A 56,764-nucleotide genomic window follows, 5' to 3' on the forward strand; every position below is an offset into this window, starting at 1 on the left:
CTGCTCAATCCGCGCCGCGTCGATCCCGATCTGTCTGACGAATTGATCCGTCGCCAGCTCGGCGTGATTCACCATGATGAAGTGATCGTTCCGTTGAACTGATCCGCGCCCCGACAGGGTGCGCTTTCCATTTATTTGGTAAAATCCTGTCGCGGCAACATTTTGTTGCCAGCCGTTCGTGGCCCGTTTTCGACAGCGTTGTCATGGATTGTCGTTTTTGCACTCGGGACATTCATTATGCCGGGATTCCGTGGGGTCCGCCGTTGCAATCTATGCAACTCTGACGCATATCGGGCTTCCTTCCATCCTACCCACGCAAAAGGATAATAGCCTTGGCGAAACCAACCACGCCGCGCGCCGACAGCGCAAAGGCAAAGGCCGCAGTGCCGGCCGGTGCGGACCATAATCGTCCGCGCCCCGAAACGCCCACCGACTACAAGGCCAGCAAGGAAGAGCTGCTGGAATTTTATCGGCAGATGGTTCTGATCCGCCGCTTCGAGGAAAAGGCCGGCCAGCTTTATGGTCTGGGTTTCATCGGCGGTTTCTGTCACCTCTATATCGGCCAGGAAGCGGTTGCGGTCGGCATCCAGTCGGCGCTCAAGCCCGGCAAGGACAGCGTGATCACCGGCTATCGCGACCATGGTCACATGCTCGCCTATGGCATCGATCCCAAGGTCATCATGGCCGAACTGACCGGCCGCGAAGCCGGCATTTCGCGCGGCAAGGGCGGTTCGATGCACATGTTCAGCGTCGAGCATAAATTCTATGGCGGCCACGGCATCGTCGGCGCCCAGGTGTCGCTCGGCGCGGGCCTGGCCTTCGCCCACAAATATAATGACGATGGCGGCGTGTGCGTTGCCTATTTCGGTGACGGCGCGGCCAACCAGGGCCAGGTCTACGAATCGTTCAACATGGCCGAGCTGTGGAAGCTCCCGATCATCTTCGTGATCGAGAACAACCAATATGCCATGGGCACCAGCGTCAACCGCGCCTCGTCGGAAGACCAACTCTATCGCCGTGGCGAGAGCTTCCGCATCCCCGGCATCCAGGTCGATGGCATGGACGTTCTGGCGGTGCGCGGTGCGACCGAGGAAGCGCTCAAGTGGGTCCAGGGCGGCAATGGCCCGATCCTGCTCGAAATGAAGACCTACCGCTATCGCGGCCACTCCATGTCCGATCCGGCCAAATATCGTTCGCGTGACGAGGTCCAGGCGGTGCGCGACAACAGCGACCCGATCGAGGGCGTGAAGAAATATCTGATCGACGCCGGCGTCAGCGAGGACGAGATCAAGGTCATCGACCAGGATATCCGCAAGATCGTCGCCGAAGCGGCCGATTTCGCCGAAACCTCGCCCGAACCTGAGATGCATGAACTCTATACCGACGTGCTGGTGGAGCAATATTAATGGGTATCGAAATCAAGATGCCGGCGCTCTCGCCGACGATGGAAGAGGGCACGCTGGCCAAGTGGCTGGTGAAGGAAGGCGATGAAGTGAAGTCCGGCGACATCCTCGCCGAGATCGAGACCGACAAGGCAACGATGGAATTCGAAGCCGTCGACGAAGGCAAGATCGGCCAGATCGTGATTGCCGAAGGCACCGAAGGCGTGAAGGTCGGCACCGTCATCGCGACGATGGCGGGCGAGGGCGGCGAAGCGGCCCCGGCACCTGCGCCGAAGGCCGAAGCGCCCAAGGCTGAAGAAGCCCCCAAGAAGGCGGAAAGCGGCACGTCGAAGCTGGCGTCGGAAGCCAAGGCGACCGTGCAGGATCCGGACCTTCCGGCCGGCACCGAGTTCGTCAAGACCACCGTGCGCGAAGCGCTGCGCGACGCCATGGCCGAGGAAATGCGGTCGGACCCGCGCGTCTTCGTGATGGGCGAGGAAGTCGCCGAATATCAGGGCGCCTACAAGGTGACCCAGGGCCTGCTCGACGAATTCGGTCCCAAGCGCGTCATCGACACGCCGATCACCGAATATGGCTTTGCCGGCATCGGTTCGGGCGCGGCCATGGGTGGCCTGCGTCCGGTCATCGAGTTCATGACGTTCAACTTCGCCATGCAGGCGATCGACCACATCATCAACTCGGCGGCCAAGACCAACTATATGTCCGGTGGCCAGATGCGCTGCCCGATCGTGTTCCGTGGTCCTAACGGTGCAGCCAGCCGCGTCGGCGCGCAGCACAGCCAGAACTACGGCCCATGGTACGCCGCGGTTCCCGGCCTGATCGTCATCGCGCCCTATGACGCGGCCGACGCCAAGGGCCTGCTGAAGGCCGCGATCCGCTCGACCGACCCGGTCGTGTTCCTGGAGAATGAACTTCTCTATGGTCGCAGCTTCGACGTGCCCAAGGTCGACGACTATGTCCTGCCGATCGGCAAGGCGCGCATCATGCGTCCGGGCAAGGACGTGACCCTGGTCAGCTACTCGATCGGCGTAGGCCTGGCGCTCGACGCGGCCGAGCAGCTTGCTGCCGAGGGCATCGATGCCGAGGTGATCGATCTGCGCACGCTGCGTCCGCTCGACACCGCGACCGTGCTGGAGAGCCTGAAGAAGACCAACCGCCTGGTGGTGGTGGAAGAAGGCTGGCCGACCTGCTCGATCGCGTCGGAAATCGCCGCCGTCGTGATGGAAAAGGGCTTCGACGATCTCGATGCCCCGGTCCTGCGCGTCACCAACGAGGATGTGCCGCTGCCTTATGCCGCCAACCTCGAAAAGTTGGCGCTGATCGACGCGGCCCGCGTCGTCGAAGCAGCCAAGAAGGTCTGCTACAAGTAAGAATGAAAAAGGGGCGGTCCGATCGGATCGCCCCTTTTTTTAATCAGACCTATGGTGGCCGGCTATCAGGAGCAGGCTGCAGTCTGCGAGGTGGACAGGTTGCCGGCATTTTTCATTGCCTGGTCGGTCCGTTCGCGCACGTTGAACGCGCTGGTGTAGCGGATGACTTTCGTGCCGAAGATGCTGTTGGAGACCAGCGGCTGATAGGTATAGGCCACTTCCACGAACATCACGGCCGTGCCGCTGCCTGATTTGATCTTGGTCCCGGTGGGGCCAAGCCCGTCCGCCAATGTGGCGTCGCTGGTGCCGTCGCCGGCCTTGCCGTAAGTGGAGGTAAAGGTACCGCCACCCCAGCAGCGCTGCCAGCGAATATATTGCCCTGCCTTGGTGCCGGTCTGGGTATTGGGCTCCAGGTCGGACAGGAAGATGCGGGTATTCGCCTTGAAATCCTTGAGGTTGGCGCCGGCCAGTTCGGCGCCGGTGAAGATTTCGTTGATATCCGCCTCGTCAATCGAGGTTCGCTCGCGCGAGGCGTTGTCGGCTACCAGCATCGCGATCTGGCTAACGCGCATATGGGCGGTTGCCAAATTGGCGATTTCCAGTCCGCCCATGGAGAGGACCATTAGCACCGGCAACGAATAGGCAAATTCGATCAGGGCCAGGCCGGACTGATCGTCGCGCAGACGGCGCGCCCAGCGCGCAAGGGGGAGGTGGGGCGGCTTCATGTGCAGATGATCGGCAATGTTGCCTGGTTGGACCAGGGCTGGTTGCGGATGGTGGCGTTGGCTGTGGCGGTCTGGGTCGCGCTCCAGCCGAGCAGCTTCGCCATCGGGAACAGTCGGGGCATGGACACAGTCACCTGATAGAAGACGATATCGTCAGCACCACCCAGGCCCGTGGAGCCCGCGCTGCTGTCGTAACTGCCATTGCCGTTGGAATCCTCGAAGCAATCGCCCGTGTTGAAGCTGCCAAGCGGTGCCGTATCCGTGGTGATCTTTTCAGGCTTTCCCACGCGCGAGAAGTTGTAATAGCTCTTCTTGGTCACCGAAGTGGAGCCATTCTTGCTGTTGATCGCCTGCATCTGGCTGTCGATATAGGCGTCAATCTGGGTGCTGCTGAGCGTGCCGACCGATGCCGCGCGAGAGGCCCTATCGAGCACGCCCTGGGTCACTGAGCGCAGATAGGACTGATAGCCCAAGTCGCCAACGCCCATGATGAACAAGCAGAGCGGCGTGACGATCAGGCCGAATTCCATGAGTGTCGCGCCACGCTGGTCATGCGCCAGCCTGCGGGGGAGGGGGGAGAGCCAGCGCATCAGTTCGACAACCGGAGGCCGCCAATATTCTTGGCGATATTCTGGAAGGTCGTCTTCAGGGAGGCCGATGTATAGTTCATGCTCCAGTGGTTTGCGCTGCTGGCGCAATTCTGGAGCTCGCTGCTCATCACGTCCTCGTCGCTGAAACCGATGACCCAGATGGTGATGCCCTTCGACTTGATCGCGTTGCACATCATTTCCATGCGGCGCTTGTGGATGGCGGTCAGATCGTCATTGCTGGCACCGGAAGGGCCATCGCGCTGATCGAGCGCCTGATAACCCCATGCACCATAGACGTTATTATATGCGCTCATCTTGCCATCGGTCATGAAGACGATGTGGCGGGAAACGTTAAACCCGTTGGGCGCCGCTGCATTGTCGGACGAGAAGATGCCGGTCGGTGAGAGGAAGCGAGCGCCCCACATCATGCCGATGGTGTGATAGGTGCCGCCGACCGCGACGAGGCTGTCGACATAGCTGTTATAGCTGCTGGTCTGGCCGGTGGGCACGGTCGTCCGGTTGGCATAAGATGTCAGCTTACGCGCCTGGGTCGGGCAAGCGACAAAGCCGCCACTGATACTGCCCGAACTATTCAGCCAACTGCCGGTGTAGGCCACTCCCGTGCCGCTGCGCGAGAATTCGACGTCGGGCCAGTGAGGGCGCCATTTTGTATCCTTGCTGTTGGGCAGGGTATCGATCTGAAGGTCGTATGCCGTGCTGGGGATGGAGGCGGTCGACGTATCTTTGGTGATGCTGCTGTCGGTGGAGCGTTCCTCGATGCAGCCATTCCAGGTGGATGTCGATGACAGCCCGTCGCTGTTGGACGCCGAATTATAGGCAGGGTTGGCGACCGCATTTCCCTTTACGAATTGCGTCACATCCAGCGGCAATTGTGTATATTGCCATTCATATTTGGGTGTGCGCGTCGTCGTCGCGGTGGTCTGATCCTTATAGCTGTTGTAATTCTTTGCTTCCCAATCCTGCCTGTAGCGACTGTTTGAAGTGTAGCAACTGCCTGATGCGGTGTAGAACATACCGTTGCGCGTGCGCGTGACAGTCGCTGTTTCGGTGATCACGCCCTTGCTGTCGGTCGTCGATTGGACATTCGAATTACTGGTCGTGGTCGTGCCCGTGCTGCTGGGGATCGACGGGCAACTGTTCCTGCTGCTTTCCGTGCCGGTGCTGGTGCTCTCGCTGCCGGAAAGCTTCGTCCAGGTGCCATAGGTCGTGGTGGTGTCATAATTGCCCCAGAAGCCCCAGCGCCGGGTCTGATAATCCCAGGTTTCGCCTGACGTCCCACCCTGCAAATAGCTGGCAGGTAGTGATTTTCCGACGTTGACCGTGCTGCTATAAGGCATGAATCCATAGCGGATGCGGCCGCTGGTATCGGAACCGGGCCCCAGCGTGTCGTAGAAATCCTTCACCGCCTGCTGCAGCGCTGCCAGTTTCGTGGTCGTTGCGCTGCCGGAACCGGTGGAAATCGAATCCTTCATCGACCCTGTCGTATCCAGCACCAGCATCACGTCGGTATTGCCGATGTCGAAGCGGGAATCGCAGTTCACGGCCAACGACAATGTCTGGATGCCGAAGATGCGCATGATGGTGGTCGGGATGGTGGTTTCGGCCGACACCTGGACGGTCGTTGTCTCGCCCGGCTTGCTCTGGATCACGGGCGTGAAGTTGGCGGCGCCGAAGGTCTGCTGCGGGAAGTTGAAGTCGAAGAATTTCTTCGCTTCAGCCTTGTTGTCTTCGGTCATCGACGCGGTCGTCATTGCACGGCGCCCCGCCAGTGCTGCGGCGTCACAGGCTTGCTGCATGCGCGCGCGGACCATATAGGCGCGGCTCATGTCCACGCCGCCCCCGATCAGACCGGCAAGGGGAATGACCGCTGCGGCCACCATGGCGAGCGTGTTGCCCGCCTGGTTGCGCCGAAGCCGGCCAAGGAATGTCATCGCGCGCTTGATCTGCTTGCCCATGTTCCGCATTCACCCATGTCGCCCGTTTCCCCCCAGAAATCTGGACAGGGCCATCGTCGGCCATGCAACGGGACTGGTTAGGGTCTCTATGCGAAGTCTGGTTAAAGGATTGATAAGCCATTTTTAGATCGGGATCGAAATGATGGATCGCACGGACGATCTGGCGCCGCTGGCGCGCCTGCTTTCTGGGCATGCGGGGCGCTTTGCCGAGCGGCATCGGGCGCTCTGGGCGCTGGATCAGCGCTTTGCGCAAATTGCGCGAACCACCAGCGATCCGGCGATCGGACAGATGCGCCTCGCCTGGTGGCTGAGCGTCGTCAGTGACGAGGCGGGCGTCAAGGGGCAGGGCGAACCGGTGGTCGACTGGCTCCGCGCGATCGGTGCGCTGGCCGCGCCCGGTATCCCGGCGATGCTGGATGGCTGGGAAGTGCTGGTGGTGGAGTTGGAAATCGACCTCACCGGCCTGCGCGACTATGCCGCCGGGCGCGGCGGCGGGCTGTTCCAGGCGCTGGCCGATGTGGCCGATGCACCCGACTGGCTGATCGCGGCGGGCAAGGTCTGGGCCTTGTGGGATCTGTCCGCCCATAGCGGCGACGAGGCACTGGCCGATGCCGCCATCGGCCTGGCCCGTGACCTGTTACCGCAGGTGGGCGATCCGGCGTGGCCCAGGGCGTGGAAGCCGCTGCGCATCGCCTATCTGCTGGCGCGGCATGATGTCGAGCGGAGACAGCGGGCGCCGGTCGGGCTGACGCGGAACATGGCCTGGCGACTGATGCGGATCGCGCTTGTCGGGCGCTAGTCGATCGCGATAGGTTCGCTGCCGTCACGAAAGGGGGAGCGGGCGATGGGACGGTTGCTGGCTGGGGGCATAGGGGCGTTGCTGCTGGTCGCGGCGGGCCTGTTCTGGTGGCAGGGGCGGGCGACCAACGAGCCGCCGCCCCAGGCGTTGCTCGCGCCACCGCCACCGCCAGCCAATGAGGCTCTGCCCGAGGGTGACCCCGATGCGGTTGGCGAGGCACCACCGATGCCCGGCGAAGCCAGCCCGCAGAGCCGCGAGGAAAAGCGCTTCGCCCGTTATGACCGCAATCGCGACGGCATCATCAGCCGGATCGAGATGCTGGGCAGCCGCACCGCCGCGTTCAAACAACTCGACGCGAACAAGGATAATCTCCTGTCGTTCGAGGAATGGGCGGTGGCCACGGCCGATCGCTTTGGCGGGGCCGATGCCGACAAGGACGGCAAGCTGACCCCGGCCGAATTCGCCACCACCGCGCCGAAGCGGGCGGCGAAACCGCGCTGCAAATGCTGAGCCTGTCCCGGAAGGGTCAGGCCGGTTCCACCACCTCGCCCAGCCAGCGACCGAAAGAGGCGCGGGCGCGGGCGGTATAGGCTTCCTTGCGCTGCTTCTTCTTGACGTCGTCGAGCGTCGGGAAAAGACCGAAATTGACGTTCATCGGCTGATAATCGGTGGTCTCGACATTGCCGGTGACATGGCCGAGCAGCGCGCCGAGCGCGGTGTCGGCGGGCGGCGGCGCCAGCTCCTGGCCCAATATCTCGGCTGCGGCGAAACGCCCGGCGATGAGGCCGATGGCCGCGCTTTCGACATAGCCCTCGCACCCGGTCATCTGCCCGGCGAAACGGATATGCGGCGCGCTTTTCAGGCGCAGCGTCGGATCGAGCAGCTTGGGGCTCTGGATGAAGGTGTTGCGATGCAGCCCGCCCAGCCGCGCGAACTCGGCCTTTTCAAGCCCCGGAATGGTGCGGAACAGCTCGACCTGCGCGCCATGCTTCAGCTTGGTCTGAAAACCGACCATGTTCCACAACGTGCCCGACGCATTGTCCTGGCGCAGCTGGACCACGGCATAGGGCCAGCGGCCGGTCTTGGGATTGTCGAGCCCCATCGGCTTCATCGGGCCGTGGCGCAGCGTTTCCGGCCCGCGCGAGGCCATCACCTCGATCGGCATGCAGCCCTCGAAATAGGGGGTGCTCGACTCCCATTCCTTGAACTCGGTCTTCTCGCCGTCGAGCAGCCCCTGGACGAAGGCCTGATACTGCTCCTTGTTCATCGGGCAGTTGATATAGTCCTTGCCCTCGCCACCGCCGGGGCCGATCTTGTCCCAGCGATTGGCCATCCAGCATTCTTCCATGTCGATGCTGTCGAAATGGATGACCGGCGCGATCGCGTCGAAAAAGGCGAGATGCTCCATGCCGGCCGCTTCGCCGATGCTGCTGGCGAGCGCCGCTGCGGTCAGCGGCCCGGTGGCGACGATGGTCATGCCGTCGGTGGGCAGCGTGTCGATCCGCTCGCGCACGATCTCGACATTGGGATGTTCGGCCAGCGCGCGGGTAACGCCGTCGGAAAAGACATGACGATCGACCGCCAGGGCAGAGCCGGCCGGCACCTTGGCCGGTTCGGCGCGGTCCATGATCAGTGAGCCGAGGCGGCGCATTTCCTGATGCAGCAAGCCCACGGCATTCTTGTCCGCGTCATCGGAACGGAAACTGTTGGAGCAGACCAGTTCCGCCAGCCCATCGGTCTGGTGCGCCGGGGTCATCTCTCCGGTGCCGCGCATTTCCGACAGGCGGACCTTGATACCGGCCTGGGCGAGCTGCCAGGCGGCTTCCGAACCGGCGAGACCGCCGCCGATGACATGGATCTGATGATTGGACATATTTCGCTTAACTTCGCACTTTTCCCGCACATTCGGCAATTTCCGAACGCCAGTGGGACATATTGTTATAAGATGCAATCAGTATAACGGGGCATGGTTCAATAGGACAGGGGCGCGGAAATACTATTCCGGCGTGTAGGCCAGCCAGCCGCTGAGGCCGCTGGTGGCGATCAGGGCAAAGCTCAAATCGGGGACTTCCCCCAGTAGGTCGCAGCCATAAGCCACGCCGAAGCCGATGGCGGCACCGGCGAGCAACCAGAAGGCGCGGGGTGCAAAAAGGGGGCAATGATATGCCAGGACGCGCATCGACGTCGTCCCGATGATGATCGGGATGGCGGCAACCAAGGGGCCGAAGATCAACGCGAAGAGCAATATGAGGGGCAGGATGATGAGGATGCCCAGATCCACCGTAATGGCATCGGGTATGCGGCGATAGAGATCGGCGGCCAGATAGAGCGTCATGAACAGCGGGCCGGCGGTCAGGATCGCGCGGCCGGCGCCGCGAAGATGGGCAGGATCGGCATGGGACATCGGAACCTCCCGGAAAGGGGGAAGGACGGGGCACACCCCCCCCGGCTGGCGATCAGGCAGCCTGGGTATGGCCGTCGTGCAGCCAGCCATTCACCTTGCGACCGAAATGGGCGATCGCGCCCATGTTGAAGAAATGCATTCCGCCCAGCACGAGCACGGCGAGGCCGATCTTGGCGCTGAGGAAGCGGATCGTTTCGGCATAGCTGGTCGGTTCCTTCCCCAGGCTGAGCGTCAGGGTGATGAAGCCGATGTTGACGAGGTAGAAGCCGACGACGAGCAGATGGTTGGTCGACCGGGCCAGTTGCGCATCATGGCCGAAACATTGGGTCAGGAAGACCTCGCCATTTTTAGACAGGGTGCGCGCGACCCAGATGGTGATGGCGAGCGTGATGACCAGATAGAGGGCATAGGCAGTTTCAACCATGGTTCATCTCCTTTTGGCAGTCAAAGGATGGCGGGCGTGATCGGCCTTTCGGCGCGCTGTTTGATGAGGGCGAGCAGGTTCTTTTCGATGTCGCCCAGGAAGATTTCGCCCCACAGCCGGGAATAGCCATTGACCGGGGTCTGCATCCAATAATGGGTGTCGATGATGACGCGGGTGCGGCCGGGGCCGGCCGGTTCCATGCGATAGCCGCCGGTCGTCACCTTGAAATAGGCGCTGTCGGGCATCAGGTGCCGGTCGGTGAACTGCCAGGCGTCGAGCCCGCGAAAATCGAAGCGCCAGCCGATGCTGCGGCCCGGTTGCCAGTCGATGATATGCTCGCGAAACCGCACCTGCCGGCCCCAGTCGGCCATGCGGACTGCGCCGATCCCGTCACCCAGCATATGGGCGCCGAGCGGCCGGGGCACGCCCAGCACATCCTGGGTGAAGGTCCATGTGCCGTCGCCCGGCCGGACATCGGGAATGCCGCGGAGCAGCGGCCAGATCCGGTCCGGACTGGCCTCGACGATGATTGAGCGACTGACCGTGGCGGTGGCGTCGGGCAGGGGGATCATCGGTTCGACCTGCATCGCGATCAGCGGCATGGCGAGCACCGCCATGCAATAGCTGGTGCCACGATCGCCAGCGCGACCGCGCAGCCGATAGGTGGCATAGGCGCCAGCCAGGCCGCTGGCGATCCAGAGCGGGGCGAGCATGACGATGCAGATCACCCCCTCCTTCAGCACCGGGACGGACAGGAGGATGGTCGCGCCCAGCAGCCAGAGCGGCATCGTCATATAATAGCGGCGCGACCTCTGTGCCCAGGGATCGCCCACATAGGCGACGAAGGCGGTGAGCGCGGCGGGCAGGAGCAGCAGGAAGGTGAAGCTGATGAGTCCGTTCACGCGGGTGGCGTCGAGCAGCAGATAGACGCCGATCGCGAAGGCCATGGCCAGCGCGACGGCCGAGGCGATGCGCAGCGGCGCCGATCCGGTGCGAACGGGCGGGGCGATGGGATCGGGATTTTCGTCGTTTGCGTCAGACATTTCTGTAAACTCCGAAATAGCTGGGCGCGATCGGGTGTCAGGGCGCATCGATCAGCAGCGACTAGTCCTTGCTCTTGCCGGTGGGGATAAAGCGGGCAATTTTGTTGCCGAGCTTCATGAGGGCGATCAGGGTCGACTTGGGCAGCTTGTTGACCTGCTCATACCAGTTGCCGAGCGTCGACATGAATTCATGCATGCGGGTGATGCGTTCGCGCACATGGGGCGGGCAGCTTTCATCCTTGGCCAGCCGCTGGGCGAGGTCGTTGAGCAGGGCGATGGTCGGGTCGATCTCCCGCCGCTTGCGCTCGGCAGCGATGCGGGTGAGCATTTCCCACAGGTCGGTTTCCGCGACGAAATGGTCGCGCCGGTCGCCCTCGACATGGACGCGGCGGACGATCGCATAGGATTGCAGTTCCTTGAGCGCGGTCGAGACATTGGAGCGGGCCAGGCCAAGCTGGTCGACAATCTCGTCGGCGGGCAGGGGATGGTCCGACAGATAGAGCAGCGCATGGACCTGGCTGACCGACCGGTTGACGCCCCATTGCGTGCCCATCTCACCCCAGTGGAGCAGGAACGCCTTGGCATCGGGATGGTCGAGAAGTGGCATGACATTCCTTTCTGTAAAAACAGAAATAACGGAATGGAGAGAGTCGGGCAAGGGGGCGGTGACGGCGGAGGAAAAATCGCCGAAATCCGTCGAGCCCGTTGAAAAGCCGCCACATCTCGGCAATCTGCGGATCAGCAACGGAGCTTTTTATGTCAGCCCTTTCCGACGATCCCGCCTCGCTCGATACCTTGCCAACACCCTGCCTTGTGCTGGATGCCGACCGGATGGATCGCAACATTACGCGGCTGCGCGCGCATCTGGACGGGCTGGGCGTGGGGATGCGGCCGCATCTCAAGACCGCCAAGTCGGTCGAGGTTGCGCAGCAGCTGATGCCGACGGCGCAGGGGCCGGCGACGGTATCGACCCTGCAGGAGGCGCGCCGCTTTGCGGCGGCCGGGGTGCGCGACATTCTCTATGCGGTCGGCATCAGCCCGGCCAAGTTGCCCGAGATACTGGCGCTGCGGGCGCAGGGCGTGGACCTGGCGATCGTGCTGGATTCGGTCGAGCAGGCGGAGGCGGTCGCGGCTGCATCGCGCGCGGCGGGCACGGCCATTCCGGCGCTGATCGAGATTGATTGCGACGGGCATCGGTCGGGCGTGCAGCCCGGCGATGCGGCGCGATTGCGGGCGATCGGCGCGGCGCTGGCACAGGGCGGGGCATTGCGCGGCGTGATGACCCATGCCGGCGGTAGCTATGGCGCAAGGGGCGATGCAGAACTGCGCGCCTGCGCTGACGCCGAGCGGGATGCCGTGGTGGCGGCGGCGCGGACCTTGAAAGAGGCGGGGCATGATTGTCCGGTGATCAGCGTCGGATCGACCCCCACCGCCCATCATGCCACGGACCTGAGTGGCGTGACCGAGGTACGCGCCGGCGTCTTCGTCTTCTTCGATCTGGTGATGGCCGGGATCGGCATCTGCTCGGTGGACGACATCGCCCTGTCGGTGCTGGCGACGGTGATCGGGCATCAACGGGACAAGGGCTGGATCTTGGTCGATGCCGGCTGGATGGCGATGTCGCGCGATCGCGGCACGGCGAAACAGGACGTCGATCAGGGCTATGGCTTGGTTTGCGACCGGGACGGGCGGCCCTATGGCGATCTGGTCCTGGTCGATGCCAATCAGGAGCATGGCATCATCGCGCTGCGGCCGGGGGCATCCGGCGCTCTGCCGGACCTGGCGGTGGGTGATCGGGTGCGGATATTGCCCAATCATGCCTGTGCCACCGGGGCGCAGCATGATCGCTACCATGTGGTGCGGGGCGGCAGCGATATGGTGGAAGCGGTCTGGCCGCGATTTGGAGGATGGTGATGGACGTGACGCGGATCGAGACCGACAAGGCACCGGCGCCCGCCGGCCATTATGCGCAGGCGACGATTGCCAATGGCTTCGTCTTTGTGTCGGGGCAATTGCCGGTGGTGGTGGGGCAGGGGCCGCGCAGCGACCTGTCGTTTGAGGATCAGGCACGGCTGGCGATCGGCAACATGCTGGCGATCCTGGCAGAGGCGGGATGTGGGCCGGAACGGATCGCGCGCGTCACCGCCTATATCGTCGGCGTCGAGAATTGGCCGCGTTTCAATGCCATCTATGCAGAGATGATGGGGGATGCCCGGCCGGCGCGCACGGTGGTGCCCGCGCCCGAACTCCATCATGGCTGTCTGGTCGAGGTGGACGCGATCGGTCTGCTGCCGGGCTGACTACGACCATGGGAGCGCTATCTTTCCGTCGCCGCCTGTCCTAGCGATAGGCGAGCGAAGGAGACAGGCGGATGAGAAACAAGGTCGGGGCACTCATCGCCCTGATGGCGCTGTCGGTGCCCGCAGCGGTGCAGGCGGAGGACCAGTATAAGCTGCTCGTCCTCGCCATCCCGAACAAATATCATTATGAATATATACCGATCGCGCGCGACAGCCTGGAGCATCTGGGCAAACTGCATGATTTCAGCTTCACCTGGGCCAACAATACGTCGGTCTTCGACGGCGATCTCAGCCAATATGCGGCGGTGATGTTCCTCAACACGCCGGGCGAGGAACTGACCCCAGCCCAGCGCGCGAGGTTCGAGGAATATATGCGCGCGGGTGGCAATGCCATCGTCGTGCATCGCGCGCTCATCACGCCGCCGGGCGAATGGGCCTGGTACGAGAAGATGGTCGGGCGCAGTTTCGTCATCCATCCGATGGTGCAGACTGCGGTGGTGACGCCGACCGACAAGGGATTTCCCGCCACCTATGGCCTGCCCGATCGCTGGGTCTGGACCGACGAATATTATGTCACCGCCAACCCCTATAAGGTGACGATCCATCCGGTGCTGAATGTCGAGGAAAGCAGCTACGACCCGACCAAAATCTGGCCGGGGCAGGTGGCGAAACCGATGGGGCGGGAGCATCCCGTCGCCTGGTATCATGCTTATGAGAAGGGGCGGGTGTTCGTCACCACGCTGGGCCATAATGGCGAGATGTATCGCGATCCGCGCTATCTCGACCATCTGATGGGCGGCATCTACTGGACGGCGACCGGGCGCGGCCAGTTGCCCTGACGGCGGCGCGGAACACCCGCGCCGCCCGGTTTTCGATCAGGCGGCGACCAGTTCGCCTTCGCCATAATAGGCGCTCTCGTCGAGAATGCCCTCGCGCTTGGCGACGATCACGCCGACCAGCACCTGGCCCGCAACGTTGACGGCGGTGCGGCCCATGTCGAGGATCGGGTCGATCGCCAGCAGCAGGCCGGCGCCTTCCAGCGGCAGGCCGAGCGTCGAGAGGGTGAGGGTCAGCATCACGATCGCGCCGGTCAGGCCAGCCGTGGCGGCCGAGCCGATGACCGATACGAAGACGATCAGCACATAGTCGATGAAATGCAGCGGGATGCCATAGAAGCCCGCGACAAAGATCGCCGCCAGCGCCGGATAGATGGAGGCGCAGCCGTCCATCTTGGTGGTCGAGGCGAGCGGGATGGCGAAGGCGGCATAGCCCTTGTCGACACCCAGCCGCTCGGTCACGGTCTCGGTCACCGGAAGGGTGCCGACCGACGAGCGCGAAACGAAGGCAAGCTGGATCGCCGGCCAGGCCTTGGCGAAGAAGGGGCCGGGTTTCAGGCCATTGGCGATCAGCAGCAGCGGATAGACCACCAGCAGGACGAGGCCGAGGCCGAGATAGATGGCGGCGGTGAAGGTGCCGAGCTGCGCCAGCGCGCTCCAGCCATAGGTGGCGATCGCGGTACCGATCAGCGCGGCCGAACCGATCGGCGTCAGGCGGATGACCCAGCCCAGGATTGCACGGACGACGGCGAGCAGCGAGCGGACGAAGGAGAGGAAGGGCTCCGCCTTGTCGCCGACCTTGAGCGTGGCGAGGCCGACCGCGATCGAGATGACCAGCAATTGCAGGATGTTGAACGAGATGCTGGTGCTGGCGCTGCCGTCGGTGATCTTGGTGCTGCCGGACAGGGCCAGGCTGTTGCCGGGGACCAGGCCTTTCAGGAAATCGAGCCAGCCGCCGACCGAATCCGCCTTGCCCATGGCGAGCGCGGTGCCGTGCAGGCCCGCGCCCGGCTGGACGATCAGGCCGATGGCAAGGCCGATGCTGACCGCGATCAGCGCGGTGATCGCGAACCACAGCAGGGTCTGGCCGGCGAGACGGGCGGCATTGTCGAGTGCGCGCAGATTGGCGATCGACGCGACGATCGCGGCGAACACCAGAGGCGGCACGATAGCCTTCAAGAGCGAGACGAAGATCGATCCGACCGTCTTGAGCGTGGTCGCCAGCCAGTTGAGGTCGCCATCGGGGCCTGCGCCGATCTGGCGCGCGACGAGACCGAGGGCAAGGCCCACGATCATGCCGAGCAGAACCTGGAAGCCGAAGCTGCGATAATTGAGGGCCATGATGGCATTTTTCCTTTGGACGACCGGCGCGCTATATCGGATGGCATCTGTCCGATTGCGCGCAAGCAATTCTTTCAAGGGGTTCAGTGCGGATAAGGTGGCCCTCTTTCCGCGCGCCGTCCGATCAAACGCATGGAACGGCACGATCCGCTATGCCACAATCGTCGCTCGGGTCCATCAGGGAGTATAAATATATGCAATTGCGGGGGATATTGCTGGCAGGGGCGATGCTGGCAGGAGGGGGGCTGGCAATGCCAGTCGGGGCGCAGGCGGCAGCGGATGCGGGCGTGGCCAAGGAGATATTGAAGCGATCGGTCGCCTTCAAAACGGTCGAGGGCTCGGGGCAGGTGCCCGGGCTGGCCGCCTATTATGCCTCGGTGCTGAAGCAGGCGGGCTTTGCCGATGGGGATATCGTCATCACCCCGATGGGCGAGACCGCGACGCTGGCGGCGACGATCAAGGGGCGCGACCCCAGCCTGAAGCCGATGCTGATGATCGGCCATATGGACGTGGTGGCCGCCAACCGCGCCGACTGGACGCGCGATCCCTTCGTTCCGGTCGAGGAGGATGGTTATATTTTCGGGCGCGGCTCGGAAGATAATAAATATGATGTCGCGATGATGGTCGCGACGCTGGCGCAGCTCAAGAAGGAGGGCTGGACCCCGCGCCGCACCGTCATCCTGCTCTTGTCGGGCGACGAGGAGACCAACATGATCACCACCAAGGCGCTGGCGGCCAAGTATAAGGATGCCGAGCTGCTGCTGAACGGCGATGGCGGTGGCGGCCTGCTCGACGAGAGTGGCAAGCCCGTCCTCTACCAGTTGCAGGCGGGCGAGAAGACCTATGCCGATTTCGAGATCGGCTTCACCGATCCGGGCGGTCATTCGAGCGCGCCGACGCCGGGCAACCCGATCTATCGGCTGGCCAAGGCGATCGACCGGATCGCGGCCTATCAGTTCCCGCCGATGATCAACGAGCTGACCAAGGCGTCGCTCAGCCTGTCGGCGCAGCGGATCGGCGGCGACGTGGGGGAAGCGATGCGTCTCTATGCCGCGACCCAGGATCCGGCTTCTGCGGAACTATTGTCGAGCCGACCGGAATTTGTCGGGCAGGTGCGCACCACTTGCGTCGCGACCATGCTGTCGGGCGGCCATGCGCTCAATGCCCTGCCGCAGAGCGCCAAGGTCAGCGTCAATTGCCGCATCTTCCCCGGCGTGAAGATCGACGACGTGAAGGCGCAACTGGTCAAGGTGGTGGAGGATCAAAGCGCGACCTTCACCACGCTCAACGACCCGACCGGCAGCGATGCCTCGCCGTTGCGCGACGATGTGGTGAAGGCCGTGGCCGCCGCGATCAAGGCGCGCTCGCCCGCGATCACGGTGATGCCGGGCATGTCGGCCGGCGCAACCGACAGCCTTTATTTCCGCGCGCTGGGCGTGCCCAGCTATGGCGTCTCCAGCCTGTTCATGAAGGCCGAGGACGGCTTTGCCCATGGCCTGAATGAACGGGTGCCGGTGGCGGGTATCGCCGCATCACTGGCCCAGTGGGACAGCGTGGTGCGGGCGCTGGCCAAGTAACGGTTGTCCCCACTCCGTTCGGGCTGAGCGAAGTCGAAGCCCGACACTGAGCGAAGCGAAGTGGCCTCCAGATGGTCGGCCGTGCCCTTCGACTTCGCTCAGGGCGAACGGATGGATATCAGCCCCGCACGGCCACCGCATTGGCGGCCGAGAGGACGGCCTTGACCGAAGCGGTCGCCACGTCGCTGTCGGTGCCGATGCCGAAGACGGTGCGGCCGTCGGCGGTGCGGCATTCGACATAGGCGGCGGCGTTCACGTCGGTGCCGGCGCCGATAGCGTGCTCATTATAGTCGGCGACATCCAGCACCACGCCCAGTTCGTCGCGCAGCGCAGCCAGCACCGACGAGATGAGGCCGTTGCCGCGGCCCGAGATCGAGCGCTCGCCACCTTCATGAACGATCTTGCCGGTGAAGATGCGGTCGCCCGCACTGCCGCTCTCATGATAGTCGATCAGGCTGTAGGCTTGGTCGCCGGTCTGGTGATAATAGTCGTCGAACGCGGCCGAGATATCGGCGGCATTGAGTTCGCGGCTCGACTGGTCGGCCAGCGCCTGCACCACCTTCGAGAAGTCGGCCTGCATCCGCTTCGGCAGCTTGTAACCCTTGTCCTGCTGCAGCACCCAGGCGACGCCGCCCTTGCCCGACTGCGAATTGACGCGGATCACCGCTTCATAGTCGCGGCCCAGATCCTTGGGATCGATCGGCAGATAGGGGACGTTCCAGAACAGGTCGTTGCGCGCTTCCTGTGCGGCAAAACCCTTCTTGATTGCGTCCTGATGCGACCCTGAGAAGGCGGTGAACACCAGTTCGCCGGCATAAGGGTGGCGCGGGTGGACCGGCAGCTGGTTGCAATATTCGACGGTCTGGATGACTTCATCGATGTCGCTGAAGTCCAGTTCCGGGTCGACGCCCTGCGTGTACATGTTGAGCGCGACGGTCACCAAGTCGCAATTGCCCGTGCGTTCGCCATTACCGAACAGGCAGCCTTCGACGCGGTCGGCGCCGGCCATGATGCCCAGTTCGGCGGCGGCGACGCCGGTGCCCCGGTCATTATGGGTGTGCAGCGAGATCACCACGCTGTCACGGCGCGAGATGTTGCGGCAGATCCATTCGATCTGGTCGGCATAGATGTTGGGGGTCGCGCACTCGACGGTGGCGGGCAGGTTCAGGATCAGCGGCCGATCCGGTGTCGGCTGCAGGATGTCCATCACCGCCTCGCAACATTCCAGGCTGAAATCCAGCTCGGCGGTCGAGAAGGTTTCGGGGCTATATTCGAAATGCCAGTCGGTGTCGGGCATGCGCGCCGCATTGTCGCGCAGCAGCTTGGCGGCGTTGATCGCGATCTGCTTGATTTCCGGCCGTTCCATTTGGAACACGATGTTGCGCCAGGCCGGCGAGATCGCGTTATAGACATGGACGATGGCTTGCTTCGCTCCGCGCAGGCTTTCGAAGGTGGTGGCGATCAGGTCTTCGCGCGCCTGGGTCAGCACCTGGGGCATGACATCGTCGGGGATGGCGCCTTCCTTGACCAGGCCCGAGATGAAGTCGAACTCGGTCGCGCCGGCGGCGGGGAAGCCGACCTCGATCTCCTTGACGCCGACCTTGACCAGCAGGTCGAAGAAGCGGCGCTTCTTTTCCGCATTCATCGGGTCGATCAGCGACTGGTTGCCGTCGCGCATGTCGGTCGATAGCCAGCGGGGCGCCTTGGTGATGACCTTGGACGGCCATTGGCGATTGGGCAGGTCCACCTGGGGGAAGGGGCGGTATTTCTGCGAAGGATCGGTCAGCATCATGGGATCAAACTACTTCCTGGCTCGGGACGCTATGGCGCGCTCCGGGGTACGACTTGACTGTGATGAATGCCCTTAGGCGGATCGACGCTGCCCTTAGCCGGAAGGCAGCACAAAAGCCACGCCTAAGGGCGTGTAAGTCGTAGCAGGGTAAGAAGCGCGACGCTCTGCATGATGGATGCGCCCATAACGCGAAATGGGGCCGACTTGCAAGCCGGCCCCGCATTTTTGACAGAAAATGTCGTGCGCGCGCTTATTTCTGGAACGCGACGATGATCTTCAGTTCGACATTGTCGCCGACGACGGGAACGAAGCCGCCCATGCCGAAATCGCTGCGCTTGATCGTACCGGTCGCGACGAAGCCGACATTTTCCTTCTTGTTCATCGGGTTCGCACCGGCGCCATAGAATTCGGCATCCAGCGTCACCGGCTTGGTGATGCCCTTGATGGTCAGGTTGCCGGTGATGTCCGCGCCGGTCGCGCCGTCGGGCTTCACGCCGGTCGACACGAAGGTCGCGGTCGGGAACTTGGCTGCGTCGAAAAATTCGGGCTTGGCGAGATGCTCGTTCAGCGCCGGGATGCCGGTGGTGAGGTTGGCGATCGGCAGGGTGATCGACACCTTCGAAGCCGAGAGGTTGGCCTTGTCCAGCGTCAGCGTGCCGGTCGGCTGGGTGATGACGCCCATATTGTTGGTGAAGCCCATATGGTCATAGGCGAAGACGATCTGGGTGTGGCTGGGTTCGATGCTATAGGTGCCGCCGGTGACCTTGGCGACATCCTTGCTGCCGGGGACGGCCATCGGGGCCTGGGCGATGACAACAGTGCCGCCGGCGACCGCGATCAGGGCAGCGGCAGAGATCAGATATTTGCGCATGGGAAACGCTCTCCAAAAGCATTCAAAGGACGCGGCACAGAATATGCCACGTCCCTCGATTGTTCCAGAGGCGTAACCGGAAACGGATCGTTCCGGTTTGCCGCTATTTCTCCCCTCCCTTTTCAGGGAGGGGCAGGGGGTGGGTGCGCCGCACTTGCGGCGCCAATTCGCTAGGGCACAGCTCGCTACGCTCGCACCCACCCCAACCCCTCCCTGGAAGGGAGGGGCTGCTATCCGCTTAGTTCTTGTCCTTGTTGACCAGCTTGTTGGCGCCGATCCAGGGCATCATGGCGCGCAGCTGCGAACCGGTCTTTTCGATCTGGTGGGCGGCGGCCTGCTTGCGGCTGGCCTTGAGTTCGGGCTGACCGGCGCGGTTGTCGAGGATGAAGTCCTTGACGAAGCGGCCCGACTGGATGTCGGCCAGAACGCGCTTCATTTCCTTCTTGGTTTCCTCGGTGATGATGCGCGGGCCGGTCTTGATGTCGCCATATTCGGCGGTGTTCGAGATCGAGTAGCGCATGTCGGCGATGCCGCCTTCATACATAAGGTCGACGATCAGCTTCAGCTCGTGCAGGCACTCGAAATAGGCCATTTCCGGGGCGTAGCCGGCTTCGACCAGGGTTTCGAAACCGGCCTGGACCAGCGCGGTGGCGCCGCCGCACAGCACGGCCTGCTCGCCGAACAGATCGGTTTCGCATTCCTCGCGGAAGTTGGTCTCGATGATGCCGCTGCGGCCGCCGCCGACGCCCGAGGCGTAGGACAGGGCGATGTCATGGGCGTTGCCGGTCGCGTCCTGATGGACGGCGATCAGGCAGGGGACGCCGCCGCCGCGCTGATATTCGCCGCGCACGGTGTGGCCGGGGCCCTTGGGCGCGATCATGATGACGTCGATGTCGGCGGGGACTTCGATCAGGCCGAAATGGATGTTCAGGCCATGGGCGAAGGCGAGCGCGGCGCCGGGGCGCAGATTGCCCTTGATGTCGGCTTCATAGATGGCGGCCTGATGCTCGTCGGGCGCCAGGATCATCAGCACGTCGGCCCACTGGGCGGCTTCCTTGTTCGGCAGCACCTTGAAACCGGCGCCTTCGGCCTTCTTGGCGCTGGGCGAACCGGGGCGCAGCGCAATGGCGACTTCGGCAACGCCGGAGTCGCGCAGATTCTGTGCATGGGCGTGGCCCTGCGAACCATAGCCCAATATGGCAACCTTCTTGCCCTTGATCAGGCCGATGTCTGCGTCGCGATCGTAATAAACCTTCATTGGAAAACCCCTTCTCGTCCCCCCATGCAGGGGGCGTTAGACAATAGTGGTGGAAAGAAACGCCGCCTGTGACGGCGCGGAATGGAATATCAGGCCGGCTCCTTGCCGCGGATCAGGCCGGCAACGCCGGTGCGACCGACCTCGACCAGGCCGATCTGGCGCATCAGGCCGACGAAATTGTCGATCTTCTCGGTCGTGCCGGTAATCTCGAAGATGAAGCTCTCGATCGTCGTGTCGACCACCTTGGCACGGAACACGTCGGCCAGGCGCAGCGCCTCGATCCGGTCTTCGCCGGTGCCGGCGACCTTGACCAGCGCCAGTTCGCGCTCGACGAACGGGCCGGCGTCGGTCAGGTCGGTGACCTTGTGGACCGGGACCAGCCGGTCGAGCTGGGCGATGATCTGGTCGATCACCTTGGGCGGGCCGTTGGTGACGATGGTGATGCGGCTGATCGCATGATCGTCGGTAATGTCGGCCACGGTCAGGCTGTCGATATTATAGCCGCGCGCGGTGAACAGGCCGGCGATGCGGGCCAATATGCCCGCCTCGTTCGACACCGTCAGCGACAGGACGTGCCGCTCGCTCTGTTCTTCGTGGATATGCATCAGATGCTGTTCCCGTCTTCCATTTCTTCGCGCTCGGGGCGCGGCGAGATCATGCCGATAAAGGCATAGTGCCAATCATCGTCCTGCGGGTGGGCGAGGCGGACGGGGAAGGCCGTCACCGCGTCGAACATCCGCAGAAGATGTTCGCCCACATAGCGTGGGCCGGCCAGCAGCCGATCGACCTGCAGGCCATGATATTCGAACCCGCTATCCAGATGCACTTCCCATTCCTCATTGTCGGGGTCAGCATGGTCGCTGGTCCAGCCGGTGAGTTCGGTCGTGCCTGTGATCCGTTCGAAATCCCAGGGTTCGGTCACGAAAATGCGGACCTTGGCGGGGGTGATCACACCAGTGCCTTTGCCTCGTCCGACATGACGCCTTCGATCTGGTTGGGATCGAGCAGCATTTCGGTATGGGCCGCGCCCGACGGGATCATCGGGAAGCAGTTGGAGAGCTTCGCCACGCGACAGTCCACGATGACGGGGCCGTCGGTTTCCAGCATCTGACGGATGCCGGCCTCCAGTTCCTGCGGTCCTTCGATGCGGATGCCGGTCCAGCCATAGGCCTCGCCCAGCTTCACGAAGTCGGGCAGGCTGTCGGAATAGCTGTTGGAATAGCGACTTTCATAGGTCAGTTCCTGCCACTGGCGGACCATGCCCATATATTCATTGTTCAGGATGAAGATCTTGACCGGCAGCCGATACTGGCTGGCCGTCCCCATTTCCTGGATGTTCATCTGGATCGAGGCGTCGCCGGCGATGCAGATGCTGATGCTGTCGGGATTGCCCATCTGCGCGCCGATGGCGGCCGGGAAGCCATAGCCCATCGTGCCCAGGCCGCCCGAGGTCAGCCATTTGTTCGGTTCTTCAAAGCCGAAATGCTGGGCCGCCCACATCTGGTGCTGGCCGACTTCGGTGGTGATGATGATGTCCTTGCCGGTCGCGCGGGTCGCCTTGTAGAGGTCCGCGATCGCCTTTTGCGGCATGATCTCGCTGCCGCTTTCGGGGTAGGACAGGCTCTTCTTGGCACGCCATTCGGCGATCCGTGCCCACCAGCCCGACAGGTCCGCCTTTTCATGGCCGCGCCGCTTCCACAGGGCGATCATGTCCTCCAGCGCGCTGCCGACATCGGCGACGACCGCGACATCGACGTCGACGATCTTGTTGATCGAGCTGCGGTCGATATCGATATGCACCTTGCGGCTGTTGGGGGCGAAGGCGTCCAGCCGGCCGGTGACGCGATCGTCGAAACGCGCGCCGATGCACAGGATCAGGTCCGCCTGGTTCATCGCCCAATTGGCTTCATAGGTGCCGTGCATGCCCAGCATGCCGACCCACTGGTCGGACGAAGCGGGGAAGGCGCCCAGGCCCATCAGGGTCGAGGTGACGGGCGCACCGGTCATCGCCGCCAGTTCGCGCAGCAGGGCGCTGGCCTGCGGACCCGAATTGATGACGCCGCCGCCGGTGTAGAAGATCGGCCGCTCGGCCGCGGCCAGCATCTCGACCGCCGTATCGATCGCGGCGGCATCCGCCTTGGTCTGCGGATGATAGCTGGCATGGACCTTCAGTTCCGGCCGGGCATAGGGTGCGGTCGCGATCTGGACATTCTTGGGAATGTCGACGACGACCGGGCCGGGGCGACCGGTGGTGGCGATATGGAATGCCTCATGAACGATGCCGGCCAGCTTGGCCGGATCCTTCACCAGATAATTATGCTTGGTGCAGTGGCGCGTGATGCCGACCGTGTCCGCCTCCTGGAAGGCGTCGGTGCCGATCAGTTGCGTCGGCACCTGACCGGTGATGACGATCATCGGGATCGAATCCAGCAGCGCGTCGGTGATGCCGGTGACGGCATTGGTCGCGCCGGGGCCGGAGGTGACCAGGACGACGCCGGGCTTGCCGGTCGAACGGGCATAGCCCTCGGCCATGTGGGTCGCGCCCTGCTCGTGGCGCACTAGGACATGCTTGATCGTGGGGTGATTATAGAGCGCGTCATAGATGGGCAGCACGGCGCCGCCCGGATAGCCGAACACAACTTCGACGCCCAGATCAACCAGGCACTCGACCAAAATGTCCGCGCCGCTCTTTTCGGCCACGATGAAACTCCTCTTTTTTAAGATGCTGGCTCGCGGGTCTGCGCCGTCGCGCCCGCATTGGCAAGGCGCCAGCGTCTAGAGGACATAAAATGCGTGGTCAACCCCTATTGTTGTAATTTAATTGCTAATTCATTGGCAATTTCAGCATCAATAGATCTCTTTTCGCGGTGCCAGTCCTGTGGCGGCTGGTTGGAGAACCAGGTATATTGGCGTTTGGCATATTGGCGCGTGGCGAGCTGGCCACGGGCCATCATCGTGTCACGATCGATGTCAGCTTTGAGCCAGGCGGCGATTTCCGGCACACCGATCGCGCGCATCACCGGCAGGTCGGGATTGAGGTTGCGGGGCAGCAGCGCCTCCACCTCGGCAACAGCGCCCTGATCGATCATCAGCTCGAAACGTCGGTCGCAGCGCTCGATCAGCCAGTCGCGCGGCGGCAGCAGGATCATCGGGGACAGGCTGATGCGGTCGGCGATGCCGCCCTGCTTGTGCTGCTGCCATAGCTTCAGCGGCTTGCCGGTCGATCGCACCACTTCCAGCGCGCGGGCAACGCGGGTGGTGTCGGCCGGGGCGAGGCGGGCAGCGGCCTCCGGGTCTTCGCTGCGCAATGCTTCGTGCGCCTGCGCCACCGGCATGGCGCGGACGGCGGCGCGGATATCGGCATCGATTTCCGGCACCGGCGCGATGCCGTCGAGCAACGTCCGTATATAAAGGCCGGTGCCGCCGACCAGCACGGGCAACTTGCCGGCTTCATGGGCGGCGTCGATCTCCGCCCTGGCCTCGGCCGCCCAGCGCGCGGCGGAGCAGGCTTCCGCTCCGTCGATATGGCCGAACAGGCGATGGGGCACGCCGCCCATTTCCTCTTGCGACGGGCGGGCGGACAGGATCGCCAGGTCGGCATAGACCTGGCTGGCATCGGCATTGATGACGACGCCGTCGGCGATCTGGGCCAGGCGGACGGCGAGCGCGCTCTTGCCGCTGGCTGTCGGCCCGGCAATAAGCGCGACCGGTGGGCGGGATTCGCCTGTTTCTGGTTCGGAGTTTGACATGTTCGTCGCGACCTTAGTGGCAAAAGGTGGGTTGGACCACGACCTGCTCAGCGAAATTGCGCACCAGTTTGATCGCGATTGTACTGGGTGCGCTGGTTACTCCATATCCATGATCGACGACGGCATCGCTGCGGACATCTTCTTTGAACCGGCGGACGGTGTCGAAAAATCGGATTGCCTCGAAATTTCGCGAGCGATCAAAGAGATCGCACTTTCCATCGCGCAGGGCGGGTATGGCCGTGACTTGGCTTTGGATGTGATCGTCCAACCTGCCGCCACACGCGAGAAGAAGCTGCTGATCGCCGACATGGATTCGACCATGATCACGGTCGAGTGCATCGACGAACTGGCCGATTATGCCGGGATCAAGCCGCAGATTGCCGAGATCACCGAACGGGCGATGCGCGGCGAGCTGGATTTCGAAGGCGCGCTGCATGGTCGCGTCGCCCTGCTGAAAGGGCTGCCCGACAGCGCGATCGACCAGTGCCGCGAGGAGCGGGTGGTGATCATGGGCGGTGCGCGCGAACTGGTGCGCACGATGAAGGCGCGCGGTGCGCGCACCCTGCTGGTTTCTGGCGGCTTCACCCGCTTCACCGGGCCGGTGGCGGCGGAAATCGGCTTCGACGTCCATGTCGCCAATGTGCTGGAAATCGCCGACGGCGCGCTGCTTGGCACCGTCACCGTGCCGATCGTCGATGCCGCGCGCAAGCGCACCGAACTGGAGGCCGCGATCGACGGCGGGATCGATCGTGCGCTGACGCTGGCGGTGGGCGATGGCGCCAATGACATTCCGATGATCGAGGGGGCGGGGCTGGGCGTTGCCTATCATGCCAAGCCCAAGACCCGCGCGGCGGCAGCGGCCGAGATCGTCCATGGCGACTTGTCGGTGCTGCTCTATGCCCAGGGTATTGCTTCGGCCGACTGGGTCCGCGACTGATCCCATATGCTCAACGGCTGGGCGCGCTTGAGGCACGTCCTGCCGTCATTGCACAAGGGTAATGGATTCCATTTCGCCCCTGAACCGTTGTCGTCGCACTGCATCCCGGCAGTGGGTCCAATTGGTGTCGCGACAGGATCGCGGCGCACAGGGAGATGGTATGAAAATCCAGACAATGGCGCTGGTCGCCGGTAGCCTGCTGGCGCTGAGCGCCTGCTCGAAAAATGATGCGCCGGTGACCAGCGCGCCGCCGCTCGGGTCGGGCGCGATTGCCGGCACGGTGGCCGCAGACCGCAACGGCGATGGCTATGTCGACGGCTATTATACGTCGGATGGCATCTATCACCCGGTCCAGGGACCGCCCTGTCCGCCGCCCCCGCCGCCGCCGGCGCCGCCCCGTTCCGGAGAACGCGGCTGAGCAATCTTCCTTTCCGGGCGCGGCATTTCCGCCGCGCCCCCCGACATCCTGTTTCCCTGATCCTCGTCATGCTGATCGCCGGTTCCGTGCCGGGGATGGTGGCTGCGCAGCCGGCCGCCAGCGACACGGCGGCGCGGTCGAGCGTGGCAGCTGAAATCCGGTCGGCGGCAAGCGGCAAGCTGCGCGATTTCTATGGCACGCGCGGCTATTGGCCGCTGTGGAGCGACAAGGGCAAGGTCCGCGCCGAACCGGCGCAAGCGCTGCTGACGCTGCTCGACAGTGCCGATCAGGACGGGCTGCGATCGCGCGACTATGATGCCAGGGGGTTGTTGCGGGCGATCAAGGAGGCCGATGCCTCGGGCGACCCCAAGGCGCTTGCGCGGGTCGACGTCGCCCTGTCAAAGGCGCTGGCTGCCTATGTCGCCGATGTCCGCCGCCCGTCCAAGGCGGTGAAGATGCGCTATCTCGACCCCGAGGTGGAACCGCAGGCGCCAGATGCGGCGGAGGTGCTGCGCGCGGCGGCGGTCGCGCCGTCGCTGGCGAGCTATGTCGAGAAGGCGGGCTGGATGAGCCCGCTCTACATGAAGCTGCGCGCGGCGAGCGGCGCCTATGCGACGCGCTGGGGCGGCCTGCCGGCGGTGAGCGTGCCGACCGACGTCAAGCTGCGGCCGGGCGGATCGAGCGGCGAGATCGCGATCCTGCGCCATCGGCTGGGGCTGGCCGACGGGGTCGATTATGACAAGGCATTGGTGGTCAAGGTCAAGCTGTTCCAGGCCGATCATGGGCTGGATGCGGACGGCATTGCCGGCGCCCAGACGATCGAGGCGCTCAATCGTGGTCCGGGCCATTATGGCCGGATATTGGCGCTCAATCTGGAGCGGGCGCGGCTGCTGCCCGGTCCATGGGTGCGGCATGTTGAGGTCGATGCGGCATCGGCGCGGCTCTATTATTATAGCGGCGGCGAACTGGACGGATCGATGAAGGTCGTGGCCGGCGCCAAGGAAAGCCAGACGCCGATGATGGCGGGCATGATCCGCTATGCGACGCTCAACCCCTATTGGAATGTCCCGCCCGACCTGGTCGAGCGTAAGATCGCACCCAAGATCCTTGACGGGGCGACGCTCAGGAAGATGCGCTATGAGGCACTGAGCGACTGGACCGCCGACGCGCAGACGCTGAACCAGAGTGAGATCGACTGGCAGGCGGTGGCAGCGGGGCGGCGCGAATTGCGCGTGCGCCAGTTGCCCGGCGGCAATAATGCCATGGGGAAGATCAAGTTCATGTTCCCCAATGACCTGGGCATCTATCTGCACGACACGCCCGACCGGGCGCTGTTCGCCAAGCCGGTGCGCCATTTCAGCAATGGCTGCGTCCGGCTGGAGGATGCGCAGCGTCTGGGCCGCTGGTTCTTCGGCAAGACGCCGACCGCAGAGAGCGACGCACCCGAACAATATGTGCCGCTGCCCCGCCCGGTGCCGGTCTATCTCACCTATCTGACGGTGGTGCCGACGGCGGACGGGGTGCAGTTCCTGCCGGACGATTATGGACGGGACGGGGAGTAACCTCCCCGTCCTGCCGGCTCAATGGATGCCGGCAACCATCCGCGTTGTTGGATCAGTGGATGCCTGCCAGCATCCACAGGGCCATGGCGACCATCATGACATTCTCGGTCAGCGAGACGAAGCCGAGCGGCACGTTGCTGCTGCCGCCGACGCAGGCGCATTTCAGTTCGCGCTTCTCGATATAGACCGCCTTGAACACCGATATTGCGCCGATGCCGCCGATGAACAGGGCGACCGGGATCGACAGCCAGGGAGCAAGGCCGGTCAGCATCAGCGCGCCAGCGCCCAGTTCCAGGAAGGGATAGATGCGGCCATAGGGAATGACGCGTCGGGCGAGCAGGTCGTAGTTCAGGAACATGGTCGCGAACCGCTCCACATCCTGCAGCTTCAGCATGGCGAGCAGCATCATGGCGATGGCGATGAACCGTTCGAGCGTCAGCAGGCCGACCAGCGGCGCCAAGGTTAGCCAGTTGATCGCCAGCGCCAGCAGTGCGGCGACGGCGAAGACGGCCAGCACCGGCACATAGCTGGTCGCGCCGGGCACCGGCACCTTGAGGCCCAGGAAGCGGCGCAGATCGTCATGGCCGCCGATCCGCCGGCCGTCGATGAAGATTTGCGGTGTCGTCTTCACGTCATGCTGCGCCTTGAAGACGTCGGTCTCGGCCCGGCTGGTAAGGGCATGATCCTCGACCCGATAGCCATGGCGGCGCAGCAGCCAGCGCGCCTTGAGGCCATAGGGACAGACATGACCGGGCATCACCATACGGTAGAGCTGGGCCGTCTTTTCCGGGGGCGGATTTCCCGAGGCTGGGGACATTGCATCATCCTTGTTTACGCTGCGATGCCCCTCATATAGGGTCTGTACCATGGTACGGAGTCAAGGCATGAGTATGACAATTTCCGCACTGGCCCGCGCGGGCGATGTCGGGGTGGAGACGGTGCGCTTCTACCAGCGGCGCGGCCTGCTGGATGCGCCCGATCGGCCGGAGGGCAGCGTGCGGCGCTATGGCGAGGGCGATGTGCGCCGGCTGCGCTTCATCCGGTCGGCGCAGGCGGCGGGCTTCACGCTGGAGCAGATCGGCGAGCTGCTGCAACTCGATGCCGGGCAGGATCGCAAGCGGGCGCGCGAGCTGGCGGCCGATCGGATCGCGGCGCTGGATGTGAAGATCGCGGAACTGGAGGCGGCGCGGGCGGCGCTGACGCGACTGGCCCGGCAATGCCATGCCTCCGATGAAGGGCCATGCCCGATCATCGCGGCGTTCGAGGACGGCGCTCAGACGTCCTGCGTCTGATCGTCCTGCTTCTGCGCCATCTGCCGGCGCGACATTTCCCGACGCACCGAGTAGCTGGTGGGATCACGGCGAAAATGGTCGCGCATCATGCGCCGCTGTTCGCTGATGATGTGCCAGATATCTTCCGGACTCTTGCCTTCGGTCATTGATCCGTCCGCCCTTTTCCGTTCGACTGCAGGGCAGGGAATATCGCTTTCGCACCGATCAATCCGTGAGCGCGATCACGTAAACGGCGCTTTAACGCTGTTACTTCAGATATATGCAACTCCGGCAGCGCGTGCGTGACAGGGTAAATGTTGGAAATCGCGCGCTTAACTTCGCATATTTCCCGCACATTCTGACATAATGTTACGTTCCGCTGATCCTATCGGAAAGCGGCGTGGGATCAGGATGGGAAAGAGCCGCCGGGAATGTAGCCGGGCGGCATGCTGTAGGACAGGCGTGCCTATTCCAGCCCGGCGACGAGGCCGTCGATCGCGCCCTGGAGGATGTAGCTGGCAGCAAGCTTGTCGACCAGTTCGTCGCGCCGGGCGCGGCTGGCGTCGGCTTCCAGCAGGGTGCGGGTGACGGCCTGGGTCGACCAGCGCTCGTCCCACAGCAGCACCGGCAGGCCGATGTCCGCGACATTATGAGCGAAGGCGCGGCTGGCCTGGCTGCGCGGGCTGTTGGTGCCGTCGAGGTTGAGCGGCAGGCCGATGACGATGCCCTTGACCTGCTGCTGCGCCATGAAGGCTTCGAGCGCCGGCTTGTCCTTGCTGAACTTGCCGCGATTGACGGTGTAGGCGGGACTGGCGATCGACCATTGCGCGTCGCACAGGGCCAGGCCGATCGTCTTCGTGCCGACATCCATGCCGATCAGGCGACCACCCTCGGGCAGGGCTGCGCGAAATTCCGCGCGGTCAGTCGTGACAAGTTTCATTACGTCTCAGTGCGTCTTGGTAAAGGCCGCCAGTCGCTGGCGGGCGTCGTCGCGCACATTGCCCCAGAACAGGCTATAATCATAGACGTGATAATTATTGCCGGGCAGCGTGTAGGGGCCCATGTCGACCGGCTCGCCGATCATCAGCACGCCGCTGGTGTCACAGCGGGCAGGGACGATGCCGGCCACCAGATGAGCCGGCTTGTCGGCGGCGCGGGCGTCGAGCGTGCCGATATTGGCGCTGGCGGGCGCATTGCCGTTGAAGGTGCCGGTGATCGGATTGGTGCAGAGCATGTGCGTGCCCTTGCGCGGCTGGCCATTGAGGCCCTGCTTGCGCTCGAAGCTTTCGACCACGGCGGACGGATCGGCCGGTTCGGCATAGCTTTGCCAGCTGACGATGCAATGCGATTGATCCCGCCTGGCACAGGCGGGGAAGCCCAATGCAGGCAGGTCCGCCTCGACCGAGATCGGCCAGCCCACGGCATAGATGGCGGCGATCCGGTCGGCGACCGGTTTGCCCGCCACCTGTTCGCGCACCAGTTGCAGCAGGTGGCGTGACCCCTGGCTGTGGCCGGCGAGGATCAGCGGACCGGTGGGATTGGCCTTGAGAAAGGCGGCGAAGGCTTGGGTCACGTCGCGATAGGCTGCTGCGAGTGCCTGGTCGCCCTCCGCTCCGGTGGTGAGGAATGCGCCATAATTGGCTTGGCGATAGCGGGGTGCCCAGACATTGCCGGCGGCGCTGAAGGCGCTGGCCTGGCTCAGCACGAAGCGGCGCGCGGTCGCGTTGCTTTCCGCGTCGTCCAGCGGCGCATTCCAATGGGCATTGCCAAGCGGCGTCACATAGCTGGTCGGATGGATGAAGAAGACGGCGGCCTTCTGCGCGGGCGGCGCAAGCTTGGCCGCGCCCTGCGGCGTCCAGAGCGCGGGATTGTCCTTGGTCTGGTCGGGGCGGGCGATCCACATTTTCGGATCGTCATAGGCGTTGGCGGGCAGGGGCTGGAGCGGCTGGAACGCTTCGCGCGGGACCATCACCGCCCGCATGATCTGCATCCCCCAGATGCGATAGGCGAGCAGCATCGCAAGCACCAGCACGACCAGGCCGGCGACGATATAGAGGAATTTGCGGGCCACTTGCTCTCGTCTCCATCCCTGTGCGGGGATCGCCCCGCCTTCGTGCGGCCTGTCTGGCCCATGCGCGGCAGTCATGCAAGATGGGGGCATGCAAGATGGGCGCATGCAAGATGGCAGATGGTGCAGCAGGACACTTGAAGCGGACTGGTGCGGGTGCTAGCGGCTTGGCCCATGTCGATAGACCTTCAGACCGTGAAAAAGATCGCCAGCCTTTCGCGCATTTCGGTGACGGATGCGGAAGCGGAAGCCATGGTGCCCGAACTCAACAATATCCTTGGCTGGGTGGAACAGCTGGGAGAGGTGGACGTGACCGGCGTGCAGCCGATGACGGCCGTCATCCCCAACCATCAACGCCTGCGCGACGATGTCGTCACGGACGGCAATGTGCGTGACAAGGTGCTGGCCAATGCGCCGCAGGCCGAACATGGCTTCTTCGCGGTGCCGAAAGTTATCGAATGATGCGGGTGCCTCCCCATCCGTTCGCCCTGAGCCTGTCGAAGGGCTCGGCCGACCGCAGGGAGGCAGCTTCGCTTCGCTCAGTAGAGGGCTTCGACTTCGCTCAGCCCGAACGGGGAAAAGAATTTGACTGATCTTACTGATCTTACAGTGGCGGAAATCCGCGACGGCTTCCGCGCGGGCGATTTTTCGGCGCGCGAAGTGGCCGAGGGCTTCAACGCCAATGTCGCCGCTGCCAAGGCGCTGAACGCCTTCATCGTCGAGACGCCGGAAAAGGCGCTGGCAGCGGCCGACGCCGCCGATAAGGCCAAGGCCGCCGGCGAGACGCTGGGCCAGCTGGCTGGCGTGCCGATCGGCATGAAGGACCTGTTCTGCACCGAAGGCACGCAGACGACTGCCGCGTCGCACATGCTGGAAGGCTTCGTGCCGACCTATGAATCGACCGTGTCGGGCAAGCTGTGGGCGGCCGGCGCCGGCATGCTGGGCAAGCTCAATCTCGACCAGTTCGCCATGGGTTCGTCCAACGAGACGAGCTATTATGGCAATGTGATCTCGCCCTGGCGGCGCGGCGGCGGTGATAATGCCGCACTGGCGCCCGGTGGTTCGTCGGGCGGTTCCTCCTCGGCCATCTCCGCGCGGCTCTGCCCGGCGGCGACCGGCACCGACACTGGTGGCTCGATCCGCCAGCCTGCCGCCTTCACCGGCATTTCGGGCATCAAGCCGACCTATGGCCGCTGCTCGCGCTTCGGCATCGTCGCTTTCGCCAGTTCGCTGGATCAGGCCGGGCCGATGGCGCGCACGGTGCGCGACAATGCGATCCTGCTGGAAGTCATGTCGGGCTTCGATCCCAAGGATTCGACTTCGTTGGATCTGGCCGTGCCGCAGTGGGAAGCCAATTTGTCGAGCGATCTCAAGGGCAAGAAGGTCGGTATTCCCAAGGAATATCGCCCCGATGGCCTGAACGCCGAAATCTCCGCCATGTGGGATCGCGGCATCGAATGGCTCAAGGACGCCGGCGCCGAAGTGATCGAAGTGTCGCTGCCGCATACCAAATATGCGCTGCCGACCTATTATATCATCGCGCCTGCCGAAGCCTCGTCGAACCTCGCCCGCTATGACGGCGTGCGTTACGGCCAGCGCGACCTGCCCGATGGGGCGGGATTGCAGGACATGTATGCCGCGACCCGCGCTGCCGGCTTCGGCCCGGAAGTGAAGCGCCGCATCATGATCGGCACTTACGTGCTGTCGGCCGGCTTCTATGATGCCTATTATACCCAGGCGCAGAAGGTGCGAGCGCTGATCGCGCGCGATTTCGAACTGGCGTTCGAAAAGTGCGACCTGCTGCTGACGCCGACCGCGCCGAGCGCCTCCTTCGCGCTGGGCGAGAAGCAGGCCGATCCGCTGGCCATGTATCTGAACGACGTCTTCACCGTGCCAGCCTCGCTGGCCGGGCTGCCGGCGATGGCGATTCCAGGTGGGCTGGATTCGGCCGGTTTGCCGATCGGCCTGCAGGTGATCGGCAAGGCGCTGGACGAGCAGACTGTGCTGAACGCCAGCCTCGCCATCGAGGAACGGGCCGGTTTCACCGCGCGGCCGGACAAGTGGTGGTAATGACTTGACCGAAGTGTTACCTTGGTAACACTGGAGATGTGACGATGAACGCGCCAAGCAAGATCGAAACCGGAACGATGACCAGCAAGGGACAGATACTGATCCCCAAGGCCATGCGTGACGCGACCGGTCTTGTTCCGGGGCAACCTTATCGAGTGCTTGTCAACGAAGCTGGGCAAGTGGTGGTTGCCCCGCTGGGGTTCGGTCCGGAGGAAGCGGCTGAACGCAGTCGCCGGGTTATGGAAGCGATTGATGCAATTGCTGGCAAATATCCTAATCCCGACGGGATGAGCACGGATGAATATATGCGGGAGATACGGGGTAATTACGAGCCGTGATCCTCATTGATTCAAACGTTCTCATTGATGTGTTTGATCGCGATCCTGAATGGTTCGATTGGTCTAGGACCAATATTAATCGAGCTGCCTTTGGCGCCTATTTGTTTGTGAACCCCGTTGTCATTGGTGAGATTGCGCCGAGGTTTATGGAGTATGAGCAACTTCGCTTGGCGTTGATTTCTATGCTGATCGGGATTGAACCTCTTGCTGGCGATGGCGCATTTCTAGCAGGAAGAGCATTTGAGGTTCATCGCCGTCGCAAGCAGCCAGGTGCAGCCAAATCGATCCTCGCCGATTTCTTCATTGGTGGTCATGCTCAGGCCAGCGGTGCGACCATTCTCACGCGTGACCCGCGTTTCTACAGAAGCTATTTCCCCGGCGTGCCGTTGATTACGCCTTCAAAGGACGAATAATGACTGAATCAACCTATCGCATCCAGGGCGCAACCGGCGAGTGGGAGGTCGTGATCGGCCTGGAAGTCCATGCGCAGGTGACGTCGAACGCGAAGCTCTTTTCCGGCGCCGCGACGGCGTTCGGCGCGGAGCCCAATACGCAGGTCAGCCTGATCGATGCGGCCATGCCCGGCATGTTGCCCGTGCCCAACCGCGAGTGCATCCGCCAGGCGGTGCGCACCGGCATGGCGATCGACGCGCAGATCAACAAATGGTCGCGCTTCGACCGCAAGAATTATTTCTATGCGGATCTGCCGCAGGGCTATCAGATCAGCCAGCTCTATCACCCGATCGTGGGCGAAGGGCAGATCGAGATCGTCCTGGACGAGAAGAACCCCGAAGCCAGCACCAAGGTGATCGGCGTCGAGCGCATCCATGTCGAGCAGGATGCCGGCAAGCTGATGCACGACCAGCACCCGACCAGCTCCTATGTCGACCTCAACCGGTCGGGCGTGGCGCTAATGGAAATCGTGTCGAAGCCGGACATGCGTTCGCCTGCCGAAGCAGGGGCTTATCTCTCGAAGCTGCGGACCATTCTTCGCTATGTCGGCTCGTGCGACGGCAATATGGACCAGGGGTCGATGCGCGCCGACGTCAACGTCTCCGTGCGCCGTCCGGGCGAAGAATTCGGCACCCGCACCGAGACCAAGAATGTGAACTCGGTCCGCTTCGTCATGGCCGTGGTCGAGCATGAGGCGAACCGCCAGGTCGACGTGCTGGAGGCCGGCGGCAAGATCGTGCAGGAAACGCGCCTCTATGACCCGGATCGCAACGAAACCCGTTCGATGCGGTCGAAGGAAGACGCGCACGACTATCGCTACTTCCCCGATCCCGACTTGTTGCCGCTGGAGCTGGACGATGAATTCCTGGAGGAATGCCGCCAGTCGCTGCCCGAACTGCCGGACGCGAAACTGCGCCGCTATGCGCAGGATCTGGGCCTGTCTGCCTATAATGCCGCGACCCTGACCGCCGACGCCGACACCGCACGCTGGTTCGAGGCGCTGCTGGCCGAAGGCGCGCGCATCCAGAAGAAGAGCGAGGGCGAGGTCTCCAAGGCATCGGCCAACTGGCTGCTGTCGGAGCTCTATGGCGCGCTCAACCGCATTGGCAAGAGCCTTGAAGAAAGCCCGGTAAGCCCCGAGGAAGGCGCCGAATTGCTGGCACTGGTAGCCGATGGCACGATCAGCGGCACGATCGCCAAGCAGGTGTTCGAGATCATGCTGGAAACCGGCGACAAGCCCGGCAAGATCGTCGAGGAAAAGGGCCTGAAGCAGACCAGCGACACCGGCGCGATCGAGGCGGCGGTGGCCGATGTCCTCGCCAAGAATGGCGACAAGGTCGAGCAGTATCGCGGCGGCAAGGAAGCGCTGTTCGGCTTCTTCGTCGGTCAGACGATGAAGGCGATGCAGGGCAAGGCCAATCCCCAGGTCGTCAACGAACTGGTCAAGAAGGCGCTCGCCGGCTGAGGCCGGGTCTCCATGGCCTTTCGTGATTGAGGGGAGCGGCCTGACGGTCGCTCCCCTTTTTCGGTCAGGCCTTCTTCTTCAATGCCATGGATTTGCGGGCATTGTTGGCATATTCCTCGAAATTCTTCTTGAAGACGCCAACCAGCTCATCCAGCGCGGCCACGGCGTCTTCGCCTTCCTTTGCGGGGAAGAGCGACAGGCCATTCCCGCCCCACGCCTTATATTCGAAGTCGATCTTCTGGTCGTTGCCGAAGTCCCGAACCATGAACAATGTCTTGAGCGAGCGGCCATAGATCGCCGCCTTGTGATACAGCACATCTGCGGTGATGAGCTCGGAGTAGCAGGCGGCGGTGGAATCGGACCGGCGCGTCTTCACCTTGTTCATGGTCTTGCGCTCAAGCGGCGCTTCATGACGGATGATAACCGTGCCCGGCTTCAGTTCCAGCAACGTGGCCAGATCCAGCGACTGGAGTGCGTCAACCTGGCTGGGGCTGTCGAGCGCGCTGGCCATCTGTGCCTTGTTGCTGGCATCCTTGCCGGCATGCAGGGCGGCATCGAGCAAACCGCCGCCAAGCAGGCCGGTTGTCACGGAGGCCATGCGTTCGGCCGGCCATATGTGCAATTCGCAGGCCGGCGACGGAGCCTCGGCGCTCTGGGCCTGGGCGGCACTGGCGAGCGTCAGCGATGCCAGACCAACCCAAATGGTCTTCAACATAATCATTTCCCCCAATTGTCGTGATAAAAGCTGTTTAGTTACGTGTCCTTACCGGGCGGCGCAGATATTCCCCGAATTTCTCGACATCCTGTTGGAACGCCGATTTCAAGTCGGTCAGGGCTGCGCCTTCTGCCTCCGCCGTTTCCGGCGGAAACTGGGTAAGCTTGGTCATGGTCCAGGTGCCGAAGCTGCGTCTCGCCGTCTGTTCCGATCCGAAATCGCGGAATCGGAACAATATCTTGAGAAAACGGCCGGTAACGACATCTTCCTGAAAGATCAGGTCGTCGATCATGAATTCGGCGTAGCAGATCGATCCGTCCGGCCGGATTCGGCCCGAAGTTGAGCGCATCGTCCGACTGTCGAGAGATTCGTCATGAAGGACCAGCTGATGGTCGGGCAGGCCAAGCCATGAGGCCAGCGGTAGCGTGGCAAGCAAGGCGCGTTGGTCCGCCGTGGCAAGCGGATTGGCATTCATGGCCTTGTAGCCTTCGCGTCCCTGGACAGCGCCATTGACGATGCCGCCATGCAGCCAGCCATGATAAACCGAGCCCAGCCCGTTTCCCGGCCATACATGTAGCTCACATGGCTTTTGATGATCTGTATCTGCCGATGCGGCGTCGGTCTGTGCGTGCGCCGGCGACAATGCCGCAAGCCATATGCCGACCAAGGTCGCGCACAGGCGAGAAATTCCCCCCATTCATCCCCCATTAGGCTCAAGAGCCTGATTCCCCGCTACTTATTCAGCACGGGGCGATGCCGCCCGCAAGAGGCCAATGAAAGGAGAGGGCGCAGAGGGGGGCAAAGAAAAAGGGGCGCCGCTCGGGTGAAACCCATGCGACGCCCCTCTTTTTGCCTTGGCGTCCCTTGGGGAGGAACATCATGCCGTGGCGCAACTGGCGGACCGGGAGGGTCTGTGGGGTGTGGCCCGCCAATTCCTTATTCAGACGTCACAGGACGAAGTTAACCGTCGCCCGGAATGAGATTGCGACGTGATTTTGTTGTTCTTCCGCACCGAATTCGCCGCCGACGCGGAACGTGTCGGTGCCGCCATAGAGGCGGGCCCGGCCGGTCCAGCCGCTGGTGCGCTTGTCGGCGACCAGGGCGAAATCATCGCCATCCTTGAAATGGGCGACCGTGTCGCCGAGCGACCCGCCGATCAGCTGGCGGCGGCCGCCTTCCAGTTCGAACCGTGCCCAGCCATCCTCGCGATTGAGGCTGCCGAAATCATAGCCGGCGGCGATCGTGCCGTTGGCGGTCATTTCGTCGCTGGTACGGCCATCGACGGTCAGGTTGAACGCGTCGCCACCGCCGCTTTCGCTATAGCCGCCTTCCTTCAGGCGATAATAGTCGATGCCAATGCCCGGACGCAGGCTGAAGCGGTTGAACTGGAGCTGATAGGAAGCCCCGGCCGTGGCCGAATAGAGCTTGCCCGACCAGTCGCCGGTCGCCTTGCGCACGACATCGTCGAGCGCGAAGTTGCGGGTGCCGTCAAAGTCGATATGCGCCGCCGAAACGCGCGCGAAGGCCTGGAGCGGACCCCAGCTGCCGCGCCAGTGCGCCGCCAGTTCGAACTGGTCGGAATCCGCCGAGCTGTTGGAGCTGTCGCTGGTGTCCCGGCCATGGATATAGGCGAAGGAACCACCGAAGGCGCCAAGATCGGTCAGATATTCGACGCCGCCGCCCGCGCCCCAGCCATTGATGTCGTAGGAGGCGGTGTCGCCGATGCTCTTGGAGCTGCCGAACGCGACCTGCTGCAACCAGAAGCCCAGCTTGCCGTCCTTGGTCCGGTAGATGCCGTTGGGATCCGACAGGATGCGCGCGGTCGCCCGCGAGCCAGCGGTGACGGCTTCGAAGGTGCTGCCGGAATGTTCGGGCAGCATCTGGCGCAGCGCACCGTTCAGCGTCTGGCCGTCGGTCACGTCCAGATAGGCGTTGGCCAGAGTGCTGTCATTGTCGAGCGCGTTGAAGATCGCCGAATAGGCCCTTGAAAGCGAACCGGTCAGGCCCAGTTCCGACGTGGTCTTGGCGGCGATCGACAGGGTCACGTCGCCGGTCGTCGTGTCGCTGCTGACACTACCCTTGAACATATAGGGCAGCAGGGTCGCGCTATCGAGCGCCGGGGTGCCGGACAGCGATGCGGCGCGGACGATGACATAGTCGCCTTCCGATCCGCCGACCTGGGTCAGCGCCACCTTCACCTTGGAACCGCTGGCGAAGCTGGCGGCACCGGCGACGTCATAGACGGTGTTGGTGCCATCGGCGCCGTTGATGGTGACGCCCAGCGCCGAGCCGGAGGAAGCGCTGAGCGAGGCAAGCGCGATTGAACCGGTGTTGCTGGCCGCCAGCGTGCCGCCGTTCAGCACCAGCGCCATGTTGCCGCTGTTGCTGATCGCGCCGGTATAGCTGGAGGTGCCGTTCAGCGTCATCGTGCCGCTGGCGCCGCCAAAGTCGAGCGCGCCGGTGACGCTGGCGGTATCGGCCAGGGTCAGGGTGGCGCCGGTGCCGGCATAGCTGAGATCGCCGGTCAGGGTCGAACTGCCCGAGAGCGACAGGCTGTTGTTGCCGGCGCCCAGGCTGACATCGCCGACGATCCGGCCAGCCGATACCGTCATGACGTCATCGCCCGAGCCGAGCTTGACGTCGCCGACGATGCTGGGCGCGGTCGCGGTCGAGGAGGCGAGCGCCTGGGTCAGCGTCACGCCGCTGCTGTTGGCGCTGAGGTCGATGGCGGTGTTGGTGAGGCCGCCGGTCGCCGAGATGGTGCCGGTGTTGCTGAGGCTGGCGACGGTGCCCGAGGAATCGAGGATCGCGATCGCGCTGCCCTTTTCATCATCGGCGGCGACGGCCGCGACGGTGCCGCTGACCTTGACCGAATTCACCTGTGCCCCGGCGTCGATCACCAGGCCGCGCGCGCTGGTATTTTCCAGCGCCGCGCCCGATGCGGCGACGGTGCCCGAAATCTCGATCGCGTCGCTGGTCGCGCCCGAACCCAGGCGCAGGGCGGTGGCGTTGCTGTCATAGGAGATGGCGGTGATCGATCCGGCGACCAGGACGCCCTTGGCAATGTCGACATCGCCGCCCAGGTCGCCGATCACCATCGCGTTGGCATCGACGCCGTCATAGATGCCATAGCCCGCGATCGCGCCGCGCACGACCACGCCATAGCCCGAACTGTCGCCCTGGACCACGCCGATGCTGGTGTCGGCGCTGGCCGAGCCGATCTGCACCGCAGCCGCCGAGCCATAGTTGATGACCGTGGCGGTGGTTTCGGTGCTGTCGGTCAGGCCGTCATCATCGATGTCGGTGTCATCTTCGTCGTCATCGTCGCTGGCGGTCGGCGCGACGTCGAACACGATGCCGCCGTTGACATTGCCGGCGATGACGAGGGCGGGGCCGCCCTGCAGCAGGTCGTCGGCGTCGAGCTTGGTGACGTCGCTCGGGCGGGTGGTGGAGCGATAGCCGGTGCTGACGATCGTGCCCTGGATCTTCACTGCGCCATCGACATCGCCCAGCAGGGCGACGGCGGTGCTGTTCGCGCCCTTGGTGCTGATCGAACCGCGGATCGTGGCGTTGCCGTCGATGTCGTTGGCGACCACGCCATAGCTGTTGTCGCCGACGACGGAGATGGTGCCATAGGTCGACAGATTACCGATCAGCGTCGAGTTGACGCGGATGCCGGCGCTGTTGTTGCCTTCGATCGAGATCGTGCCGGTGGTGTCGATATTGCCGGTGTGGGCCGCACCGGATTCGACCAGAATGCCATTGCGGTTCGTCCCTTTGGCGAACGTCCCGTCAATGTCGCCGTCACTGTCCGTGTCGGTTGCGGTATAATCTTCCGTCAGCGTGATCGTGCCGCTGTTGGTGATGTTGCCGGTGGTGCCGGCCTTGACCAGAATGCCGGTCGCATTGTCGGCATCGTTGATGGTCAGCGAACCCGCGTTGCTGACATTGTTGTTGCTGTCCATCGTGATTGCGGTGCCGCTGGTCAGCGTGATGCTGCCAGCCGAGCTGACCGTGATCGCATCGGCCGCGCCCGAGGCGACGGTGGAGGTCTTGACGGCGGTGGTGGTGGATGAACCGATCGTGGTTTCCGCCGCGGCATTGGTTGCGGTCAGCGCAACCAGAACCGGGGCGATGGCCGTGCAGGCCAGCAAATGTCGCATGATATCTCCTCTGAATGCCGCGCCGTTTGATGGGCGCGTACATGCGGGAGGGACGTCGCCGCCGGGCGGGTTCCGTCAGGAAAAATGCCGGTCGGCGTGATTTTAGAAGGCGAAATCCAGACCGATGCGCACGGTGCGGGGACGCAGCGGCGTATAATAGTCGGTGCTTAGGTCGAACGGCGTGCCGAGCGAGAAACGATTGCCGTCGCTGTCGAACAGGTTGGTGAGCGAAAGCGAGAGTTCGACCGGGCCGCGGGTGATGGCGGCCGAAACGGCCGTATCGACATAATCGCCCTGTTCGCGGCCCAATATCGGTCCGACGCCCAGGCGCGACTTGCCGACATAGCGGGCTGAGGCCGACAGGTGCAGGCGCATATCGTCGCCCAGCGGCGCGCGATAATCGGCGGCGACGCGGCCACCCAGATTGGCGACGTTGGGCAGGGTCAGCGAGCGCCCTTCATAGGAAAGAGCGCGCACGAACTGGGCCGGTTGGGTTAGGCGGCTGTCATTGTAGATGATCGAGCCATCCAGCGTCAGCGGCGGGATCGGGCGGACGACGATCCGGCCTTCGACCGTATAGATGCGTCCGTCGCCGATATTGGCGGTGGTGGGCAGGCCGATGCGGTCGGTGACGTCGGCCTGGATGTCGCGCCAATCGGTATAGGCGACATTGCCGCTGAGCGCGACCGTGTCGCGGCCGGGCACGCCCTTGCGGAAGCCCAGTTCCATGGTCGAGATGCGATCATTGCGGAAGCTGCGCGCGCGCTGATCGTCGACCGCCAGGCCACCGGGACGGAAGCCCTGTTCGAACCGGGCATAGAGGGTAAGCCCCTTCACCGCATCGCTGAGCAGCGAGAAGGAGGGGAGGAAGAAGGTTTCGGAACGATCGGCCTGCGCCTCGACACGGGCTAGATCAGCGACGGTCGAGAGCATCGCTACCGGATCGATCGCCTCGCCGCTGAGGCGGCTGTTGGTGAGGCGTCCGCCCACGGTGGCGACCAGCCCCTGGAGCGGCTCGAACGAGGCTTCGCCGAACAGGGTCGCTTCCTTGATCCGGTTGCGCACGCCGGTGGCCGTGGCAGGACGACCGCGACCATAGACCGGGACGCCCGGCAAAATCTCGATCGCCGGTGCGCTCAGCGGGCCATAGCCGGTCAGCGACCGCTGGATGGTCGAGGTGCTTTCCAGATAGGAAACGCCCAGCAGCCAGCCCAGGCCATTGTCGAGGTCTCGCACCAGCCGGTTCTCGGTCGAGAAAAGTTCGACCTTATTGCGCTGGCGGAACAGGGCCGGCGCGCCGCCCGGCTGGGTCGCGTCATAGCTTTCGGCCAGGACATTGCGGACATAGCCGGTCGAGGAGACGAGGCGCAGGTCGTCCCACTGATGCTCGATCCGCGCATTGGCCAGGATATAGTCGGAATGATAGGGCTGGGCGACGCTGGAGGCGCGTTCCAGCCGGCCGACCTCGCGACTGGCATATTGGGCGTCGTCACCCTCGATATGCTGGTAGGCGGTGCTGAGATCGATGGTCCAGTCGTCCGCTGGTGCGATCCGCAGCGTGGCGCGGCCGCCATAGGTGCGGGTGCGATTGACGTCATCCTTGTCGCGCAAAACATCGTCGATATAGCCGCCTTCCTGCACGCCATAGCCGACGACGCGCAGCGCCACCTTCTCGGCCACGATCGGCAGGTTGAGGATCGCCGACAGGTCGCCGCCCGGATCGCCATGCTGGGTCGCCGACACGCCGGTCGAGATCTGGCCGCCGAACTGCGCAAGATTGGGGGCATTGGGGATGATGCGGATGATGCCGCCGAGCGAGCCGGCGCCGTAAAGCGTGCCCTGTGGCCCTTCCAGCACCTCGACCCCGCCAACGTCATAGAGGCGCAGGTCCGGATCGGGCGCGGCATAGTTGAGGCGCATGTCGCCCAGATATTGGCCGGTCGTCGCCTGGGTCGGCCCGGCCACGCCGGAATCGGCTATGGCGCGGATGAACAGCTTGTTGCGGCCGGCGCCGGCATGGGTGGAACTCAGACTTGCGACGCGCGAGAGCAGCGCGGCCGTACCCTGTGCCGCGTCGGCGGTCTCGAACAGGCCGCCGGTCACGGTTTCGACCATGCCGGCATAGCGGGGCAGGGGAATGTCGCGCTTGGACGCAGTGACGATGATGTCGGCCGGCGGTTCCTGCGCAACCGGCGCGAGTTGCACCGCTGCGGCCGGCGTCGGCGATGGGGGCGGAGCGCTCTTGCGGGCACGCACGATGCGCCAGGTGCTGGCGTCGATTTGCCTGGCCTTGGCGCCGCTGCCGCGCAGCAGCTGGGAAAGGGCGCCCGCGGTCGACATCCGGCCCCGGATCGCAGGGGTGGCGATGCCGGCCAGCGACTGGTCCGACATGCCGATGCTGGCGCCGGTTTGACGGCCGAGCGCCACCACCGCCTCGCCCAGGCGTCCCGGAGCGAGGTCGATCGACTGTCTGTCCGCCGCTCGCGCAGGCGATGCGGCCGCTATGGCGAAGGCGGTGACGAAAAGGACGTCAGTTTTGCGACCCATCCCCTTCCTTCAGCAGCCATCCATTCCCCTGTCGGATGGCGGACAGCCCCATCAGGGGCGCGGCAGCGGCGAAGAAGCGGGACGGATCCCGTTCCAGCCGGATCGTGCCGGTAAAGCGCATGGCCTGCGCGCCGGGCGTCGCGGCCAGCGTCACGCCCAGCGAACGGGCGATATCCTGGGTCACGTCGCCGACCGGCGCATTGGCATAGATGAGCTGGCCCTGGCGCCAGCTGGCGACGGCCTGGGGCGCGACGTCCATCACGCGCAGCCCTTCGGCACCGTCGCTGAGCGCGCGGCCGGCGGGCAGCGAGATGGCTTCGGCCTGCGGGTTGTAGATCACCTTGCCCTCGGACACGCCGATGCGGGTGGCGTTGCCGCTATGGACGATGTTGAAGACGGTGCCGGCATCCTCGAACACGGCGTCGCCGACGGTCACGCGGAACGGATCGGCGGCGTCATGGCGCACGGTGAAGGCGGCTTCGCCCGCGTCGAGTGCGGCGAAGCGCGCATTCTTGCGGTCGAGGCGCAGCGTGGTGCCGCCGTTCAGTTCGATCCGGGTGCCGTCGTCGAGCGCGATGCTGCGGGTCTCGCCGGGACGGGTGGTGATGCTGTAGATGTCGCTGCGGTTGAGCAGACCGACCGAGACGGCGGCGACCAGCGCGGCGGCGATCGCGCCGCCACCGATCCAGCGCAGCGGGCGGCGGTGACGTTCGCCGGCATCATTGGCGGCAACAGGCATAACGATGGGTTCTGCCGGAACCATTTCCGCCAGATCCGCGTCGGCCGCCATCAGCGCATCATAGGCGGTCGCGCGGGCGGGATCGCCCTCCAGCCAGATGGTGAAGGCGTCCCAGTCGTCAAATTCGGGATCGCGCGTGCGGATCACCCACCCGAGCGCCTCCTCGTTCATCATGGCCTGTGCCCTGTTCATTTCTTGCCCCTTGAAGAGCCAGACGCCGCCGATCCGCTCATTCCGTATCCAGACTTTGCTTGAGCGCAAGCATTGCCCGATAGGCCTTTTGCAGATCCTTCTCGACCGTGGTCAGGCTGACCCCCAATTCCTCCGCGATCAGCCGCTGGCCGACCCCTTCTATGCGGAAACGGCGGAACACCAGTTCGACGCGGGGGCCAAGATCGGCCAATATGCCGCGCGCCTGTTCCAGCCGCTGATTGAGGATCATGCGTTCGTCGACCGCCAGATCGTCATTCGGGTCGGCCATCACGCCGCCGGCGCCTTCGGCCCAGTCCTGTTCGCGCCGCTCGCGCCGCGTGGCGGAGCGATAGCGATCGAGCATCAGGTTGTTGGCCATGCGATAGAGATAGGGCAGGGGATCGGCGACCGGCCCCAGATCCTTGGCCTCCAGCTTCATCCACATGTCCTGCAGCAGATCTTCCGCATCCTCGCCCGCACCGCGCGCGCGCAGGAAGCGCAGCAGGGCAGCGCGATTCTGGAAGAAGATAGCAGAAAGGCCCGTGGCCATGCCTGTGGTGCGTCCGGTATTGGCGATCAGGCGGGTTGCCATAGAGGCAGGGGTGGGGTCTTGGCAATGGCAAGGCGTTGATGGACCGATCATGGCCTGAAATCATTTACCTGACGCGCGGCTTGCTCTAGCCCGGTTCGCCTATGGCAGGAGCGGACATGGCGACAGCGAAGGTGACGGATGCAGCAGCGGCGCGGGCGGCGGGGATGGATCCCGACCGGCTGGACGCGCTGGTCGATCATCTGGACCGGACCTATGTGCAGAGCGGCAAATTGCCGCACATGCAAATGCTGGTCTCGCGCGACGAGGTGCCGTTGTTGTCGGTCAGTCGGGGGCAGGCGCGCGCGACCGGCGAGCCGTTACAGGCTGATGCGCTGTTTCGCATCGCGTCCATGACCAAGCCGGTCACCAGCGTTGCCTTCATGCGGCTGGTCGAACAGGGCAAGGTGGCGCTGGACGATCCGGTGACCGACGTGCTGCCGGAATTTGCCGACCTGCGCGTCGGCGCGGATGGAACCGGGCGGATGACGCGGCCGATGCGGATGATCGACCTGCTGCGCCACACGTCGGGCCTGACCTATGGGTTGCAACGGCAGACGCCGATCGACGCGCGCTATCGCGAACTGGGGCTGGACGAGTTCCAGCAGAAGCGATCATCGGACGAATTCATCGCCGCGCTGGCCAGCCTGCCGCTGGAATTTTCGCCGGGCGAGCGCTGGAATTACGGCGTGTCGACCGATGTGCTGGGCGTGATCGTCGAGCGACTGTCGGGGCAGGATCTGGAGACGCATTTTCGTCAGAATATCTTCGATCCGCTGGGCATGAAGGACAGTTTCTTCACCTTGCCTGAGGACCGGACCGACCGACTGACCGATGCCTGGGGGCTGGGCGAGGACGGGTTGCGGCTGCGTGACCGGGGCGCGGCCAGCAGTTGGCGGCGCAAGCTGCGTTTCCGATCGGGCGGGGGCGGGCTGATTTCCTCCACGGCCGACTATCATCGCTTTGCCCGGATGCTGCTGCGCGGTGGCGAGCTCGATGGGGCGCGACTGTTGCAGCCCGAAACGGTGGCGCAGATGCGGACCAATCACCTGCCCGGCGGCGGCGACCTCGCCAGCATGTCGCAGGCGATGTTCAGCGAAGCTGACTATGCCGGAGTGGGTTTCGGTCTGGGCTTCGCGATGACGCTGGCGAACCAGCAATTTTACTGGGGCGGGGTGTTTTCGACCTATTTCTTCATCGATCCGGTCGAACGACTGATCGGCCTGTTCATGACCCAGCATCTGCCGTCCAGTACCTATCCGGTGCGGGCGGAATTGCGGGCCGGGATCGGGGCGGCCATCGTTACGCGACGCGGTCAGCGCTGAGGCAGGCCAAGCCCGCAGAAAGAAGCGGGAAAAGTCCATGCTGCGCTGCAAAAAATGGATTGGCATGGCGAAGCGCGCTGTGCCATCATCCCGGTGACTCATAGAGGGAGATCCCGGCCATGAATCTCAAGGGCGAGACGCAGCTTCCCAAGCCGGCACCCCGGCAGGTTGACCCGCAGATTCTGGCCCATGAGATTGTCGAGCGATTGACCTATCGCATCGGCAAGGATGCCAAGGCGGCCAAGCCGCATGACTGGCTGCATGCCGTCATCCTCTCGATCCGCGACCGGGTGATCGACGCCTGGATCGAGTCCACCCACAAGACCTATGAGGAACAGGGGCGCCGGGTCTATTATCTGAGCCTGGAATTCCTGATCGGCCGGCTGATGCGCGATGCCGCGTCCAACATGGAAATGCTGGACGATTTGCAGGCGGCGCTCGACTCGCTGGGCGTCGACCTGGACCTGATCGCCGCGCTGGAGCCGGATGCGGCGCTGGGCAATGGCGGCCTGGGACGACTGGCTGCCTGCTTCATGGAGAGCATGGCGACGGTCGACATCCCCGCCTATGGCTATGGCATCCGTTATGTGAACGGCATGTTCCGGCAGGAGATCAGCGACGGCTGGCAGGTGGAACTGCCGGAAAACTGGCTGGCGCACGGCAACCCCTGGGAGTTCGAGCGGCGCGAGGCGAGTTACGAGGTCGGGTTCGGCGGGCGTGTCGATCCGGCCGAGTGCGAGAATTGCGGCCCCTATCAGATGAGCTGGCGCCCGGCCGAACGGGTGATCGCCACCCCCTATGACACGCCGATCGCGGGCTGGCGGGGCAAGCGGGTCAATACGCTGCGCCTGTGGGAGGCGCAGCCGATCGACCCGATCCTGCTCGACAAGTTCAATGCCGGCGACCATCTGGGCGCGCTGTCCGAAAGCAACCGGGCCGAGGCGCTGACCCGCGTCCTCTATCCTGCCGACAGTTCGCCGGCGGGGCAGGAATGGCGGCTGCGGCAGGAATATTTCTTCTCCTCCGCCTCGCTGCAGGACATTGTCCGGCGGCATATCCAATATTTCGGCGATGTCCGTACCCTGCCGGACAAGGCGGCGATCCAGCTCAACGATACCCATCCGGCGGTGTCGGTGGCGGAGCTGATGCGCATCCTGGTCGATGAGCATGGGCTGGATTTCGACGAGGGTTGGGACATTGTCCGCCGCACCTTCGGCTATACCAACCACACCTTGCTGCCCGAGGCGCTGGAAAGCTGGCCGGTGCCCTTGTTCGAGCGGCTGCTGCCCCGGCACATGCAGATCGTCTATGCCATCAACAGCCGCTTGTTGGGCGAGGCGCGCAAGTCCGGCCAGTTCGACGACCATGCGATCGGCACCATCTCGCTGATCGACGAGGGCGGCGAGCGGCGGGTGCGGATGGGCAATCTGGCCTTTGCCGGATCGCACAGCGTCAACGGCGTGTCGGCGCTGCATACCGACCTGATGAAGGTCACGGTCTTTGCCGACCTGCACAAGCTCTATCCCGCGCGGATCAACAACAAGACCAACGGCGTCACCTTCCGCCGCTGGCTGATGCAGTGCAACCATGGCCTGTTCGAGTTGATCCGCGAGGCGATCGGCGACCGCTTCATGGACGATGCCGAGGCGCTGCGCGAGCTTGACAATTTCGCCGACGACACCGCCTTCCAGGAGCGGTTTCTGGCGGTGAAGCGCTTCAACAAGGTCGCGCTGGCCGACCTGCTGCGTAAGCGGATCAACGCCCGGATCGACGCCGACGCGCTGTTCGATATCCAGATCAAGCGCATCCATGAATATAAGCGGCAATTGCTCAACATTATCGAGGCGGTGGCGCTCTATGACCAGATCCGTTCTCACCCCGAAAAGGACTGGGTGCCGCGGGTCAAGCTGTTCGGCGGCAAGGCAGCGCCCAGCTATCATAATGCCAAGCTGATCATAAAGCTGGCGGGCGACGTGGCCCGCGCGATCAATCATGATCCGTCGGTGCAGGGGCTGCTGAAGGTGCAGTTCGTGCCCAATTACAATGTCTCCATGGCCGAGATGATGATCCCGGCGGCGGATCTGAGCGAACAGATTTCGACCGCCGGCATGGAGGCGTCGGGCACCGGCAACATGAAGTTCGCGGTCAACGGCGCGCTGACCATCGGCACGCTGGACGGTGCCAATGTCGAGATGCGCGATCATGTCGGCGAGGATAATATCGTGATCTTCGGCCTGACCGCGGCCGAGGTGAACCAGCGCCGGGCCGAGGGTTATAATCCGCGCGCGGTGATCGAACAGAGCCGGGAACTGGGGCAGGCGCTCAATGCCATTGCCAGTGGCGTCTTCTCGCCCGACGACCCCAATCGCTACAAGGATCTGATCCAGGGTATCTACGACCATGACTGGTTCATGGTGGCGGCCGATTTCGACAGCTATGCCGCCGCCCAGCGCCGGGTCGATGGCATCTGGCAGGATCAGGCATTGTGGGCGAAGAAGGCGATCCACAATGTCGCGCGCATGGGCTGGTTCTCGTCCGACCGGACGATCCGCGAATATGCAGCCGACATCTGGAACATGGGATGATAAGAATGGCCGCGATCGGCGGAGACGGGAGATAGGAGCGTGCTGACGCCGGAGCAGATCGACCGGCTGGTCGAAGGGCGGGATGCCGATCCCTTCGCGACGCTTGGCGTGCACCCGGCCGATCCTGACAGCGGCAAGACCGGCTTTACCGCCTGCGTGCTGCTGCCCGACGCCGTCAGCGTCAGCGCGCAGACGCTGGATGGCAAGCCGGTCGGCGAACTGGCGCTGATCCACCCGGCCGGACTGTTCGAGGGCAAGGTCAAGATTCGCAAGCGCCAGCCGCTGCGCTATGAAGCGCAATATGCCGATGGCGGTACCTATGCGACGATCGACCCCTATGGCTTTGGCCCGGTGCTGGGGCCGATGGACGATTATTATTTCGCCGAAGGATCGCACAAGCGCCTGTTCGAGAAGCTGGGCGCGCATCCGATGGAGCATGAAGGGATTGCCGGCACTCATTTCGCGGTCTGGGCGCCCAATGCCCGGCGCGTGTCGGTGGTCGGCGACTTCAATCGCTGGGACGGGCGGCGCGGGGCGATGCGGCACCGACAGGATGCGGGCGTATGGGAAATCTTCCTGCCCGAGGTCGGCATCGGCCAGCCCTACAAGTTCGAGATTGTCGGGCCGGACGGCGTGGTGCTGCCGCTCAAGGCTGATCCCTTCGCCTTTCGCTCGGAACTGCGCCCGTCGACCGCGTCGATCGTCAACGGTCCGCCTGCGCATATATGGGGCGATGCGAATCACCGCGACTATTGGCAGAAGGCCGATGCGCGGCGCCAGCCCATCTCCATCTACGAGGTGCATGCCGGGTCATGGCAGCGCGACGGAAATGGCGATTTCCTGCACTGGGATGCGCTGGCCGAGCGGCTGATCCCCTATGTCGTCGGCATGGGTTTCACCCATATCGAGTTCCTGCCGATCAGCGAATTTCCCTATGATCCGAGCTGGGGCTACCAGACGCTGGGCCTTTATGCGCCGACCGCGCGCTTTGGCGATCCGGCGGGCTTTGCCCGCTTCGTCGATGGTGCGCACCGGGCGGGGATCGGCGTCCTTCTCGATTGGGTGCCGGCGCATTTTCCGACCGACGAGCATGGCCTTGCCCGGTTCGACGGCACCGCGCTTTATGAACATGCCGATCCGCGCAAGGGGTTCCAGCCGGACTGGAACACGGCGATCTACAATTTCGGCCGGCGCGAGGTCGCGGAATATCTGACCAACAATGCGCTCTTCTGGGCCGAACGCTATCATGTCGACGGGCTGCGGGTCGATGCGGTCGCGTCGATGCTCTATCTCGATTATTCGCGCAAGCCCGGCGAATGGATCCCCAATGACCATGGCGGACGGGAGAATGTGGAGGCGGTCGCTTTCCTCCAGGGGATGAACAAGGCGCTCTATGCGGACTCGCCCGGCGTGATGACGATCGCCGAGGAATCGACCAGCTGGCCGCAGGTGTCTGCGCCGGTACATCAGGGTGGCCTTGGCTTCGGTTTCAAATGGAATATGGGCTTCATGCACGACACGCTGCGCTATCTGGCGCGCGAGCCGGTGCATCGACAGCATCATCATGACGACATCACCTTCGGCCTGCTCTACGCCTTCAGCGAGAATTTCGTGCTGGCGCTGAGCCATGACGAGGTGGTGCATGGCAAATCGTCGCTGCTGCACAAGATGGCGGGCGACGACTGGCAGAAATTCGCGACGCTGCGGGCTTATTATGCCTTCATGTGGGGCTATCCCGGCAAGAAGCTGCTGTTCATGGGACAGGAGTTTGCCCAGCGCGCCGAGTGGAGCGAGCAGCGGGCGCTCGACTGGAACCTGGTCGATCATGCGCCCCATCATGGCGTGCAGATGCTGGTCGGCGACCTCAACCGCCTCTATCGCTCGCGGCCGGCGTTGCATGCGCGCGATTGCGAAGCGGAAGGGTTTGAATGGGTGCTGGTCGATGGCGCGGCGGACAGCGTCTTTGCCTGGCAGCGGCGGGCGCCCGGCCACAAGCCGATCGTCGTCATCAGCCATTTCACCCCGGTGCTGCGCCATGGCTATCGCATGCGGCTGCCCGTGGGCGGTCGCTGGCGCGAGATACTCAATAGCGATGCGTGTGAATATGGCGGCAGCGGCGCCGGCAATATGGGCGTGGTCGAGGCCGATGAGAGCGGATGGGCGAACATAACCATCCCGCCCTTCGGAACCTTGATGCTGGAACTGGACTATTGATACCGAGGAACGCGTGCAGGCGGTCGCGGGCATGAGAGAGGAGCCCTAATGCAACAACGCAATCAGCCGATCGCGCGCGACGCCATGGCCTATGTGCTGGCCGGCGGACGCGGCAGTCGCCTTGCCGAGCTGACCGATCGCCGGGCCAAGCCGGCGGTGCATTTCGGCGGCAAGGCGCGGATCATCGACTTTGCGCTGTCCAATGCGCTCAACAGCGGTATCCGCCGCATCGGCGTGGCGACCCAGTATAAGGCCCATTCGCTGATCCGTCATTTGCAGCGCGGCTGGAACTTCCTGCGGCCCGAGCGCAACGAGAGCTTCGACATATTGCCCGCCAGCCAGCGTATCTCCGAAAGCCAATGGTATGAGGGCACGGCCGACGCGGTGTTCCAGAATATCGACATCATCGAAAGCTATGCGCCGGAATATATGGTTATCCTGGCCGGCGATCATGTCTACAAGATGGACTATGAGCTGATGCTGCAACAGCATGTCGACAGTGGCGCAGACGTCACCGTCGGCTGTCTGGAGGTGCCGCGCAAGGAAGCGGTCGGCTTTGGCGTGATGCATGTCGACGAGGCGGATGTGATCACCGCCTTTGTCGAAAAGCCCAAGGATCCGCCCGCCATTCCCGGCCAGCCCGACATGGCGCTGGCATCGATGGGCATTTATGTCTTCCGCACCCGCTTCCTGATCGAGCAATTGTTGCGCGACGCCGACGACAAGAACAGCAAGCGCGATTTCGGCGGTGACATCATCCCCTATATCGTCAAGCACGGGAAGGCGGTGGCGCATCGCTTTTCCAGCAGTTGCGTGCGGGCGGAAAGCGAGCTGGTGCCCTATTGGCGCGATGTCGGCACGATCGACGCCTATTGGCAGGCCAATATCGACCTGACCGACGTGGTGCCCAGCCTGGACCTTTACGACCGCAGCTGGCCGCTCTGGACCTATTCGGAGGTCACGCCGCCGGCCAAGTTCGTCCATAACGAGGATGGCCGGCGCGGATCGGCGACCAGTTCGCTGGTGGCGGGCGGCTGCATCGTGTCGGGCTCCTCGCTGCATCGCAGCCTGCTCTTTTCCGAGGTGCGCACCCACAGCTTCTCGTCCATTACAGAGAGCGTCATCATGCCCAATTGCGTGATCGGGCGGGGCGCGCGGCTGCACAAATGCGTGGTCGATTCCGGGATCAGCATCCCGCCGGGCCTGATCATCGGCGAAGACCCGGCCTTTGACGCGCAGCATTTCCGTCGCACCGACAGCGGCATATGCCTGGTGACGCAGCCGATGATCGATCGGCTGGTGGCCTGAAACGAAGGATGATGATGAAGCTTCTGTCGGTTGCGTCCGAAATTTATCCGCTGATCAAGACCGGGGGGCTGGCCGATGTCGTCGGCGCGCTGCCCGGCGCGCTGGCCGGCCATGATGTCGAGACCCGGACGCTGGTGCCGGGCTATCCGTCGGTGCTGTCGAAGCTGGGCAAGGCCAAGGCGGTGCGTCGCTATGAAAAGCTGTTCGGCGCCCCGGCGACGGTGCTGGCGGGCAAGGTTGGTGACCTCGACCTGCTGGTGCTGGATGTGCCCGATTTCTTCGCGCGCGAAGGCGGGCCCTATGGCGACCATGGCGGCAATGACTGGGGCGACAATTGGCGGCGCTTTGCCGCGCTGGCGCGGGTCGGTGCGGACATTGCGGCGGAGGGCGTGAAGGGATGGGTGCCCGATATCGTCCATGTCCATGACTGGCAGGCGGCGATGACGGCGGCCTATATGCGCTTTGGCCCGGCCCATGCCGTGCCGCGCATCGTCACCATCCATAATCTGGCCTTTCAGGGGCGGTTCGGGCCGGAGATTTTCGGCCAGCTGGGCCTGCCGCCGGAGGCATGGGGCATGGATGGCGTGGAATATTATGGCGGCACCGGCTTCCTGAAGGCGGGGCTGGTGTCGGCCGATGCGATCACCACGGTCAGCCCGACCTATGCCGAGGAAATCCGCTCGCCGGTGCATGGCATGGGTCTGGACGGGCTGATCAACGGGCGCAGCGACAAGCTGCACGGCATATTGAACGGCGTCGATACCGATATCTGGAACCCGGCCGAGGATGAACTGATCGCGCGGCGTTTCAGCGCGCGGGCGCTCAGCGGGCGGAGCGCCAATCGGCGCGCGCTGGAGAAGCGCTTTGGTTTGCAGCGCGACGAGGCGCCGATATTCGTCATCATCAGCCGCCTGACCTGGCAGAAGGGCATGGACCTGATGATGGGGGCAATCGACCATCTGGTCGGGCTGGGCGCGAAGCTGGCGGTGCTGGGATCGGGCGATCATGCGCTGGAGGGCGGCTTCCTGGCGGCGGCGGACCGGCATCGCGGTCGGGTGGGCGTGCAGATCGGCTATGACGAGCCGCTGTCGCATCTGTTGCAGGCGGGCGGCGACGCGATCCTGGTCCCGTCGCGGTTCGAGCCGTGCGGCCTGACCCAGCTTTATGGCCTGCGCTATGGCTGCGTGCCGGTGGTGGCGCGGGTCGGCGGCCTGGCGGACACGGTGATCGATGCCAATGAGGCGGCGGTGAGCGCGGGCGTGGCGACCGGCATCCAGTTCGCCGGCGACGATCCGCTGGCGCTGCACGGCGCGATTGCGCGGACGGTGCGATTGCATGGTGAGCCGGAGGCCTGGCAGGCGATGCAGCGCGCGGGGATGCGCGCCGATTTCAGCTGGACGCACAGCGCTGCGCGCTATGCGGCCCTTTATCGCAGCCTGCTGGGGCGCGAAGCGGCATGAGCGCGGACGGGTTCGGGCCGGTGATCGATGCCGGCGGAACCCGCTTTGCCGTCTGGGCGCCGGAGGCGACGCAGCTCTGGCTCTGCCTGTTCGACGCTGACGACCGGGAAACGCGCCTGCCGATGGCGCGGGGAGAGGGGGGCGTCTGGCAGGGCCATGCGTCGGGCGTCGGCGCGGGCGCGCGCTATGGCCTGCGCGCCGATGGCCCTTATGATCCCGATCATGGCCTATGGTTCGATCCCGACAAGCTGTTGCTCGATCCCTATGCGCCGGCGATCGACCGGGCCTTCGTCCATGACCCGATGCTGGCCGCGCCGCGCGGGCAGGGGGAGGATACGGCGCCGCTGATGCCCAAAGGGGTGGTGGCGCCGCGGCTGCCGGCCGTCGCGCCGGCGCCGCCGCGCTTCCAGCCGGGCGGGCTGATCTACGAATTGCAGGTGCGCAGCTTCTCGCTGTTGCATCCTGACGTTCCCGAAGCGCAGCGCGGCACGATCGCCGCGCTGGCCCATCCGGTGGTGATCGACCATCTGCAGAAGCTGGGCGTCGGCGCGGTCGAACTGATGCCGATCAACGCGTGGATCGATGAGCGGCATTTGCCGCCGCTCGGCCTGCGCAATGCCTGGGGTTATAATCCGGTCAGCTATTTCGCGCTCGATCCGCGACTGGCGCCCGGCGGCCTAACCGAACTGCGCGATACGGTGGCAGCGCTGCACGATGCGGGGATCGGCGTGATCATGGACATGGTCTATAATCATGACGGCGAAAGCGACAGGTTGGGGCCGACCTTGTCGCTGCGCGGCCTCGATGCCCGCGCCTATTTCCGGCACGAGGCGGACGGGCGGCTGATCAACGATACCGGCACCGGCAACAGCGTGGATTGCAACCAGCCGATGGTGCGTCGGATGATCCTGGAATCACTACGCCATTTCGTGGTGCAGGCGGGGATCGACGGTTTTCGCTTCGATCTGGCGCCGGCGCTGGGGCGGTTGCCGGATGGGTTCGATCGCGACGCGCCGCTGCTGGCGGAGATGCGCGCCGATCCGGTGCTGGGCGACCGCATCCTGATCGCCGAGCCATGGGATATCGGGCCGGGCGGCTATCAACTGGGCCGGTTCGGGTTGCCCTGGCTGGAATGGAATGACCGCTATCGCGACGATATGCGGCGGTTCTGGCGGGGAGACGCCGGCACGATTGGTGCCTTTGCCACGCGACTGGCGGGATCGTCGGATTTGTTCGATGGCATCACCCGCAGCGTCAATTTCCTCGCCGCCCATGACGGCTTCACCCTAGCCGACTGCATCGCCTATGCGGAGAAGCATAACCTCGCCAATGGCGAGGACAATCGCGATGGCCATGGCGAGAATTTCAGCTGGAACAATGGCGTGGAGGGGGTGAGCGACGATCCGGCGGTGAACGCGGCGCGGCGGCGCGACATCAAGGCGCTGCTCTCCACCCTCTTCTGCTCGCGCGGGACGATCATGCTGACGGCGGGCGACGAATTCGGGCGCAGTCAGATGGGCAATAATAATGCCTATGCGCAGGATAATGGCATCAGCTGGATCGAGTGGGACGCGCGCGACCGGGAGATCGAGGCCCATGCCTTTGCGCTGGGGCAATGGCGGCGGCGTTGTGCCGATCTGACCGATGTGGCGCTGCTGGGCGAGGACGATGTCGTCTGGCTGGACGAGGGCGGTCAGCCGCTGAGCGTCGCTCAATGGGAAGACCCCGCGCGGCGGCGGCTGGTGCTGCATTTCCGGGCGTCGGGCCTAAGCATGTGCATCAATGGCGCGGAGGGCGATTTTCTTTTCGATCTGCCCGGCGGTCCCCTGATGGTGCCGGGGCGCAGCGTGATGCCGCAACGCCGTAGCGTTATCCCGGAAGGCGCGGCCGCGCCCGATTGATGCGCGGCGATCCAGCCGTCATCCTGCCCGCCGATCGGGGGCTTCCTTCGCCCGCCAAAGCATGGCTAAGCAGGGGCAAAGGGAGCAGGACGACAGATGACGGAAGCAGGATCGGCGGCAGGACCGGGAGCGGACGAGGAACGGGATCTGCTGGGCGGGCGCTGGCTGACGGGCGATACGCCCTATGGTGCGATGATCGACCGGTTGCGCGATTTTCTGGATCATGTCGCGGCGGCCAAGCTGGACGACGCTACGGCGCAGGCGCTGGACGCGGACCTGGCCGCCTGGACGCAGCGGCTGACGCCGATGGTGGCGGACGAGGCGCATCGCATGTTCGGCCGGGTGCGCGATGCGCCGGGTCATGGCCAGGTGTTCGCGCCGGCCTTCATCCCCGATCAGATGGGCGATGATTCGCTCCATGCCCGCGTCACCTTTGGCGCCTTCCATCTGGGCGCCAATTATGCCGCCCATGGCGGGGCGGTGGCTTTGCTGTTCGACGAGATATTGGGCCTGCCGGCGAATATGAGCGCGCAGCGCATGGCGCGCACCGCCTATCTGCACGTCAATTATCGCGCGATCACGCCGATCGACAAGGAATTGCAGGTCAGCGCCTGGGTGACGAAGGTCGAGGGACGCAAGCGTTTCGTGCGCGGCGAACTGCGTTACGGCGACCTGTTGTGCGCCGATGCCGAGGGGCTGTTCATCGAATTGCTGCCGCACCAGCAATAAGTCTGGAACCATCGCCGCATTGGCCCGTTCTGTTGCATGAGGCCGCCGCACTTCCCCCCGCTCGGGCGGTCTCGCAGATCGGGCCCGTCGACATCCCCCCGTCGACGGGCCTTCTCTCTTTTCAGGACAATGTGACGAGCGCGCCATCCTGCGCGGCGGACCGGCGGATGGCGTCGAGTAGCGCCATCGCCGCGACGCCGTCATGGAAGGTCGGGACCGGGACGTCATCGGGCATGGGCCGCCCTTCGACACCGGCGCGCAGGGCTTCGCACAGGCGGATGAAGGGGGCGAGTTCGAACAGCATTGCCGCCTTGCGCGGATCGTCGGCTTCGACCGGCGGCAGGTGGAGGTCGGCATCGACCGGTAGGTCGCGCACGCCATCCCGGTCGGCGATCTTCACCACCCCCTTGTCGACCCAGAGCGTGCCATGGGTGCCGGCGACGCGGCTGATATTCTCGGACGGCCCCCAGACGCCGGCGCTGTGCTGGAGCACGCCCTGTGCGCCATTCTTCATGCGGAAGCGGACGACATAGCTGTCCTCCGCCGCGTCGGCCGGGCGATCCGACACGGTGGGCAGGGTGGCGCTGAGGCTGTCGACCTCGCCCAGCCAGACGCGCAACTGGTCGACCAGATGCGAGCCATGGGCGCCGAGCCAGCCGCCGCCCGCGCCGGCATCGAACCACCAGCGCGGCATGCGGGCGGCAGGATCGGCGACGATCGGCAGGACGCTGGACAGGGTCACATAGCGCGGATCGCCGATCAGCCCGTTGGCGATGGCGCGGCCGATCATCGCGCGATCGGGCGCCCAGCGAAACTCGTTGCCGATCAGGTGCGTGACGCCCGCCTGTTCCGCCGCCGCCAGCATCGCGCGGGCCTCGGCCAGGTCGGCGGCCATCGGTTTTTCGCAAAGGATATGGCAGCCGCGCTCGATCGCGGTCAGGGCGAGCGCGGCATGGGTGGCGGGGGGCGTGGCGATCGTCACCGCGACCGCGCCGGTGCGTCCGATCGCTTCGCTGAGATCCGTGAAGATGTCAGCGATGGCGACAGCATCGGCGCGGCGGCGGGTGCGGTCGGGATCGGTGCCGACGAGGCCCGCCACCTCGAACCCGGCGGCGCGCAGTGCGGGGACATGGATGCGGCAGCCAAAGCCGGTGCCGACGACGATCGCGCGGGGGGCAGGGGGCATGGTTGGTCCTTTCGGGCGGGTCAGGTGGCGGGAACGGCGGCGAAGAAGTCGATCCCGGCTTGGGTCGGGAA

The 56,764-nt window shown here is 64.2% G+C and carries 53 protein-coding genes (2 of these 53 running past the window's edge); 25 read left to right on the top strand and 28 right to left on the bottom strand.

The features are described 5' to 3' along the window. From U0025_RS05370 to U0025_RS05380, 3 genes are all read left to right on the top strand, one after another. Positions 1-102, top strand: the end of a protein-coding gene (locus U0025_RS05370) for an FtsB family cell division protein (RefSeq protein ID WP_004211795.1). It extends 210 nt beyond the left edge of the window; only the last 102 of its 312 coding nucleotides appear in the window; the start codon falls outside the window, past its left edge; it ends in the stop codon at positions 100-102. Between the two features lie 230 nt (positions 103-332). Beyond that, positions 333-1,406 (top strand): pyruvate dehydrogenase (acetyl-transferring) E1 component subunit alpha, encoded by a 1,074-nt coding sequence (pdhA, locus tag U0025_RS05375; protein ID WP_004211796.1) that lies wholly within the window; start codon positions 333-335, stop codon positions 1,404-1,406. Then, positions 1,406-2,773: a pyruvate dehydrogenase complex E1 component subunit beta gene (locus U0025_RS05380; RefSeq protein WP_004211797.1), complete on the top strand. Its 1,368-nt coding sequence runs from the start codon at positions 1,406-1,408 to the stop codon at positions 2,771-2,773. The genes pdhA and U0025_RS05380 overlap by 1 nt, the downstream gene beginning before the upstream one ends. Positions 2,774-2,838: 65 nt before the next feature. Here the strand turns inward: U0025_RS05380 and U0025_RS05385 are convergent, their stop codons facing one another. Genes U0025_RS05385 through U0025_RS05395 form a run of 3 tightly spaced genes read right to left on the bottom strand, consistent with a single transcriptional unit; the run spans position 2,839 to position 6,064 of the window. After that, complete coding sequence (locus tag U0025_RS05385) at positions 2,839-3,498, bottom strand: TadE/TadG family type IV pilus assembly protein (protein WP_004211798.1); 660 nt, start codon at positions 3,496-3,498, stop codon at positions 2,839-2,841. Continuing rightward, the gene (locus U0025_RS05390; protein ID WP_254792260.1) at positions 3,495-4,028 is read right to left on the bottom strand and encodes a TadE/TadG family type IV pilus assembly protein; all 534 of its coding nucleotides are present in this window, start codon (positions 4,026-4,028) and stop codon (positions 3,495-3,497) included. The genes U0025_RS05385 and U0025_RS05390 overlap by 4 nt, the downstream gene beginning before the upstream one ends. 59 nt (positions 4,029-4,087) lie before the next feature. Continuing rightward, entirely contained in the window at positions 4,088-6,064 is a 1,977-nt protein-coding gene (locus U0025_RS05395; protein WP_004211801.1) for a pilus assembly protein, read from the bottom strand. A 139-nt stretch (positions 6,065-6,203) separates the two neighbouring features. Here U0025_RS05395 and U0025_RS05400 point away from each other — a divergent pair, with 139 nt between their 5' ends. Then, the gene (locus U0025_RS05400) at positions 6,204-6,863 is read left to right on the top strand and encodes a hypothetical protein (RefSeq protein ID WP_004211802.1); all 660 of its coding nucleotides are present in this window, start codon (positions 6,204-6,206) and stop codon (positions 6,861-6,863) included. A gap of 45 nt (positions 6,864-6,908) precedes the next feature. After that, entirely contained in the window at positions 6,909-7,373 is a 465-nt protein-coding gene (locus U0025_RS05405) for an EF-hand domain-containing protein (protein ID WP_004211803.1), read from the top strand. 16 nt (positions 7,374-7,389) lie between these two features. On the opposite strand, the gene trmFO is transcribed toward U0025_RS05405, so the two are convergent. From trmFO to U0025_RS05430, 5 genes are all read right to left on the bottom strand, one after another. Then, positions 7,390-8,736, bottom strand: coding sequence for a methylenetetrahydrofolate--tRNA-(uracil(54)-C(5))-methyltransferase (FADH(2)-oxidizing) TrmFO (gene trmFO, locus U0025_RS05410; protein ID WP_004211805.1), 1,347 nt, complete (start codon positions 8,734-8,736; stop codon positions 7,390-7,392). A 123-nt stretch (positions 8,737-8,859) separates the two neighbouring features. Then, positions 8,860-9,267, bottom strand: coding sequence for a hypothetical protein (locus U0025_RS05415; protein ID WP_004211806.1), 408 nt, complete (start codon positions 9,265-9,267; stop codon positions 8,860-8,862). 52 nt (positions 9,268-9,319) lie between these two features. Continuing rightward, complete coding sequence (locus U0025_RS05420; RefSeq protein ID WP_004211807.1) at positions 9,320-9,691, bottom strand: hypothetical protein; 372 nt, start codon at positions 9,689-9,691, stop codon at positions 9,320-9,322. 20 nt (positions 9,692-9,711) lie between these two features. Further along, a complete protein-coding gene (locus tag U0025_RS05425; RefSeq protein WP_004211808.1) occupies positions 9,712-10,734 on the bottom strand; it encodes an SRPBCC family protein in 1,023 nt (340 codons plus the stop codon). Between the two features lie 61 nt (positions 10,735-10,795). After that, on the bottom strand, positions 10,796-11,341 hold the full coding sequence (locus tag U0025_RS05430) for a GbsR/MarR family transcriptional regulator (protein ID WP_004211810.1): 546 nt from the start codon (positions 11,339-11,341) through the stop codon (positions 10,796-10,798). 149 nt (positions 11,342-11,490) lie between these two features. Between U0025_RS05430 and U0025_RS05435 the strand changes: the two genes are divergently transcribed. From U0025_RS05435 to U0025_RS05445, 3 genes are all read left to right on the top strand, one after another. Then, the gene (locus tag U0025_RS05435) at positions 11,491-12,648 is read left to right on the top strand and encodes an alanine racemase (protein ID WP_004211812.1); all 1,158 of its coding nucleotides are present in this window, start codon (positions 11,491-11,493) and stop codon (positions 12,646-12,648) included. Next, positions 12,648-13,034, top strand: coding sequence for a RidA family protein (locus U0025_RS05440; RefSeq protein ID WP_004211813.1), 387 nt, complete (start codon positions 12,648-12,650; stop codon positions 13,032-13,034). The genes U0025_RS05435 and U0025_RS05440 overlap by 1 nt, the downstream gene beginning before the upstream one ends. A 71-nt stretch (positions 13,035-13,105) precedes the next feature. After that, positions 13,106-13,873, top strand: coding sequence for a ThuA domain-containing protein (locus U0025_RS05445; protein ID WP_004211814.1), 768 nt, complete (start codon positions 13,106-13,108; stop codon positions 13,871-13,873). Positions 13,874-13,909: 36 nt separating this feature from the next. Here the strand turns inward: U0025_RS05445 and U0025_RS05450 are convergent, their stop codons facing one another. Next, positions 13,910-15,211 carry a dicarboxylate/amino acid:cation symporter gene (locus U0025_RS05450; protein WP_004211815.1) on the bottom strand — a complete coding sequence of 434 codons (1,302 nt, stop codon included), beginning with the start codon at positions 15,209-15,211 and terminating at the stop codon, positions 13,910-13,912. A 194-nt stretch (positions 15,212-15,405) separates the two neighbouring features. On the opposite strand from U0025_RS05450, the gene U0025_RS05455 reads away from it, so the two are divergent. Beyond that, entirely contained in the window at positions 15,406-16,788 is a 1,383-nt protein-coding gene (locus U0025_RS05455; protein ID WP_254792261.1) for a M20/M25/M40 family metallo-hydrolase, read from the top strand. A 118-nt stretch (positions 16,789-16,906) separates the two neighbouring features. On the opposite strand, the gene leuA is transcribed toward U0025_RS05455, so the two are convergent. The 7 genes from leuA to miaA all read right to left on the bottom strand — a co-directional run bounded on the left by leuA (position 16,907) and on the right by miaA (position 24,458). Next, positions 16,907-18,580, bottom strand: a complete 1,674-nt coding sequence (leuA, locus tag U0025_RS05460) for a 2-isopropylmalate synthase (RefSeq protein WP_004211819.1) — start codon at positions 18,578-18,580, stop codon at positions 16,907-16,909. Positions 18,581-18,830: 250 nt separating this feature from the next. Continuing rightward, positions 18,831-19,451 (bottom strand): YceI family protein, encoded by a 621-nt coding sequence (locus tag U0025_RS05465; RefSeq protein WP_004211824.1) that lies wholly within the window; start codon positions 19,449-19,451, stop codon positions 18,831-18,833. Positions 19,452-19,689: 238 nt separating this feature from the next. Further along, positions 19,690-20,709, bottom strand: a complete 1,020-nt coding sequence (gene ilvC, locus U0025_RS05470; protein WP_004211826.1) for a ketol-acid reductoisomerase — start codon at positions 20,707-20,709, stop codon at positions 19,690-19,692. Positions 20,710-20,798: 89 nt separating this feature from the next. Further along, a complete protein-coding gene (ilvN, locus tag U0025_RS05475) occupies positions 20,799-21,314 on the bottom strand; it encodes an acetolactate synthase small subunit (RefSeq protein ID WP_004211828.1) in 516 nt (171 codons plus the stop codon). Beyond that, a complete protein-coding gene (locus tag U0025_RS05480) occupies positions 21,314-21,661 on the bottom strand; it encodes a hypothetical protein (protein WP_004211829.1) in 348 nt (115 codons plus the stop codon). The genes ilvN and U0025_RS05480 overlap by 1 nt, the downstream gene beginning before the upstream one ends. Beyond that, positions 21,658-23,409 (bottom strand): acetolactate synthase 3 large subunit, encoded by a 1,752-nt coding sequence (locus U0025_RS05485; RefSeq protein WP_004211830.1) that lies wholly within the window; start codon positions 23,407-23,409, stop codon positions 21,658-21,660. Before U0025_RS05485 ends, U0025_RS05480 begins: the two co-directional genes overlap by 4 nt. Positions 23,410-23,513: 104 nt before the next feature. Next, positions 23,514-24,458 carry a tRNA (adenosine(37)-N6)-dimethylallyltransferase MiaA gene (miaA, locus tag U0025_RS05490; protein ID WP_004211831.1) on the bottom strand — a complete coding sequence of 315 codons (945 nt, stop codon included), beginning with the start codon at positions 24,456-24,458 and terminating at the stop codon, positions 23,514-23,516. Between the two features lie 109 nt (positions 24,459-24,567). On the opposite strand from miaA, the gene serB reads away from it, so the two are divergent. From serB to U0025_RS05505, 3 genes are all read left to right on the top strand, one after another. Then, positions 24,568-25,395 (top strand): phosphoserine phosphatase SerB, encoded by an 828-nt coding sequence (serB, locus tag U0025_RS05495; protein WP_004211832.1) that lies wholly within the window; start codon positions 24,568-24,570, stop codon positions 25,393-25,395. Positions 25,396-25,555: 160 nt separating this feature from the next. After that, positions 25,556-25,813 (top strand): hypothetical protein, encoded by a 258-nt coding sequence (locus U0025_RS05500; protein ID WP_004211834.1) that lies wholly within the window; start codon positions 25,556-25,558, stop codon positions 25,811-25,813. A gap of 68 nt (positions 25,814-25,881) precedes the next feature. Then, the gene (locus tag U0025_RS05505; RefSeq protein WP_004211836.1) at positions 25,882-27,375 is read left to right on the top strand and encodes a L,D-transpeptidase family protein; all 1,494 of its coding nucleotides are present in this window, start codon (positions 25,882-25,884) and stop codon (positions 27,373-27,375) included. Positions 27,376-27,427: 52 nt separating this feature from the next. Here the strand turns inward: U0025_RS05505 and U0025_RS05510 are convergent, their stop codons facing one another. Further along, complete coding sequence (locus tag U0025_RS05510; RefSeq protein WP_004211838.1) at positions 27,428-28,192, bottom strand: MauE/DoxX family redox-associated membrane protein; 765 nt, start codon at positions 28,190-28,192, stop codon at positions 27,428-27,430. A gap of 67 nt (positions 28,193-28,259) precedes the next feature. Here U0025_RS05510 and U0025_RS05515 point away from each other — a divergent pair, with 67 nt between their 5' ends. Further along, on the top strand, positions 28,260-28,667 hold the full coding sequence (locus tag U0025_RS05515; RefSeq protein ID WP_004211840.1) for a MerR family transcriptional regulator: 408 nt from the start codon (positions 28,260-28,262) through the stop codon (positions 28,665-28,667). Here the strand turns inward: U0025_RS05515 and U0025_RS05520 are convergent. From U0025_RS05520 to U0025_RS05530, 3 genes are all read right to left on the bottom strand, one after another. Then, positions 28,649-28,813 (bottom strand): hypothetical protein, encoded by a 165-nt coding sequence (locus U0025_RS05520; protein WP_004211842.1) that lies wholly within the window; start codon positions 28,811-28,813, stop codon positions 28,649-28,651. The genes U0025_RS05515 and U0025_RS05520 overlap by 19 nt on opposite strands. A 299-nt stretch (positions 28,814-29,112) precedes the next feature. Further along, positions 29,113-29,586 (bottom strand): Holliday junction resolvase RuvX, encoded by a 474-nt coding sequence (ruvX, locus tag U0025_RS05525; RefSeq protein WP_004211843.1) that lies wholly within the window; start codon positions 29,584-29,586, stop codon positions 29,113-29,115. A gap of 6 nt (positions 29,587-29,592) precedes the next feature. Next, positions 29,593-30,717 carry a DUF3089 domain-containing protein gene (locus tag U0025_RS05530; RefSeq protein WP_004211844.1) on the bottom strand — a complete coding sequence of 375 codons (1,125 nt, stop codon included), beginning with the start codon at positions 30,715-30,717 and terminating at the stop codon, positions 29,593-29,595. 171 nt (positions 30,718-30,888) lie between these two features. Here U0025_RS05530 and gatC point away from each other — a divergent pair, with 171 nt between their 5' ends. The 5 genes from gatC to gatB all read left to right on the top strand — a co-directional run bounded on the left by gatC (position 30,889) and on the right by gatB (position 35,040). Further along, a complete protein-coding gene (gatC, locus tag U0025_RS05535) occupies positions 30,889-31,176 on the top strand; it encodes an Asp-tRNA(Asn)/Glu-tRNA(Gln) amidotransferase subunit GatC (protein ID WP_004211845.1) in 288 nt (95 codons plus the stop codon). A gap of 123 nt (positions 31,177-31,299) precedes the next feature. After that, on the top strand, positions 31,300-32,784 hold the full coding sequence (gatA, locus tag U0025_RS05540) for an Asp-tRNA(Asn)/Glu-tRNA(Gln) amidotransferase subunit GatA (protein ID WP_004211847.1): 1,485 nt from the start codon (positions 31,300-31,302) through the stop codon (positions 32,782-32,784). Between the two features lie 44 nt (positions 32,785-32,828). Beyond that, positions 32,829-33,122 (top strand): AbrB/MazE/SpoVT family DNA-binding domain-containing protein, encoded by a 294-nt coding sequence (locus U0025_RS05545; RefSeq protein WP_004211848.1) that lies wholly within the window; start codon positions 32,829-32,831, stop codon positions 33,120-33,122. Beyond that, positions 33,119-33,535 carry a type II toxin-antitoxin system VapC family toxin gene (locus U0025_RS05550; protein ID WP_037491319.1) on the top strand — a complete coding sequence of 139 codons (417 nt, stop codon included), beginning with the start codon at positions 33,119-33,121 and terminating at the stop codon, positions 33,533-33,535. Before U0025_RS05545 ends, U0025_RS05550 begins: the two co-directional genes overlap by 4 nt. After that, a complete protein-coding gene (gene gatB / locus U0025_RS05555) occupies positions 33,535-35,040 on the top strand; it encodes an Asp-tRNA(Asn)/Glu-tRNA(Gln) amidotransferase subunit GatB (RefSeq protein WP_004211849.1) in 1,506 nt (501 codons plus the stop codon). The genes U0025_RS05550 and gatB overlap by 1 nt, the downstream gene beginning before the upstream one ends. Before the next feature lie 64 nt (positions 35,041-35,104). On the opposite strand, the gene U0025_RS05560 is transcribed toward gatB, so the two are convergent. The 6 genes from U0025_RS05560 to U0025_RS05585 form a co-directional block, all read right to left on the bottom strand. Next, on the bottom strand, positions 35,105-35,755 hold the full coding sequence (locus U0025_RS05560) for a hypothetical protein (protein ID WP_004211851.1): 651 nt from the start codon (positions 35,753-35,755) through the stop codon (positions 35,105-35,107). A 34-nt stretch (positions 35,756-35,789) separates the two neighbouring features. Further along, the gene (locus U0025_RS05565; RefSeq protein WP_037491322.1) at positions 35,790-36,422 is read right to left on the bottom strand and encodes a hypothetical protein; all 633 of its coding nucleotides are present in this window, start codon (positions 36,420-36,422) and stop codon (positions 35,790-35,792) included. 280 nt (positions 36,423-36,702) lie between these two features. Further along, positions 36,703-39,918: an autotransporter domain-containing protein gene (locus tag U0025_RS05570; RefSeq protein ID WP_004211855.1), complete on the bottom strand. Its 3,216-nt coding sequence runs from the start codon at positions 39,916-39,918 to the stop codon at positions 36,703-36,705. 102 nt (positions 39,919-40,020) lie between these two features. Next, positions 40,021-42,465, bottom strand: a complete 2,445-nt coding sequence (locus U0025_RS05575) for a TonB-dependent receptor domain-containing protein (protein WP_004211856.1) — start codon at positions 42,463-42,465, stop codon at positions 40,021-40,023. Continuing rightward, positions 42,449-43,378: a FecR family protein gene (locus U0025_RS05580; RefSeq protein ID WP_004211858.1), complete on the bottom strand. Its 930-nt coding sequence runs from the start codon at positions 43,376-43,378 to the stop codon at positions 42,449-42,451. The genes U0025_RS05575 and U0025_RS05580 overlap by 17 nt, the downstream gene beginning before the upstream one ends. 55 nt (positions 43,379-43,433) lie before the next feature. Beyond that, entirely contained in the window at positions 43,434-43,946 is a 513-nt protein-coding gene (locus tag U0025_RS05585) for an RNA polymerase sigma factor (RefSeq protein ID WP_029547652.1), read from the bottom strand. A 158-nt stretch (positions 43,947-44,104) separates the two neighbouring features. On the opposite strand from U0025_RS05585, the gene U0025_RS05590 reads away from it, so the two are divergent. From U0025_RS05590 to U0025_RS05620, 7 genes are all read left to right on the top strand, one after another. After that, a complete protein-coding gene (locus tag U0025_RS05590; RefSeq protein ID WP_004211861.1) occupies positions 44,105-45,310 on the top strand; it encodes a serine hydrolase domain-containing protein in 1,206 nt (401 codons plus the stop codon). Between the two features lie 119 nt (positions 45,311-45,429). Then, complete coding sequence (locus U0025_RS05595; RefSeq protein WP_323156759.1) at positions 45,430-47,895, top strand: glycogen/starch/alpha-glucan phosphorylase; 2,466 nt, start codon at positions 45,430-45,432, stop codon at positions 47,893-47,895. Positions 47,896-47,934: 39 nt separating this feature from the next. Further along, entirely contained in the window at positions 47,935-50,109 is a 2,175-nt protein-coding gene (gene glgB / locus U0025_RS05600; RefSeq protein ID WP_004211865.1) for a 1,4-alpha-glucan branching protein GlgB, read from the top strand. Positions 50,110-50,157: 48 nt separating this feature from the next. Then, positions 50,158-51,417, top strand: a complete 1,260-nt coding sequence (glgC, locus tag U0025_RS05605; RefSeq protein ID WP_004211867.1) for a glucose-1-phosphate adenylyltransferase — start codon at positions 50,158-50,160, stop codon at positions 51,415-51,417. An 8-nt stretch (positions 51,418-51,425) separates the two neighbouring features. After that, complete coding sequence (glgA, locus tag U0025_RS05610) at positions 51,426-52,877, top strand: glycogen synthase GlgA (RefSeq protein WP_037491325.1); 1,452 nt, start codon at positions 51,426-51,428, stop codon at positions 52,875-52,877. Next, positions 52,874-54,778 (top strand): glycogen debranching protein GlgX, encoded by a 1,905-nt coding sequence (gene glgX / locus U0025_RS05615; RefSeq protein WP_004211870.1) that lies wholly within the window; start codon positions 52,874-52,876, stop codon positions 54,776-54,778. Before glgA ends, glgX begins: the two co-directional genes overlap by 4 nt. Positions 54,779-54,874: 96 nt before the next feature. Continuing rightward, positions 54,875-55,507: a PaaI family thioesterase gene (locus U0025_RS05620; RefSeq protein ID WP_004211872.1), complete on the top strand. Its 633-nt coding sequence runs from the start codon at positions 54,875-54,877 to the stop codon at positions 55,505-55,507. 121 nt (positions 55,508-55,628) lie between these two features. Here U0025_RS05620 and U0025_RS05625 read toward each other — a convergent pair whose 3' ends face one another. Next, entirely contained in the window at positions 55,629-56,693 is a 1,065-nt protein-coding gene (locus tag U0025_RS05625; RefSeq protein WP_004211874.1) for a Gfo/Idh/MocA family protein, read from the bottom strand. Between the two features lie 20 nt (positions 56,694-56,713). Further along, on the bottom strand, positions 56,714-56,764 hold the 3' end of the coding sequence (locus tag U0025_RS05630; protein WP_004211875.1) for a VOC family protein. It continues 459 nt past the right edge of the window; only the last 51 of its 510 coding nucleotides appear in the window; the start codon falls outside the window, past its right edge — the gene reads right to left on this strand; it ends in the stop codon at positions 56,714-56,716.

Source organism: Sphingobium yanoikuyae (assembly GCF_034424525.1).
In the GTDB taxonomy this organism is placed as follows: domain Bacteria; phylum Pseudomonadota; class Alphaproteobacteria; order Sphingomonadales; family Sphingomonadaceae; genus Sphingobium; species Sphingobium yanoikuyae.

Bases quoted from the DNA above. Each gene is read 5' to 3' on its own strand.
- U0025_RS05380 (WP_004211797.1), top strand. From the start codon at position 1,406: ATGGGTATCGAAATCAAGATGCCGGCGCTCTCGCCGACGATGGAAGAG.
- U0025_RS05385 (WP_004211798.1), bottom strand. From the start codon at position 3,498: ATGAAGCCGCCCCACCTCCCCCTTGCGCGCTGGGCGCGCCGTCTGCGC.
- U0025_RS05390 (WP_254792260.1), bottom strand. From the start codon at position 4,028: ATGGAATTCGGCCTGATCGTCACGCCGCTCTGCTTGTTCATCATGGGC.
- U0025_RS05395 (WP_004211801.1), bottom strand. From the start codon at position 6,064: ATGGGCAAGCAGATCAAGCGCGCGATGACATTCCTTGGCCGGCTTCGG.
- U0025_RS05400 (WP_004211802.1), top strand. From the start codon at position 6,204: ATGATGGATCGCACGGACGATCTGGCGCCGCTGGCGCGCCTGCTTTCT.
- U0025_RS05405 (WP_004211803.1), top strand. From the start codon at position 6,909: ATGGGACGGTTGCTGGCTGGGGGCATAGGGGCGTTGCTGCTGGTCGCG.
- trmFO (WP_004211805.1), bottom strand. From the start codon at position 8,736: ATGTCCAATCATCAGATCCATGTCATCGGCGGCGGTCTCGCCGGTTCG.
- U0025_RS05415 (WP_004211806.1), bottom strand. From the start codon at position 9,267: ATGTCCCATGCCGATCCTGCCCATCTTCGCGGCGCCGGCCGCGCGATC.
- U0025_RS05420 (WP_004211807.1), bottom strand. From the start codon at position 9,691: ATGGTTGAAACTGCCTATGCCCTCTATCTGGTCATCACGCTCGCCATC.
- U0025_RS05425 (WP_004211808.1), bottom strand. From the start codon at position 10,734: ATGTCTGACGCAAACGACGAAAATCCCGATCCCATCGCCCCGCCCGTT.
- U0025_RS05430 (WP_004211810.1), bottom strand. From the start codon at position 11,341: ATGCCACTTCTCGACCATCCCGATGCCAAGGCGTTCCTGCTCCACTGG.
- U0025_RS05435 (WP_004211812.1), top strand. From the start codon at position 11,491: ATGTCAGCCCTTTCCGACGATCCCGCCTCGCTCGATACCTTGCCAACA.
- U0025_RS05440 (WP_004211813.1), top strand. From the start codon at position 12,648: ATGGACGTGACGCGGATCGAGACCGACAAGGCACCGGCGCCCGCCGGC.
- U0025_RS05445 (WP_004211814.1), top strand. From the start codon at position 13,106: ATGAGAAACAAGGTCGGGGCACTCATCGCCCTGATGGCGCTGTCGGTG.
- U0025_RS05450 (WP_004211815.1), bottom strand. From the start codon at position 15,211: ATGGCCCTCAATTATCGCAGCTTCGGCTTCCAGGTTCTGCTCGGCATG.
- U0025_RS05455 (WP_254792261.1), top strand. From the start codon at position 15,406: ATGCAATTGCGGGGGATATTGCTGGCAGGGGCGATGCTGGCAGGAGGG.
- leuA (WP_004211819.1), bottom strand. From the start codon at position 18,580: ATGATGCTGACCGATCCTTCGCAGAAATACCGCCCCTTCCCCCAGGTG.
- U0025_RS05465 (WP_004211824.1), bottom strand. From the start codon at position 19,451: ATGCGCAAATATCTGATCTCTGCCGCTGCCCTGATCGCGGTCGCCGGC.
- ilvC (WP_004211826.1), bottom strand. From the start codon at position 20,709: ATGAAGGTTTATTACGATCGCGACGCAGACATCGGCCTGATCAAGGGC.
- ilvN (WP_004211828.1), bottom strand. From the start codon at position 21,314: ATGCATATCCACGAAGAACAGAGCGAGCGGCACGTCCTGTCGCTGACG.
- miaA (WP_004211831.1), bottom strand. From the start codon at position 24,458: ATGTCAAACTCCGAACCAGAAACAGGCGAATCCCGCCCACCGGTCGCG.
- serB (WP_004211832.1), top strand. From the start codon at position 24,568: ATGATCGACGACGGCATCGCTGCGGACATCTTCTTTGAACCGGCGGAC.
- U0025_RS05500 (WP_004211834.1), top strand. From the start codon at position 25,556: ATGAAAATCCAGACAATGGCGCTGGTCGCCGGTAGCCTGCTGGCGCTG.
- U0025_RS05505 (WP_004211836.1), top strand. From the start codon at position 25,882: ATGCTGATCGCCGGTTCCGTGCCGGGGATGGTGGCTGCGCAGCCGGCC.
- U0025_RS05510 (WP_004211838.1), bottom strand. From the start codon at position 28,192: ATGTCCCCAGCCTCGGGAAATCCGCCCCCGGAAAAGACGGCCCAGCTC.
- U0025_RS05515 (WP_004211840.1), top strand. From the start codon at position 28,260: ATGAGTATGACAATTTCCGCACTGGCCCGCGCGGGCGATGTCGGGGTG.
- U0025_RS05520 (WP_004211842.1), bottom strand. From the start codon at position 28,813: ATGACCGAAGGCAAGAGTCCGGAAGATATCTGGCACATCATCAGCGAA.
- ruvX (WP_004211843.1), bottom strand. From the start codon at position 29,586: ATGAAACTTGTCACGACTGACCGCGCGGAATTTCGCGCAGCCCTGCCC.
- gatC (WP_004211845.1), top strand. From the start codon at position 30,889: ATGTCGATAGACCTTCAGACCGTGAAAAAGATCGCCAGCCTTTCGCGC.
- U0025_RS05545 (WP_004211848.1), top strand. From the start codon at position 32,829: ATGAACGCGCCAAGCAAGATCGAAACCGGAACGATGACCAGCAAGGGA.
- gatB (WP_004211849.1), top strand. From the start codon at position 33,535: ATGACTGAATCAACCTATCGCATCCAGGGCGCAACCGGCGAGTGGGAG.
- U0025_RS05560 (WP_004211851.1), bottom strand. From the start codon at position 35,755: ATGTTGAAGACCATTTGGGTTGGTCTGGCATCGCTGACGCTCGCCAGT.
- U0025_RS05570 (WP_004211855.1), bottom strand. From the start codon at position 39,918: ATGCGACATTTGCTGGCCTGCACGGCCATCGCCCCGGTTCTGGTTGCG.
- U0025_RS05575 (WP_004211856.1), bottom strand. From the start codon at position 42,465: ATGGGTCGCAAAACTGACGTCCTTTTCGTCACCGCCTTCGCCATAGCG.
- U0025_RS05580 (WP_004211858.1), bottom strand. From the start codon at position 43,378: ATGATGAACGAGGAGGCGCTCGGGTGGGTGATCCGCACGCGCGATCCC.
- U0025_RS05585 (WP_029547652.1), bottom strand. From the start codon at position 43,946: ATGGCCACGGGCCTTTCTGCTATCTTCTTCCAGAATCGCGCTGCCCTG.
- U0025_RS05590 (WP_004211861.1), top strand. From the start codon at position 44,105: ATGGCGACAGCGAAGGTGACGGATGCAGCAGCGGCGCGGGCGGCGGGG.
- U0025_RS05595 (WP_323156759.1), top strand. From the start codon at position 45,430: ATGAATCTCAAGGGCGAGACGCAGCTTCCCAAGCCGGCACCCCGGCAG.
- glgC (WP_004211867.1), top strand. From the start codon at position 50,158: ATGCAACAACGCAATCAGCCGATCGCGCGCGACGCCATGGCCTATGTG.
- glgA (WP_037491325.1), top strand. From the start codon at position 51,426: ATGATGATGAAGCTTCTGTCGGTTGCGTCCGAAATTTATCCGCTGATC.
- glgX (WP_004211870.1), top strand. From the start codon at position 52,874: ATGAGCGCGGACGGGTTCGGGCCGGTGATCGATGCCGGCGGAACCCGC.
- U0025_RS05620 (WP_004211872.1), top strand. From the start codon at position 54,875: ATGACGGAAGCAGGATCGGCGGCAGGACCGGGAGCGGACGAGGAACGG.
- U0025_RS05625 (WP_004211874.1), bottom strand. From the start codon at position 56,693: ATGCCCCCTGCCCCCCGCGCGATCGTCGTCGGCACCGGCTTTGGCTGC.